The following is a 55885-nucleotide window of genomic DNA, read 5'->3' as shown; positions in this document are numbered from 1 at the left end:
AGACCGTAGGATTCCGGGCCGGGTGCGTCAATGGATCAGGGCTGTCCGGCCTCCGTCAGCCCGTGTGGCCGACCATGCGCAGGACGAGGTCGGCGTAGAGCTCGCCCACCTCGTCCGGGGTGCGCTTGCCCTCCGCGTTGAACCAGCGGGCCACGTCGATGCACAGCGAGAGCACGGCGAGCGTCGTGCCGCGCACGTCGGGGACGTCGAAGTCGCCCGTCGCGACCCCGTCCTCGACGATCGCGCGGACCGCCGCGTCCGTGTCCCGGCGCAGCCCGATGATCTCGGCGTGGTGCTCCTCGCCGAGCGCCCCCAGCTCGTACTGCACCACGCGGGCGGTGGTGTGGTGCTCCGCGTGCCAGCGGACGAAGGCCCGTACGGCACGGGCGAGGCGCTCGGCGGGGGTGCCGTCGCGGTCCCGCTCCCGGCGCAGGATGTCGAGGGCGAGCCGGTGCCCGACGCTGCTGATGCGGTAGAGCAGCTCTTCCTTCGTCCGGTAGTGGATGTAGAGCGCGGCGGGGCTCATGCCCGCGCGGCCGGCGATGTCGCGGGTGGTGGTGGCGTGATAGCCGCGCTCGGCGAACGCGGCGACGGCGGCGGTCACCAGCCGGCGCGCGGCGTCGGGCGTGACCTCGGCCCACTCCTCGCTGTGCGTGTGCTTCGCGTCCATCCCGAGCCCCCGCTCTTCGGTGCGCCGCGGACTGCCCGGCGGCGAGACGAACACCATACCCTTGGGGCTGAGCAAGCGCTTAGGCTGTGGCCTGGGCGGCTCCCACGTCCCGCCGTTGCCGGGGCTGTGCCCCGGACCCCCGTTCGCGTGCGGCCCGGCGGGCTTCTTCCCTATCCCCGCCCCTTCCCGAAACTGGGGGGAGCCCCCCAGACCCCCGAAGCGGCTGCGCCGCTTGTCCTCAAACGCCGGACGGGCTGAAATCAGCCCGTCCGGCGTTTGAGGACGCGCCCGCAGGGCGCCCCCGCCGCAGGCGGCAACGGACCCGCGCTGTTCGCGTATACCGCCGATGACACGGGCATGCATCCCGCAGGGGCACGCACGCGCGCGAGGGTGGGAGACCCGCATGGCGAGCAAATGGCAAAGGCAGGCGCAGCGCGTCGGGACGCTTCAGGTCGCCGCGCTCGCGCTGACCGCGACCGTGGCGTTGTACATGGCACTCGTCGCCTTCGGCAACATCACCGACTTCGGCACCAACCGGGAGTTCGTCCGGCACGTCCTGGCGATGGACACGACGTTCAAGGACGACGACCTGATGTGGCGGGCGATCACCGACCACGCCCTGCAGGACATCGCCTATGTCGCCATCATCGTCTGGGAGACCGTCGCCGCCCTCGTGCTGATCACCGGCACCGCGCTCTGGGTGCGCGGCCCGGCGGCGTACAGGGTGGCCAGGCGCGTCACCACGGTCGGGCTCGTGATGGTCCTGCTGCTCTTCGGGATGGGCTTCATCGCGATCGGCGGCGAGTGGTTCGCGATGTGGCAGTCCGCCAAGTGGAACGGGCTCCAGGCCGCCGAGCGCAATTTCGTCGTGGCGGGCCTGGTGCTCGTGCTGATCCATCTGCCGGTGCGCGACGAGGCGTAAAGGCGGCGCGCTCCCCTGTTCACCCTTCCGGGAACACCACCAGCGACCGGCCGCCCTGCCCCGCCAGCATCGCGTCGAACGCCTCCGGGATGCCGTCCAGGCCGATGCGGTCGGTCACCATCGCGGACAGGTCGAACCGCCCTGCGCGCACATGCCCGGCGATCACCGGGAGGTCCTTCGCCGGGTCGCTGTTGCCGTAGACGCAGCCCGACAGCGTACGGCCGAAGTGGAACAGCTCCAGGGCCGTGAACGTCACCTGCTGGTCCTTGCCGCCGATGCCCACGACCGTGGTGCGCCCGCCCCGGCGCGTGGACGACCAGGCCGTACGGATCGCCTCGGCGCGGCCCGCGCACTCGACGGCCACGTCGGCGCCGTGGCCGCCGGTGAGTTCACGGATCCGCTTCGCCGTGCCGTCGTCGGCGACGAGGAAGTCCGTGGCACCGGCGGCGCGGGCCAGCTCCTCCTTCTCCGGGGACACGTCGACCGCCACGATCGTCCCCGCACCGGCGATCCGCGCCGCCTGGAGGGCGGCCAGGCCCACCCCGCCGACGCCGTGGACGGTGACGGACTCACCGGCGCGGACCCGCGCCGAGTGGTGCACCGCGCCGTAGCCGGTGAGCACCGCGCAGCCCAGCAGCGCCGCCTCCGCCAGCGGCACGCCCTCCGGCAGGGGGAGCGCGGCGCTCGCCCGGACGACCGTCTCCTCAGCGAAGACGGCGGTGCCGAGGCCCGGGTGGAGCGCGGTGCCGTCCTCGGCGAGCGTGGCGTACGGAACGGTGGCAGCCGCCCCCGCGCCCGCGCACAGCCAGGGCTCACCGAGCCCGCAGAAGTGGCAGGTGCCGCAGGAGGGCGCCCAGTTGAGCACCACCGCGTCACCGGGCGCCACGTGTGTGACGCCCTCGCCGACGGCGGTGACCGTGCCGGCGCCCTCGTGCCCGAGGACGGCGGGGACGGGCTGGCGGAGCGTGCCGTTGGAGAGGGACAGGTCGGAGTGGCAGACCCCGGCGGCGGCGAGCTTGATCCGCACCTGCCCCGGGGCGGGGGCGGGGAGGTCGATCTCGGCTATGCGCAGGGGAGTGCCGGTGGAGTGGAGAACGGCGGCGCGGACCATGGTTCGGGCTTCCTCTCGGTGGTGCGAGTCGCGGCGAAACCGGCAGGGACCTCCGACAGGGTCAGAACTGGAGGGACTTCGTCTGGAGGTATTCCGCCAGGCCGTGCGCGCCCAGTTCGCGGCCGACGCCCGACTGCTTGTAGCCGCCGAACGGCGCCAGGATGTTGAAGCGGCCGCCGTTGACCTCGACCTGCCCAGCCTCCAGGCGGCGCGCGAACGCCGCGGCCGCCTCCCCGTCCGCCGCCCAGACGGCCGCCGCGAGCCCGTACTCCGTGCCGTTGGCGATCCGCAGGGCCTCCTCCTCGTCCTCGTACTTGAGGAGCGAGAGCACCGGGCCGAAGATCTCCTCCCGGGCGATCGTCATCTCGGGGGTGACGTCCGCGAAGACCGTCGGGCGGACGAAGTAGCCCTTGTCCCGGCCCTCCGGCGCGTGGGAGCCGCCGGCGACGAGCCGGGCGCCCTCCTCGACGCCCTTGTCGATGTAGCCGCGGACGCGCGCGTGCTGCTTGGCGTTGACGACCGGGCCGACGCGCACCGCGGGGTCGGTCGGGTCACCGGGCACGAACGCGGCGACGGCGGCGGCCGCGAGGGAGACGGCCTCCTCGTAGCGGTCGGCGTGGACGAGCAGCCGGGTCAGGGCGTTGCAGGACTGCCCGGCGTTGCGGCACACGTCGGCGACATTGGCGGCGACGGCCTTCTCCAGGTCGGCGCCGGGGAGGACGACGTTCGCCGACTTGCCGCCCAGTTCGAGGGCGACGCGCTTGACGCCCGCGCCCGCGATCGCGCCGATCCGCTTGCCGACGGCGGTGGAGCCCGTGAAGGAGACCAGGTCGACGCCGGGGTGCTCGGCGAGCGCCTGGCCCGCGACCGGGCCGAGGCCGGTGACGAGGTTGAAGACGCCCGCCGGGATCTCCGCCGCGGCCACGCACTCCGCGAACAACTGCGCGGTGAGCGGCGTGTCCTCGGCGGGCTTCAGCACGATCGTGCAGCCCGCCGCGAGCGCGGGGGCCACCTTGTTGACGATCTGGTGCAGCGGGTAGTTCCAGGGCGTGATCGCGCCGACGACACCGACCGGTTCGTGGAGGACCGTGGAGTTGCCGATCCGCTCCTCGAAGGCGTACGTGCCGGCGAGCTCCGCGTAGGACCCGGCGACGGCGACCGGCACCCCGGCGTGCACCCGCGTGGCGAAGCCGATCGGCGAGCCGAGCTCCGCGGTGACCGTCGCGGCGATCTCGTCCTGCCGGGCGGCCAGCTGGTCGCGCAGCGCGGCGATGCGCTCGCCCCGCAGGGCGGGCGGGGTGGCGGCCCAGTCGGGCAGGGCGGCGCGGGCGGCGGCGACCGCGGCGTCGACGTCCTCGGCGGAACCCGCGGGCACACTGGCGATGACCTGCTCGTCCGCGGGGTTGACGACCTCGATGGTGCCGGTCCCGACGGCGGGCCGCCAGCTGCCACCGATGTACATACCGTCGTGCGCGATCACGGCCATCTCCCTGAGGTGTCGGTGTCTTGACGTTCCGTACGGAACGTCACCGTCCGACCTCAACCTAACGCCGCGGGATTCGGGGCACCAGAGCCCCCGGACGGCCCCTCACCACGTGAAGCGGCTCACCGACTCCGCCACGCACACCGGCTTGTCGCCGCCCTCGCGCTCGACCGTCACCGCCGTCGTCAGCTGCACGCCGCCCTCGACCTCGGACACCCCGGTGATCACCGCCCGCGCCCGCAGCCGCGAGCCGACCGGCACGGGAGCGGGGAAACGGACCCTGTTCAGCCCGTAGTTGATGCCCATCCGCACGGGCGAGATCCGCATCAGCAGCGGCACCAGCGACGGCAGCAGGGAGAGCGTGAGATAGCCGTGCGCGATCGTCGTGCCGAACGGGCCCTTTGCCGCGCGCTCCGGGTCCACGTGGATCCACTGGTGATCCCCGGTCGCCGCCGCGAAGAGGTCGATCCGCTTCTGGTCCACCTCCAGCCAGTCGCTCGGGCCGAGCTCCTCGCCGACCGCCGCCCGCAGCTCGTCGGACGAGGAGAAGATCCGGGGTTCCGCCATGCCGCTGCCTCCCGTGCACGACCGTCATTTCCAAGCGCTTGCTCAGAATGTTCGGCCCTCGTCGCGATGTCAACGCCCACCGCTGACGTAAGGTCGGACGCGTGCCGCAGATTCCTTTCGAGGTCCAAGAACTCACCGTCGGACAGCTGTCCGCGCGCAGCGGCGCGGCCGTCTCCGCGCTGCACTTCTACGAGACCAAGGGCCTGATCGACAGCCGCAGGACCGCGGGCAACCAACGGCGCTACGACCGTGACGCGCTGCGCCGCGTCGCCTTCATCCGGGCCGCGCAGCGCGTCGGCATCCCGCTCGCCACCATCCGCGAAGCGCTCGACGGGCTGCCCGACGGGCGCACCCCCAACCGGGAGGACTGGGCGCGGCTTTCGGAGCTGTGGCGCGAGGAGCTCGACCGGCGGATCGAGCAGCTCGGCCGGCTGCGGGACCACCTGGACGACTGCATCGGGTGCGGGTGCCTCTCGCTGAAGAGCTGTGTGCTCTCCAACCCTGACGACGCCATAGGAAAGCTCGGCAGCGGCTCACGCCTGCTGGTGGAGGGCAGGGCCCCGTCGGACGACTAGCGCCGACGGAGCCCCGGGCCGGGGGTCACCACATCGACGGCCGCCGCCCGGCCCACGGCTTCGCCGCTTCCAGCTGTGCCGACAGCGAGATCAGCGTCGCCTCGTCCCCGTACCGGCCCGCCAGCTGGATGCCGATCGGCAGGCCCTGCGCGGTCCAGTGCAGCGGCACGCTCACCGCGGGCTGCCCGGTCGCGTTGCACAGCGGGGTGAAGGGCGTGAAGGGGACCAGGCTCGCGAACTCCGCCTCCGGGTCCTCGTCGTTGCGCAGCGCCCCCACCGGCAACGGCGGCTGGGCGAGCGTCGGGGTGAGGATCACGTCGTAGCCGGTGCCCGGCGTCTGGAGGCCGTCGGCCACCAGCTGCGTGAACTGGCGCAGCGCGTACAGGGCCCGCGCCAGCTCCGGCCCGCCGACCCGCTCGCCGCGCTCGCGCAGATGCCGGGTGAGCGGCGTGAGCAGGTGGGCGCGGGCGTCCGGTACGGGCTGGACGGCCGCCAGCACCCCCCACACGCGCATGAACGACTCGGCGAGCGCCGGGTCGGCGGGCAGGTCCAGCTCCTCGACCTCGTGGCCGAGTTCCCGCAGCAGGGCGGCGGCCCCGTCCGCCGCGGCGCGGCAGTCGGGGTGCACCTCCACGCCCGGCACCGGGGGCCCCGCCAACTGCACCACCCGCAGCGGCCGCGGGGCGCGCCGCGCGTGGTCCGCGAAGGTCTCGCCCGCCGGCAGCGGGGGCACTCCGTACGGGTCGCCCGGCTCTGGGCCCGCGAGCACGTCGAGGAGCGCCGCCGCGTCGGCGACGGTGCGGGCCAGCGGCCCGGAGGTGGCGAGCCCGGTGACGTCGTGCAGCACGGGGCCGGAACTCACCCTGCCGCGGCTCGGCTTGATGCCGAAGAGCCCGCACACCGACGCCGGGATGCGGATCGAGCCACCGCCGTCGCTGGCGTGCGCGAGCGGCGCGAGCCCGGCCGCCACCGCGGCGGCCGCACCGCCGCTGGAGCCGCCCGCGGACCGGGTGAGGTCCCACGGGGTACGGGCGGGCGGCGCGATGTCGTTCTCCGTGTGGGACGGCAGGCCGAACTCCGGGGTGTTGGTCTTCCCCAGCAGGATCGTTCCGGCCGCGCGCAGCCGCGTCACCACGTGGTCGTCCACGGCCGGTATGTGGTCCGTCAGCGTCGCGGAACCCAGCGTGCACCGCACGCCCGCGACGAAGTTGAGGTCCTTCACCGGCACCGGCACCCCGTGCAGCGGGGACAGCGCGCGCCCCTCGCGGCGGGCGGCCGCCGCCTCGCTCTCGGCGTCGGCCGCCTGTTTCCGGGCGATCTCGGGGGTGACCGTGATGAACGCCCCCACCGACGCGTCCAGCCGGTCGACGCGCTCCAGGTAGTGCTCGGTCAGCTCGACGGGCGAGACCTGTCCCGCCCGTACCGCCGCACCCTGTTCCAACGCGGTCAGATCGTGCAGCTGCGCCATGCCGTCCGCCTTCTCGTCGCCCGGAAAAGCCGTGTGCGCCGCATCCTCGCACCACGGACGGCCGGCGGTCACCACCCCCTGACCCGCGCGGTCACACCGCCGCGTACCGGTCCTCGAACGCACGGCGCCGCGCGGCCGCCAGCGCCCCGGCGGTGAGCACGGGCACCGGCACCACGATGCCGCAGTCCGTGCAGACGGGTCCTTCCAGGGGGTAACGCTCCAGGTCGGAGCGCCATTCGAGCTGCTCCTGGCGGCACACCGGGCAGGCGTTCCCGGGGCCGGTCTCCATCGCGGCGATCACCCGGCGCAGGACGTCGGCGAGCCGCGGGGCGGGGTAGACCACGGGGCTGACACAGGGCACGACGTCACAGCCGCCCCAGGTGTTGCGGTGCCAGTCGTCCACCCCGCAGGGCTGGCGGATGCCGTCGTGCTTCTCGCGCTTGCGGCGGTCGGCGAAGGACGCCTCATGGGCCAGCCAGACCGCGCGGGCCTCCTCCAGTTCGGTCAGCGCCGCGATCAGCCGGGCCGGATCGGGGGCGCGGTCCTCGGGGTCGAGCCCCGCCAGGGCGCACAGGTGGTGCCAGGTCGCCCGGTGCCCGTAGGGGGCGAAGCGTTCGAGACATTTGCGCAGGGAGGTCCGTCGCAAGGCGATGGAATTCCGTGGATTGCGCACCTCTCGTGCGAGTGCTCTGAAACCGGCCACTGCATCCCACCTCCGACTGCGCGGACTCGGATCGACATGGAAGGGACGTAACGCGTCGCGATTCGGATCCATCGGACGTGCCACGCCGCCGACTCCGCTCTGCTACCCCGAAGTCGCGCACAGATGTGGGGCGGGTGGGAGATTGCGCGAAGGTGGCGGATCCGCGACCTCCGCGTGGTGGACGCCCTGTTCGGACGCGTACGGTCCCGGGGTTCCGGGGGCGCTCAGCGCGTGATGCCACCGGCCAGCAGGACCACGTGTGCCAGCTCCGCGTGACAGATGTCGCCGTGCGCGCCCGACGGCGGCCCGCCGTGCGCGACGACCGCCGAGGCGTCGACGTTCACACAGCCGTACGCCGGGAGCCCGCCGGCCAGCGCCCGCGCGAGGGAGATCCCGGCGCAGGCGTCCACGGCCTGCATGCCGTCGTGCCCCAGCGCGCCCCAGCGCGTGTCGTCCAGGCCCAGCACCGAGTCGTCGTCCCCACAGGCCAGGGACGCGATCGGGTACAGCACCCCGAGCGCCGTGTCGTGGCTCGAATAGCAGCACACCAACGGCCCGTTGACCCGGTCGTACAGCCCGCTCAGCGCGCCGCCCCGGTCGCTGGCGAACGGCAGGCTCGTCGCGAACGTGTAGTGCGAGAAGGCCCCCTGCAGCAGCGTGACGGAGAAGACCGGCGAGGCGCCGTCCGGCAGCCCGCTCAGCGCGAACGACACCAGCCGCGCGCCGAAGCTGTGCCCCACCAGATGCACCCGCACCCCCGTGCAGGAACCGGCCAGCAGGCCGAGGAAGGGGCCGAGCCCGTGCGCGCCGACGACGCCCGCGCGCCGCTTCATCGTGTAGTACGAGAGCTGCCGCAGCAGTTCGTACGCCCCGTGCCACAGCCGCTTCAGGCCGCTGCCGAGCAGCTCGGACGACAGGGCGCCCACGCTCGCCAGCGCGGCGGAGAAGCTCTCGCACACCGCCCGCGCGTCGGCCGTGAGGATCGCGGGCAGCGGGCCCGGCCCCAGGTCGGACACTCCCGGCGGCGGGTCGGCGACCAGCCCGCGGGCGGTGGAGACGAACTCCTCAAGCCGCGCCGGGTCCTCGGGCCGCTGCGCGAGCAGCTCCGACAGCCGGTCCACGACCGCCTGCTCGCACGGCAGGATGCGCACCAGCGCCTCCCGGGTGGCCGGATCGAGCCCGGCTCCGGGCGGGGCGGCGGCCGCCGACGGGAAGTGGGGGATCGGCTCGTCGGGGAAGTCCATCGACGGCCAGATCACCCCCGCGTAGCCGAGGCGCTTGCCGCCCGAGGCCCCGGCGAGCAGGCCGGGGAAGGGCGCGAAGAACCGGTCGTAGAGCCGGGTCGCCGTCGACCGCTCGTTGTTCCAGCCGTGCGCGAACACCACCAGGTCCGTGACGCCCGCCCGCGCGACCCCCTGCGTCAGGGCGTCCCGCTCGGCCGGATCCACGTCCCCGTCCTTGTCGAACGTCAGCTCCCAGTAAGGCTCCACACTCATGTCCGGCATGGCAGGTCCCCCTTGTGCGGCCAGATGCGCGGGCATCGTCCCGCTGTCAAGGGGGCCTGTCCAGCCGTGCGGCACGGTTTCACACTCCCGTGCCGCACGGGGCTCAGGGAGCCAGGAGGTCCGCCGCCCGGATGCGGTGGAGATGGATGAGAATGTCGTATGCGCGGCCCAGCGCGGTCTGGTACTCCGGCGTCGGATAGTCCGTGCCGATGTTGCGCGTCGGCCGTGCCACGTCCAGCCAGGCCCGCGCGGCGGCGGGTGCCGTCCGCATGTCGAGGACGTAGTTCCGGTGGGGCACCTTGTCGAGCGTGTACTCGTTGCTGCCGGGCGCGGCCGGTGGGACGGTGACGACGCGGGTGGGCTGCCCGTCCTGCATGGCGTTGAGGGAGCCCGCGTCGAAGGTGAGCCGCACGTTCACATAGCGCGGGCCCAGCCGGTCCCGCAGGAAGGCCCCTTGCACCTTGGGGTAGTTCTTCGGGTCGTCGGTCACGTAGGAGACGTGCGCGTTGTGCGCGGACAGCAGGATCCTGTCGCCCGTCCGCTCCTGCCACCAGGCGACGTTGGCCGCCATCGTCTCGTCCCGGTAGCGCATGCAGCCGGCGACCTGCTCGGGGTCGTTCAGGTCGAACGCGTACATCCCCGCCACCTGAGCGACGGCCCGCGCGTGCTGCACCGCCCATGCGAAGTCGTCCCGGCTTCCGGCCGGGCGCTGCCGCGACAGCAGGCCGAGGGCCTCGCGCGCGCTGTCGGCCATGGTGTGCCGTTCGCCCATCGGACGCTTGAGGTAGTCGTTCATGTAGCTGTCCACGCTGGTGCCGGGCGCGGGCCGCTGCATGCGGTACAGCTCGGTGAAGCGGGGCAGCAGCGCGGGGTGGTGGGCGCGGACGTAGTCGGTCACCTTGTCGAAGAGCGCGGGCCCCGCGTAGGCCGCGTCGTCCCCCATGAACCGGACCTTCTTCGCGTGGCTCGTGTTGTACGCGCGCATCCACTCGATCAGGTCGAGGTATTCGCGGGTGTTCCACATGCGGTACGAGTTCTGGAACTCCTCCCGCATGATCTGCCGCGCGTCGCCCTTGCCGTGCAGCACATAGTCGTCGAGCCGCACGCCCGCGCTCCAGTTCGCCTCCAGGGCGAAGGTGGTGAACCCCTTCTCCTCCACGAGGTAGCGGAAGACGCGGTGCTTGTTGGTGAAGAACTCGTGCGAGCCGTGCGTGGCCTCGCCCAGCCCCACCACCTTGGCGTCGCCCACCATGGCGCCCAGCGGCCGCAGGTCCCGCAGGTCACCCGTGGGGTCCGTGGTGCGCAGCGGACGCGCGGCGCGGGTCAGGGCGGACACCGGGTCGGCGGGAGCGGGCCGCGCGCCGGCGGGCCGCTCCGCCGCGACCGTGCCCAGAGCGGCCAGCAGCGGGAGGGCGAGCGCGGACCGGCGGGAAAGCCGTGCGGAAACCATGGGGAACACTCCAGGAGATCGATCGGAACTCTCCTGATCACCCTCCGTTCCGGCGCCCACCCGCCACCATCCTGTGCACCCCCCGTTCCCGGGTGGGGCCAGCCCCACCCCGCACCCGACGCCCCCTTCCGCCCTCACATACCGACTGGTTAGTCTGCCCGTGCAGCCGAGCGAGGGAGACGTCAGGGTGGGCACAGTGCGGGACGCGGGAGTTGTGGTCACCGGAGCGGGCGGCGGCATCGGCGCCGCGCTCGCCCGCAGGTTCGCCGCCGAGGGCGCCCGCGTCGTGGTCAACGACCTCGACGTCGACAAGGCCCGGGCGGTCGCCGAGGAGATCGGCGCGACCGCCGTCCCCGGCGACGCCTCCACCGTGGTCCCGGCCGCCCGCGAGGCGCTCGGCGGCCGGGTCGACATCTACTGCGCCAACGCGGGCGTCGCCCCCGCGGGCGGACCCGAGGCGGAGGAGGACCTGTGGGAAGCCGCCTGGGACGTCAACGTCATGGCGCACGTACGGGCGGCCCGCGAGCTGCTCCCCGAGTGGCTGGACCGCGGCAGCGGCCGGTTCGTCGCCACCGTCTCCGCCGCCGGGCTGCTCACCATGATCGGCTCGGCGCCGTACAGCGTCTCCAAGCACGCCGCCTTCGCCTTCGCCGAATGGCTCTCCCTCACCTACCGCCACTGCGGGATCGACGTCCACGCCATCTGCCCGCAGGGCGTGCGCACGGACATGCTGCGCGGCACCGGCGCGGCCGGTGAGCTGGTGCTCGTGCCCACCGCGATCGAGCCCGCACAGGTCGCGGACGCCCTCTTCGACGGCATGGCCGCGAACCGCTTCCTGATCCTCCCGCACCCGGAGGTCGCCGACTACTACGCGGCCCGCGCCACCGACCCCGACCGCTGGCTGCGCGGCATGAACCACCTCCAGCGCAGGCTCGAAGAGGTGCCCGGCCAGGGCCGGATGTAAGCCATGGCCCCCTCCTACCGGGACGCGCCCTGGCTCGCGCGCCTCAGCCCCGCCCAGCGGGTCACCGGCACCCCGCCGCCCACCGTCCTGCACGCCTTCCGCGCCACCGTGCGGCGCGCCCCGGACCGGTGTGCGCTCGCCTACTTCGACGGGCGGCTGACCTACCGGCAGACCGACGAGCTGTCCGGCGCGCTCGCGGGCCGGCTCGCGGCCTCCGGCTTCCGGCGCGGCGACCGGGCAGCGGTCATGCTCCAGAACACCCCGCACTTCGTGCTCGCCGTCCTCGCCGTGTGGAAGGCCGGCGGCACCGTCGTCCCCATGAACCCGATGTTCAAGGCGGGCGAGGTCCGGCACATCCTCGACGACTCCGGGGCCACCGCGCTGATCTGCGGGGACCGGGCCTGGGCGGACTTCCTGCGGGAGGCCGCGGCCGGCTCGGCCGTCCGCACCGCGCTCACCGCCTGCCCGTTCGGCCTCCAGACGCGCGACGACGCCCGGGTGCTGCGCGGCGAGCGCATGCCGCCGCCCGACGGCGCCGAGGACCTGCTGACCGTCGCGCGCTCCGGGGCCCGCCCGCCCGCCGACCCCGGCCTCGGCCCCCAGGACCCCGCCCTCATCAGCTACACCTCGGGCACCACCGGTGCCCCCAAGGGCGCCGTCAACACCCATGGCAACATCGCCCACAACGCCGAGCGGGCACGCATCGGCTCCGGACTGCCCGACGGATCCACCTACTTCGCGCTCGCCCCGCTCTTCCACATCACCGGCATGGTCGCCGAGCTCGGCTCCTGCCTGGTCAACGCGGGCACGCTCGCGCTCGCCCACCGCTTCGAGGCCGGCGTGGTGCTCGACGCGTTCCTGGAACACCGCCCCGCCTACACCATCGGCCCCGCCACCGCCTTCATGGCCCTCATGGCACAACCCGGCGCCGGCCGCGACCACTTCGCGTCCTTCCACCTGGTCTCCTCCGGCGGCGCGCCGCTGCCGCCCGCCCTGGTGGAACGGTTCCGCACCGCCTTCGGCCACTACCTCCACAACGGCTACGGCCTCACCGAGACCACCGCCACCACCGCCTCCGTCCCGCCCGGCACCGAGGCCCCGGTCGACCCCGCCTCCGGCACCCTGGCCGTCGGCGTGCCCGGTCCGGGGACACTCGTGCGCATCGTGGACGAGCGCGGCGCCGAGGTGCCCTTCGGCGGCCACGGCGAGATCGTGGTCAGCGGCCCCCAGGTCGTCCCCGGCTACTGGCGGCGCCCCGGCGCCACCGACGCCGCCCTCCCCGGCGGGGAACTGCGCACCGGCGACATCGGTTTCATGGACCCCGACGGCTGGCTGTACGTGGTCGACCGCAAGAAGGACATGATCAACGCCGCCGGGTTCAAGGTCTGGCCCCGCGAGGTCGAGGACATCCTCTACGCCCACCCCGCCGTCCGGGAGGCGGCCGTCGTCGGGGTGCCGGACGACTACCGCGGCGAGAGCGTCAGGGCGTACGTCAGCCTCCGCCCCGGCACCGCGCCGCAGGCGGCGGAACTGATCGCGCACTGCCGGGAGCGGCTCGCCGCGTACAAGGCCCCGCGCGAGGTGCGGATCCTGGCGGACCTGCCGAAGACGACCAGTGGCAAGATCCTCCGCCGGGAGCTGCGCGACGACGCCGCGGGCCGGGCACGACAAGGGAAGACAGGTGGCGGCGCATGACCAGGACGGTGACGGCCGGAACGACGGACGGCGGCGCGAGACCCGTGCCGCAGCGGCTGCTGGCCGCCGCCACCCGGCTCTTCGCGGACCAGGGCTACGACCGCACGTCCGTCCAGGAGATCGTCGAGGCGGCGGGCGTCACCAAGGGCGCCCTCTACCACTACTTCGGCTCCAAGGACGACCTGCTGCACGAGGTCTACGGCCGGGTGCTGCGCCTCCAGCAGGAGCGGCTCGACGCCTTCGCGTGCGCGGACGCGCCCGTGGAGCGCCGGCTGCGCGACGCCGCCGCGGACGTCGTGGTCACCACCATCGAGAACCTCGACGACACGAAGATCTTCTTCCGCTCGATGCACCACCTGGGCCCGGAGAAGCACAAGCAGGTACGGGCCGAACGGCGCCGCTACCACGAGCGCTTCCGCGCCCTGGTCGAGGAGGGCCAGCGCGTGGGCGTCTTCAGCGCGGCCACCCCCGCGGACCTCGTGGTCGACTACCACTTCGGCTCCGTCCACCACTTGGCGAACTGGTACCGCCCGGACGGCGCCCTGACCGCGGCCCAGGTGGCGGACCACCTGGCGGACCTGCTGCTGCGCGCCCTGCGCCCCTGAAGCGTGTCGTGCGGGGCCGGACGTCGTTGAGCGGACGAAGGGCTTTCGGCCCATTCGTCCGCTGTCGAGAAAAAGGATCAGGGATGCGCCTTTTCCGTCCTGTCGTCGTCGCCCTCGCGGGGCTCGCCCTCGCCCTGACCGTGCCCACGGGCCCGGCCGTCGCCTCGGAGGGCCAGTTCTCCTGGGTGGGCCCCAAGGGCAAGCCCTTCTTCGTCGATAACCCGCCGGACGGCAAGTGCCTGACGATGAGTCAGGAGGCCCGCAGCCCGTACAACGGGACGGCGGGCCCGGCCACCGTCTACGCCGGCAAGAAGTGCGACGGGACCTCGCACCGCCTCGCCCACGGCAAGCGGGCCGACGCGACGTTCTCCAGCGTGAGGTTCGGCGCGCACTGACGCTGTCGCCTCGGCCGCCGGGCGGGACGGTCCCGTCCCGTCCGGCGGCCGAGGAGCTCAGACGTACCGCTTCAACTCCCGCCGCGCCAGCGACCGCTGGTGGACCTCGTCCGGCCCGTCCGCCAGGCGCAGCGTCCGCGCCGCGGCCCACAGCTCCGCCAGCGGGAAGTCCTGGCTCACGCCGCCCGCCCCGTGCAGCTGGATCGCCCGGTCGATGATGCCCACCACCGTCCGCGGTGTCGCGATCTTGATGGCCTGGATCTCCGTGTGCGCGCCGCGGTTGCCGACCGTGTCCATCAGCCACGCCGTCTTGAGCACCAGCAGCCGCAGCTGCTCCACGGCGACCCGGGAGTCCGCGATCCACTCCTGGACGACGCCCTGCCGGGCGAGCGGCTCGCCGAAGGCCGTACGGGAGACCGCCCGCCGGCACATCAGCTCGATGGCGCGCTCGGCCATGCCGATCAGCCGCATGCAGTGGTGGATCCGGCCGGGGCCCAGGCGCGCCTGGGCGATGGCGAAGCCGCCGCCCTCCTCGCCGACGAGGTTCGCCGCGGGGACGCGCACGCCGTCGAGGACGATCTCCGCGTGGCCGCCGTGGGCGTGGTCCTCGAAGCCGTAGACCCGCATCGCGCGGCGGATCTCCAGGCCGGGCGCATCCCGGGGGACGAGGACCATCGACTGCTGGCGGCGCGGATCCGCGCCCTGCGGGTCCGTCTTCCCCATGACGATGAAGATCTCGCAACCGGGGTTCATGGCGCCGGAGATGTACCACTTGCGGCCGGTGATGACGTAGTCGTCGCCGTCCCGCTCGATCCGCGTCTCGATGTTCGTCGCATCCGAGGACGCCACCTCCGGCTCCGTCATCGCGAACGCCGACCGGATCTCGCCCGCGAGCAGCGGCTCCAGCCACCGCTTCTTCTGCTCCTCGGTGCCGAACTGGGCGAGCAGCTCCATGTTTCCCGTGTCGGGCGCGGCGCAGTTGAGCGCGGTCGGCGCGAGGTGCGGGCTGCGGCCGGTGATCTCGGCGAGCGGCGCGTACTGGAGGTTGGTCAGCCTCGCCCCGTACTCCGCGTCCGGCAGGCTGTGCTGGTTTACAAAGAACAGATTCCACAGTCCCCGCCGCCGCGCCTCCGCCTTCAGCTCCTCGACGACCGGGGGAGTGTCCCAGGGGGAGGCGAGCGCGGCCCGCTGCTCCTCGGCGGTCGCCTCCGCGGGGTGGACGTGCTCGTCCATGAAGGCCAGCAGCTCGCCGCGCAGCTCTTCCGTACGGGCGTCGAATGCGAAGTCCATGGTGCTCAGCCCTCCTGAAGGGTGGTGAGTCCGTTGTCGATGAAGAGCGGTACGAGCTGCCCGATCCGGTCGAAGCCCGGCCCGACGGTCTGCCCGAGGGTGTAGCGGTAGTGGATGCCTTCGAGGATCACGGCGAGCTTGAAATAGGCGAAGGCGGTGTACCAGGGCAGCGCCGAGACGTCGCGGCCCGACCCGGCCGCGTACCGCTCGACCAGCTCGGCCGGCTCCGGGTGGCCCGGGGCGTCGCGGGTGGTGGAGATGGGCGAGCCGGGCACGGGCCGCTGCTCGCTGTACATCACCAGCAGCCCGAGGTCGGTCAGCGGATCGCCGAGGGTGGACATCTCCCAGTCGAGTACCGCCCCGACGCTGTCGTCGGCGCCGACGAGGACGTTGTCGAGGCGGTAGTCGCCGTGCACGACCGTGGGTGCGGGCGAGGCGGGCAGCGCCTTGGCCAGCGCCGCGTGGAGCTCGTCGATGCCGGGCAGCTCGCGGCTGCGGGAGGCGTCGAGCTGCTTGCCCCAGCGCCGCAACTGCCGCTCCAGGAAGCCCTCCGGCCGCCCGAAGTCGCCGAGTCCGACCGCGGCCGGGTCGACGGCGTGCAGCTGTACGAGGGTGTCGGCGAGGCCCAGCACGACCCGTCGGGTCCGCTCCGGGCCGAGCGCGCCCAGCTGCCCGGCCGTGCGGTACGGCGTGCCGGTCACGAACTCCATGACATAGAACGGCGCTCCCACGACGCTCTCGTCCTCGCACAGCAGCAGCGCCCGCGGCACGGGCACGGGCGTCGGGTGCAGCGCGCTGATCACCCGGTGCTCGCGCCGCATGTCGTGGGCGGTGGCCAGCACGTGCCCGAGCGGTGGCCGGCGCACCACCCAGCGGCCGGTGCCGTCGGTGACGGCGTAGGTGAGGTTGGAGCGGCCCCCCTCGATCAGCTCGGCGCTCAGCGGCCCGCGCACCAGCCCCGGGAGCTCTCGCTCCAGGTGCCCGCGCAGCCGGTCCAGGTCGAGTCCTGGGGGATTGCCCTTGCTCATCGAGTGCTCCTCCATGGGGAATTGAGCCCGCGGACGCGTGAGGAGCCGGGGCCGCGGCGGGCGCGGCACCGGTCCGGGATCATCATGCCGACCGGTCGGTATGCCGTCCAGACCCCCTGGCGGCAAACCGCCACCGGGGTGCGGGTCAGGCGTGGCAGACGAGGGGCTGTCCGCCGTTCATCGTCCTCATGTCGCCGAGCACCAGGGGCAGGTCAAGCTGGGCCCCCAGCGGCAGGCCGTCGAGCTCGGCGTACGCGCGGTGCAGATTGCCCACCAGCCGCTCGCTCTCGTGCAGCTGCGCGAACTCGCCGAGGTCCGCGCGGCGGGCGGCCTCCAGGGGCGTGCGGCCGGCGGCGTGCTCGGTCGCGGCGAGGTCCTGGAGCCAGCGGAAGTAGCGTTCGAGCACGTCGTAGACGCCCGGGTCGGTGACCGGGCCGTGTCCCGGCACGACCGTCTCGGCGTCCAGGCCCCGCAGCAGCTCCAGGGCGCGCAGCGACCCGGCGAGGGAGCCCATCGGGATGAAGGGGGTGCCGCCGTTGAAGACGAGGTCGCCGGTGAAGACGATGCCCTGCTCGGGCAGGTGGACGACCGTGTCGCCGATGGTGTGCGCCGGGCCCGGGTGGATCAGCCGCGCCTCGATGTCACCGACGTGCAGGGTGAGCGAGTCGGCGTAGGTGACGAAGGCGGGGGTGATGGCGATGTCGCCGTAGTCGACCCAGGGCCACTGGCCGTGCAGCTGGAAGCCCACGGCCAGGGTCTCCTCGCGGCAGCCGGTGTGCCCGATGATCGTGGCCTCGGGGAAGACGCAGTTGCCGTAGGTGTGGTCGCCGTGGTGGTGGGTGTTGACGACGGTCGTGGGCGGCGCCGCGCCGTGCGCCGTGGCCGTGTCGCGGAGCAGCCGGGCGCGCCGCTCGGTCGCGGCCGTGTCGATCAGCGCCGTGCGGCCGCCGGAGCCGATGATCCCGGCGTTGTTGAGGCACCAGCCGCCGTCGGGCTGGACGAACGCGCGGACACCCGGGGCGAGATCGACGGTGTACGGCTCCGTCGCTTCGGTGCCGGTGGGCGACGCGGTGGTGTTGGTGGACATCGAAGGGCCTCCCCTCGCCGTCCGCGCGGGGTGCGCGGATCGGACTGCCCGTCAGAATACGGGCGCGAGGTGATCAAGGGTGCGGTTCAGCCCCGCCGCTCCATGCCCGGCCGGAGCCGCTCCAGCAGACCGTAGAGCGTCGTGCGCTCCTCCTCGTCCAGGGCGTCGAGGGCGGTGTGGGTGGCCTGCATCTCGGCCCGCACGCGGCGGATGGTCTCGTGGCCCTCGTCGGTGGCCACCACGTTCTTCACCCGCCGGTCGGCCGGGTCGGGCTCGCGGCGCACGAGCCCGCGCGCCTCGAGGCGGTCCACGATGCCGGTGACGTTGGAGGCGTCGCAGACCAGCAGGGTGGCCAGGCCGCGCATCGGGACCGGGCCCTTGAGCTGGGCGAGGAGCTTGGCCTGCACGGAGGTGAGGCCCTGGCGGGCCGCGGCGGTGGCGAAGTCCTGCCACTGGGCGGTGCCGAGCGCCGCCACCAGTTCCAGGAGCTGGGTCTTCGTCGGGGGCTGCGGGGAGGTGGCGGTCATGCCTCGAGTCTACTCAAGAGCTTGAGGTAATGAAACATTAACTTGACTACCTGAAGTATCTGGGCCTAGCCTTCCCTGGTTGCTTGACGATCTCAAGCATCAACGTCGTGAAGCAATCCGGAGGATTCCCCAGCATGAGCTCCCCAGCCCCCGCCACCGAGGGCGGAAGACGCAACGAGACGGTCATCGTCTTCGCCCTGAGCCTCGCCGCCATGGTCGTCTCGATGATGCAGACCCTGGTCGTGCCGATCCTCGGCCTCATCCAGAAGGACCTCGGCACGACCTCGGCCAACGTCAGCTGGGTCACGACCGCCACCCTGCTCTCCGCCGCCGTCTTCACCCCGCTGCTCGGCCGCTTCGGCGACCAGCACGGCAAGAAGAAGACGCTCGTCGGCGTGCTGATCGTGATGGTCGCGGGCTCCGTGCTCGCCGCCGTCACCCACTCCCTGCTGTGGCTGATCGTCGGCCGGGTGCTCCAGGGCGCCGCCACCGCGATCTTCCCGCTCGCGCTCTCCGTGCTGCGCGAGGAGGTGCGCCCGGCCAAGCTGCCCGGCGCCATGGCCATGGTCAGCGGCACCCTCGCCTTCGGCAGCGGCCTCGCGCTCGTCGCCACCGGCCTGCTCACCTCCGGCGACAACCCCGACTACCGCAGCGCCTTCTGGCTGGCCACCGGCCTCGCCGCGCTCGCCCTGATCGCCGTCGTCTTCCTCGTGCCCGCCACCCGGCAGACCACCGGCGGCCGCACCGACGTACTCGGCGCGCTCAGCCTCGCCGCCACGCTCGTCCTGCTCCTGCTGCCCATCACCCAGGGCCACGAGTGGGGCTGGTCCTCCGCCCGTACGATCGGCTGCTTCGTCGGCGCCGTCGTGATGGCCGCGGTGTGGACGCTCGTCGAGCGCAAGGTGAGCGAGCCGCTGGTCGACATGAAGATGTTCGCCCACCGCCCGGTGCTCTTCGCCAACCTCTCCGGCCTGCTCGTCGGCTTCGGCTCCTTCGCCCTCTTCATCGGCGTCTCCTACCTCGTGCAGATGCCCTCGAAGATCGCGGGCTACGGCTTCGACGCCAGCGTCCTGCGCGCCTCCGTCGAGTTCCTGCTGCCCAGCACCATCGTGTCGCTGCTCGCCGCCCCCGTCGGCGGCCAGCTCGTCCGCCACAAGGGCCCGCGCCTGGTCCTGCTGCTCGCCTCGCTCTTCGGCACCGCGGGCTTCGCGTGGATCACCCTCGACCACGACCACGCGTTCTCCGTCATCGCCGCCGGCATCCTCGTCGGCGCGGCCATCAGCTTCGGCTACGCCGCGATGCCCGCCGTGATCGTCTCCAGCGTGCCGCACCACCAGACCGGCATAGCCAACGGCATCAACTCCATCTCCCGCTCCACCGGCAGCGCCATCGGCAGCGCGATGATCACCACGGTGCTGGCCTCCAAGAGCATCGAGCACCTGCCGCCGGGCGCCCCCAAGCTGCCCGCCGAGAGCCAGTTCACGCTGACCTTCGTCATCGCGGGCGTGGCGCTCCTGCTGGTCGCCGTCGTCGCCGGGCTGGGGCTGCGCAAGATCCACACCCTGCGCTCCGAAGTGGCGGGCCACGCCCCCGCGAAGGACGCTGAGACCGCGCGCGCCACCGCCTGACCCGCCTCCCACACCCCCCGCAAGGAGCACCACCATGAAGGCCATCAGCTACCGGAGCTACGGAGGACCCGAGGTCCTGGAGTACGGCGAGCTGCCCGACCCCAAGGTCGGCCCCGACTCCGTCCTGGTCAAGGTCAAGGCCGCGGCCGTCAACCCCGTCGACTGGAAGGCGCAGGCCGGCTACCTCGACGGGGCCCTGGACGCCGTCTTCCCGGTCGTCCCCGGGTGGGACGTGTCCGGCGTGGTGGTGCAGCCCGGCGCCGACGTCCAGGAGTTCGCCGTCGGCGACGAGGTCATCGGCTACGTCCGCGAGGACTTCCTCTCCCGCGGCACCTTCGCGGAGTACGTCGCCGCACCTGTACGGACCCTCGCCCGCAAGCCCGCCAACCTGACCTTCGAGCAGGCCGCCGGCCTCCCGCTCGCCGGCCTCACCGCCTACCAGTCGCTGGTCAAGGCGCTCCGGGTCGCACAGGGGCAGACCGTGCTGATCCACGCGGCGGCCGGGGGCGTCGGCTCCATGGCCGTCCAGATCGCGAAGCACCTGGGCGCGCGGGTCATCGGCACCGCGAGCGAGCGCAACCACGACTACCTCCGCGGCCTCGGCGCGGAGCCGGTCGTCTACGGGGACGGGCTGGCCGACCGCGTACGGGCCCTGGCCCCGTCCGGCGTCGACGCCGTGCTCGACCTCGCGGGCGGCGAGGCCCTCACCGTCTCCCCGGGCCTCCTCGCCGAGGGCGGCCGCCTCGCCTCCATCGCCGACCCGTCCGTCCTCGGCCTCGGCGGCCGCTACGTCTTCGTCCGCCCCGACCCGTCCGACCTCACGGCCCTGACGGAACTGGCGGAGAGCGGCGCGCTCACGGTCGAGGTGGCGGAGGTCTTCCCCCTGGAGAAGACGGCCGCCGCGCAGCGGCTGAACGCGGAGGGACACACGCGGGGCAAGATCGTGGTGACGGTTCCGTAGCACGGCAGTGTGCGGACGGGGGACCCGTGTTCGGGTGCGGCCCGGCGGGTTTGTTTCCCCAGCCCCGCCCCTTCCCGGCTGCATCCGATATGCGGCTCCGCCGCGTGAGGGGCTCCGCCCCAGACCCCGAAGCACGCTTCGCGCGCTGTCCTCAAACGCCGGACGGGCTGAATTCAGCCCGTCCGGCGTTTGAGGACGCGGCCGCAGGCGGCAACGGCGAGTTGCCCTCCCGGTCAAAAACCCTCGCGCAGCAACCGATAAGCCGCCAAACCATCCGGCACCCAATCCCACTCCGCGAGCCGATCCTCCAGCTCCCCCTCGGAGAGAAACGTGTGCCACGCCACCTCGGCCACCTGGGGCGAGACGGCCGCCGCATCGCAGCGGACCTCGTACACCGCCGACCACCACGACTGCCCCGGCGCCTCGTAGAGGAAGCGGAAGAGCGGGGTCGGGGCGGGCAGGCCGCTGACGCCCAGTTCCTCCTCCGCCTCGCGGAGGGCCGCCTCGTCGTAGGACTCGCCCGCCCCGACGACGCCGCCCACGAACATGTCGTAGCAGGAGGGGAAGACGAGCTTGTGCGCGGTGCGGCGGTGGACGAAGATCCGGCCCTGCGCGTCCCGGGCCCGCACGAAGACGCAGCGGTGCCGCAGCCCCCGCGCGTACGCCTCGCCGCGCGGCGCCCGGCCCACCACCCGGTCCTGCTCGTCCACGATGTCCAGCACTTCGTCCGCGGGCTGCGGCTGCAGATCGGTCATGCGCATATCCAACCAGCGGCCGCGACGGGTTGGAATGCGCCCACATCAGCCATATCCAGCCCGTCCGGCGTTTGAGGACGCGCCCGCAGGGCGCTCCCGCCGCAGGCGGCAACGGACCCGCACCCGGAAACGAATCCGCCGGCAAAGCACAGCGGATCAGTGGGGCTGAAGATCCCGCACCCGATTCGGCTCCGCCGATCCGGACGGCATCGCCGGATGCCGTCCGATCAGCACGATGCCGACCACGATCGCGACCAGCCCCGCCGCCTGCCAGGCCAGCGCCCCCGGCGTCGTCCGCAGCCGGTCGCCCAGGAAGCCCACGCCGCAGGCGATGCCGGCCAGCGGCTGGGCCGCGGTCAGGGCGGGCAGCGACAGCCGCAGCGGCGCCGTCTCGAAGGCGCTCTGCACCAGGACCAGCGCCGTGACGCCGAGCACGAGCACCCCGTACGGCTGCCAGCTCACCAGCAGCGAGGTCCAGCCGTCGTGCGCGAGGCGCTGGCCGCTGACCCGGGTGAGGGCGTCCTGCACGCCGTAGAGCAGGCCCGCCGCCACCGCCAGCAGCGCCGCCTCCACGCTCATCCGCAGCCGCTTGGAGACCGTCGCGAGCAGCAGCGCCGAGCCCACCATCAGGCCGATGATCAGCCAGTGCCGCAGCGGGTCGGTGACCGTGTCGCCGCCGTGCGGGCGGCCCGCGACGATGAAGGCCGTCACCCCGCCGGCCAGCAGCCACAGCCCGCACCAGCCCGTGGCGCCCAGCGGCTGCCGGGTGCGCCAGCGCGACAGGGCCATGGCGAACAGCAGGTTCGTCGCCAGCAGCGGCTCCACCAGGGAGACCTCGCCCCGCCCCAGCGCGATCGCGCCGAGCACCATTCCGGCGATCATCAGTGCGATGCCGACCAGCCACTGCGGCATCCTGACCAGGTCGAGCAGCAGCCGGATGGAGAGGAAATCGCTCATCGGGGCCCGCTGCGCCGCGCTCTGCTGGTAGACGAAGCCGACCCCCAGGCAGCAGGCGGCACTCACGGCGAAGGCGAAGACCATCACGTCGCGCACCTCAAGACCACTGGGTCGTAGGGGACTTGACAGAAAAACGATAGCCGCCCCGTGGGCGGTGTGACGGCCGGGTACCCGTCTTTCGGCCGCTCATTCCCTCCCGCGTTCCCTCCAATGGCGTATAGAACGCATGTGCGAAAAATGCCCTTCCGGTCACGTCTCCACCGTACGTCCGGGCGGCCGCGGGCGTACCCTGATCCCGGCGAGCCGCCCGACCGCAACCCGATCTGACGGGGTGTGAGTTGAGGTGCTGTCAGTTCCAAGATCACCCTTGACTCGGAGCCGTGACTACCGCTTTGCTGTGCGTGACCGATGTGATGGGCCGGTGGCCGGCCGGTGATCGGTTCAGTGGTTGGTTCGCGGACGCCTCGCGCGGGCGCCGGGAGGGGACGCACGCCCGTGGAGGAAGCCCGCCGATGACGCCCCCACCCTTGGGCCGCCCCCGGAACAAGGACGGACCGGCTTTCGACCCCGCCCTGGACGACACCGAACTCGCCGCCGTGCGCGACGCCCTCGCCCGCGGCCGCTGGACCGAGGCCCGCAGGCTCCTCGCCGAGACCGGCGAGGACTGGGACCGCCGCGGCCACCGCCTCGTCGTCCTCGCCGAGGGCGCCGCCAGCAGCGCCTGGGCCCGGGAGTGGCAGCTCGCCGAGCCCGACAGCCCCGACGCCGCGGCCCTCCTCGCCTGCGCCACCGTCTGCCGGGCCGTCCGGGGTCAGGAGATCCCCGAGGTGGCGCGCGCCGCCTGCCTCACCGCGGCCAGGATGGCCCCCGCCGACCCCACCCCCTGGCTCGGCATCCTCATCCTCGCCCGCCGCACCGGCACCGACGACGAGCGCGTCCGCGCCTTCGACCAGGTGCGCGCCCGCCACCGGGACCACCACCACGCCCACCACCTCATGGCCGCCTGCCTCGCCGAACACCAGACGGGCGACCGCGACGACCCCCTCCACGAGGTCTACGACTTCGCCTCCTGGGCCGCGGAACAAGCCCCCGCCGACTCACCCCTGGCCGTGCTCCCCGTCGTCGCGCACGCCGAGCGCTACCGCGTACTCGCCCGCGCCGGCGTCGAACCCCACGACCCCGCGCGCTCCGGGCACTGGGCCACCCGCCGGGCCCGCCAGGTCATGAAGGCCGCCTTCGACTGGTGGCTCGAATGGGACGTCGACGACGGCACGGCCCACCCCCGCCGCAAGGTCGACCTCAACTACCTCGCCCACGCCAAGCTCCACGAAGGCCGCCCGGCCGAGGCGGCCGCCCTCCTCACCCGCATCGGCCCGCACGCCACCCAAGCCCCCTGGTCCTACCCCGACCAGGACGCGCGCAAGGCGTTCCGGGCCGCCCGCCGGGCCGCGCTCGGCTCGGCCTGAACCCCGCCGCGCACGACCCCGCTCACCTCCATGGGAAGGACGACCCCGCCATGCCGACGGGCACGACGAGCGAGATCAGCACATTCAAGGGCCAGGAGAGACGGCTGCGCGCCGACCGGATAGGGCTGGCCGGCCTCCTGCTGTCCGTGGTCGCCGCCAGCGCGCCCCTGATGGTGACGGCGGGCGTCATGCCCACCACGTACGGCACGATGGGCATCGTCGGCCAGCCCCTGCTCTTCGTCATCCTCGGCGTGGTGCTCACCCTCTTCAGCTTCGGCTATGCCGAGATGAGCCGCCACGTCCACAACGCCGGCGCCTTCTACGCCTACATCGCCCGCGGCCTCGGCGGCACCGCCGGAGCCGCCGCCTCCGTCGTCGCCCTGGTCGCCTACAGCGCCCTCCAGTTCGGCATCTACGGCATCTTCGGCTTCGAGCTCGCCGGCCTCCTCGACAAACACCTGGGCATCAGCATCGCCTGGTGGGTGCCCGCGCTCGCCGCCGTCCTCGCCGTCGGCGTCCTCGGCTGGCTGAAGATAGACCTCAACGCCAAGGTCCTCGGCGCCCTCCTGCTCGTCGAGTGCGTCATGGTCGTCGTCTTCGACTTCGCGGGCATCGCCAGCCCCGGCAAGGAAGGGGTCTCCTTCCACGCCTTCGACCCCACGACCCTCGGCGGCGGCGGCCTCGGCACCGCCCTCTGTTTCACCATCGCCGCCTTCGTCGGCTTCGAACAGGCCGCCGTCTACGCCGAGGAGACCAGCAGGCCGCAGGTCGTCGTCGCCCGCGTGACCTTCCTCGCCGTCGGCTTCGTCGCCCTCTTCTTCGCCGTCAGCTCCTGGGCGCTCAGCGTCGCCGCCGGACCCGGCAGCGTCGTCGGCCTCGCCCGTGAGCAGGGCCCGAACCTCCTCTTCGCCCTCACCGAGGACCGGCTCGGCGGCGCCGTCGCCGACGTCATGCACGTCTTCTACGTGACCGGCATGTTCGCCGCCATGCTCAGCTTCCACAACGTCGTCGCCCGCTACGCCTTCGCCATGGGCCGCGAGGGCCTGCTGCCCGCCGCCATGGGCCGCACGACCAAGGGCAGCGGCGCGCCCGCCCACGGCTCACTGCTCCAGAGCGCCGTCTCGGTCCTCGCCGTCGTGCTCTTCGCGGTCACCGACGGCCGGCCCAACGGCGACCCGACCGCCCCCATACAGCGCCTCTTCACCTGGACCGGCAACGTCGGCGCCCTCGGCGTCATCGTGCTGATGGCCGCCGCGTCCGCCGCCGTCATCGCCTTCTTCGTGCGCCGCGGCGCGGCCCGCGCCCAGGCCCCCCGCCTCATCGCCTCCGGGCTCGCGGGCCTCGCCCTGCTCGTCATCGGTTGCTACGCCGTCAAGGACTTCGACGTCCTCCTGGGCGCCGACCCCGGCTCGCCCCTGCGCTGGATCCTGCCGGGCATCATCGGCGCGGCGGTCGTCGTCGGCATCTGCTTCGGCGTCGTCCTCAAATACCTGCGCCCCGCCGTCCACGCCGGCATCGGCCTCGGCAACCAGGCGTTCCAGCTGGAGAAGGCGGCGGCTTCCGAGACCGGCTGAACGCGGCGGGGCTCTCCGTCAGGGAGCCTCAGCCCTCCAGCGCCTTGCCCACCCGCCGCGACGCGGTGAACTCGTACAGGTCCAGCACCCCCGGCGGGTCGGCCAGCCCCGGCCCGCCGGACCGCACCCACGCCGCTATGTCCGCCAGCGCGTCGTCGTCGTTGACCAGCCCCAGCCACACCGGCCGGCCCCCGGCCGCCCGGCCCGCCGCCGACGGCTGCACGACCATCACATTCGCCTGGTCGCAGACGTCGAGGCACTCCGATGCCCGCACCTGAGCCGCGTCCCCGACCGCCGCCCGCAGCCGGGCCGTCTGCCCCGCGTGGTCGACGCCGGGCACCTTCCGCGGATCGCCGCAGCAGCAGCCGCGGCACACGGTGATCCGGCAGGGAGCGGTTTCCGGGGCGGCACGGCGGGCACGTTTCGAGATCATCAGCCAGATGATACGCACGGCCACCGCGCACGGCCGCACCGCTCAACACCCGTGGAGAGGAAGCCCGCATGCCCGGCAGAACGGCCCTGATACGCCGCCCAGGCCCCCGCCTCGCCGACGGCCTGGTCACCCACATCGCACGCGCGCCCGTCGACACCGCGCTCGCCCTGCGGCAGTGGGAGGACTACTGCCGGGCGCTGCGCGACCACGGCTGGCGGACCGTCGAGGTCCCGCCCGCCGACGACTGCCCGGACGCGGTGTTCGTCGAGGACGCCATGGTCGTCTTCCGCACCGCTGCCCTCATCGCCCGCTCCGGCGCGCCCTCCCGCCGCCCCGAGACCGCCGGTGCCGAGGAGGCCGCCGAAGCGCTCGGCCTCACCGTCCACCGCGTCCGCGCCCCCGGCACGCTCGACGGGGGAGACGTCCTCAAGATCGGCGACACGGTCTACGTGGGCCGGAGCGGGCGCACCGACGCCGACGGGATCCGCCAACTGCGCGCCGCCTTCGAACCGCTGGGCGCGCGCGTGGTGCCCGTGCCGGTGGAGAAGGTCCTCCACCTGAAGTCCGCGGTCACCGCGCTGCCCGACGGCACGGTCCTCGGCCACCCGCCCCTCGTCGGCGAACCGCCGGCCTTCGTGTTCCCCCGCTTCCTCCCCGTACCCGAAGAACCCGGTGCCCACGTCGTCCTCCTGGGCGGCCCCCACGTCCTCCTCTCGGCCAACGCCCCCCGCACCGCCGCCCTCCTCGCCGCGCGCGGCCTCCACCCGGTCCCGGTGGACATCGGCGAATTCGAAAAACTGGAGGGCTGCGTCACGTGCCTGTCGGTACGCGTACGGGACCTGCCGGACGCCGCGGGCTGACCGCCGAATACAAGAAGGACCCCAGCTGAGCTGGGGTCCTTCTTTGTGGTGTCCGAGGGGGGACTTGAACCCCCACGCCCGATAAAGGGCACTAGCACCTCAAGCTAGCGCGTCTGCCATTCCGCCACCCGGACCAGGTGTTTTGTCTTCCGGGCTGTTCCCCTTCCGACGAGGAAAACAATACCAAAGATCTGGAGTGCTCGATCACGCGGTCGCTCGCGTACCCCGGGCGGTCGTGACGGGCGTATGTCGGCGGCATTGCGGCCTTGGGCTGCGGAGACGGGAGAGAGAGGATGGCGGAGGACCCACGCCGTGGGCCGCCCGGCAGCGGGCGGGACGCGGCAGCGAACCAGAGGAGGCAGCGTGAGCGAGTCGAAGCCGGTCGATGGCGGGCCGGGCAGGAGCGCCGAGGACGAGGTCGTCGATCTGTGCCGCGATCTGATCAGGATCGACACCAGCAACTACGGCGACCACTCCGGGCCGGGCGAGCGCGCCGCCGCCGAGTACGTCGCGGAGAAGCTCGCCGAGGTCGGGCTGGAGCCGCAGATCTTCGAGTCCCACAAGGGGCGGGCCTCGACCGTGGCCCGGATCGAGGGCGAGGACCCGTCGCGGCCCGCCCTGCTCATCCACGGCCACACCGACGTCGTGCCGGCCAACGCCGAGGACTGGACCCACCACCCCTTCGCGGGCGAGATCGCGGACGGCTGCCTGTGGGGGCGCGGCGCGGTCGACATGAAGGACATGGACGCGATGACGCTCGCGGTCGTCCGCGACCGGATGCGCTCCGGGCGCAAGCCCCCGCGGGACGTCGTGGTCGCCTTCCTCGCCGACGAGGAGGCCGGAGGTGTCTACGGCGCCCGCTATCTCGTGGACAAGCACCCCGGGCTCTTCGAGGGCGTCACCGAGGCGATCAGCGAGGTCGGCGGCTTCTCCTTCACGGTCAACGAGAACCTGCGCCTCTATCTCGTCGAGACCGCCCAGAAGGGCATGCACTGGATGCGGCTCACCGTGGACGGCACCGCCGGGCACGGTTCGATGACCAACAAGGACAACGCGATCACGGAGCTGTGCGAGGCCGTCGGGCGGCTGGGGCGGCACGAGTTCCCGGTTCGGGTGACCAAGACCGTGCGGTCCTTCCTCGACGAGCTGTCCGACGCGCTCGGCACCCCGCTCGACCCGGAGGACATGGAGGCCACGCTGGCCAAGCTCGGCGGCATCGCCAAGATGGTCGGCACGACCCTGCGGAACTCCGCTGCCCCGACGATGCTCGGCGCGGGCTACAAGGTCAACGTGATCCCGGGCCAGGCCACCGCGCACGTCGACGGGCGCTTCCTGCCGGGCTACGAGGAGGAGTTCCTCGCCGACCTCGACCGGATCCTCGGGCCGCGGGTCAGGCGTGAGGACGTGCACGCGGACAAGGCGCTGGAGACGAGCTTCGACGGCGCCCTGGTCGACGCCATGCAGACCGCGCTGCGCGCCCACGACCCGATCGCGCGTGCCGTTCCGTACATGCTCTCGGGCGGCACCGACGCCAAGTCGTTCGACGACCTCGGCATCCGGGGCTTCGGGTTCGCCCCGCTCCAGCTTCCGCCGGAGCTGGACTTCGCCGGAATGTTCCACGGCGTGGACGAGCGAGTGCCGCTGGAGGGCCTGAAATTCGGGGCACGGGTGCTCGACCGATTTCTCGATGAGAGCTGAAACCTCGCAAATCTGTGCTGAGTTAACCGAAAAGTGTGAACGATCATAGGGTTGCGTAGCCCGATTACCTCCTCGTCGTTACAGGTGTGCGGTCCGCGGCTGGGACCGCATTGCCAACAAGGAGGAACCAATGCTCAAGAAGGTTGCCGCTGCTGCGGCTGCCACCGGTGGTCTCGTGCTCGCGGGTGCGGGTATCGCCGCTGCCGACGCGGGTGCCCAGGGCGCTGCGGTGAACTCGCCCGGCGTCGTCTCCGGCAACGTGATCCAGGTCCCCGTTGAGGTCCCCGTGAACGTTTGCGGTGACTCGATCAACGTCGTCGGGCTGCTGAACCCCACCTTTGGCAACAAGTGCGTCAACGAGTGACGTTGTGCCTCAACCCGTAAGGGTGTGAAGGCGGCTCCGGAGTGCGCACGCCTGCGCTGCTCCGGGGCCGCTGGACTTTCGCGCGTGGGTATTGATCCCGTGCGCATCCCGCAAGAAGGTCTAGAGAGGCAGTACAGAACTCATGCGACACGTGACCAAAAAGAGCCTGATCAGTGTGGCGGCCGCCACCGGTGTCATCGCCATGACCGGTGGTATCGCCAGCGCGGATTCCGGCGCCCGTGGTGCCGCGGTGAACTCGCCGGGCGTCGCGTCCGGCAACACCGTGCAGGTCCCCGTGCACGTCCCGGTCAACGCCTGTGGCAACACCGTGACCGTGATCGGGGCCCTCAACCCGGCCGTGGGCAACCACTGCCTCAACGGCGGGGTCGGCCACGGCCACCAGGGCCACGGAGGCAGCGGCCACGGTGACCGTGACCACGACCACGGCAAGGGCGGGCACAACGGCCACGGTGGCTCGGGTGCCCAGGGCACGAGCGTCGGTTCGCCCGGCGTGATCTCCGGGAACACCGCGCAGGTGCCCGTGAACGTGCCGATCAACGCCTGTGGCAACAGCGTCAACGTCGCCGGCGTCGGCAACTCCGCCAGCGGCAACGACTGCGTCAACAACGGTGGCCACGACCACCGTGGGTGGGACAACGGCGGGGAGCACAAGCCGCCGCACGAGCCGGGCAAGCCGGGGGAGCACCAGCCCCCCTGCGACGACGACCACGGCCACAAGCCGCCGGCCGGTCACCACCCCGGGGACCACCACCCCGGTGACCACAAGCCGCCGGCCGACCACACGCCCGGCAGCCACAAGCCGGACGAGCACGGCCCGGCCCAGCACCCGGGCGGCCACAAGCCGACCGACGTGCACCCGGCGCACCTCACTCCGGCCGGTCACCACACCCCGGCCACCGCGGTGAAGCCGGTGCGCAAGGAGGCCGGCGTCCTCGACGTCGCCGCCGCCCCGGTCACCAAGGCCGCCCAGCTCGCGCACACCGGCGCGGGCCAGCTCGGGATGGCCGGTGCCGCCAGCGCCGGTCTGCTGCTCGGCGGCGCGGTGCTCTACCGCCGCGCGCGCTCCGCGCAGAACTGATCCGGGCACACAGCGCTGACCGCACCGTCAGCACGGAGCGGGCCCCGCAGCAGCGGGGCCCGCTCCGTTCGTGCCTTCACCACGTCGCGCGCAGTTGGCGGATGATCCGGCGGCGCAGCCGCACCTTGCGGCTGCCGTCGGGGTAGAGACGCAGTCGGTCCAACTCCCAGTGTCCGTACTCGGCGTGATCGGTCAGCAAGCGTGTGGTCGCCCCTCGGGAGACACCCCGCGGCACATACACATCACAGAATTCGTATTCCGGCATCGCATCTATTGTGCGGGAACCGGCCCGGTGCGGATAGCGTCTGCACTATGTCTGATGCTGCGCAGCCATCCGCTGCCGAGGTACGCGCCGCCGCCGAGGCGGTCAAAGCCGCGCTGGACCGTCACCTCGACGCCGTCGAACGCCGGTCCGGGGAGGACGACCCGGCCGTCTACGCCGCGTTCAACGAGCTGGCCGCGACAGCCGAGGCGTACGACGAGCTGCTCTACGACGTCTACGACGAGGTCACGCCCTTCGAGATCCCCGGCGACGACACCCTGCCGGCCTATGCCGGGCCGGAGGAGCCGAGTGCGCTGAGCGTCCTGATCCGCCGGGACTACGCGGTGGTCGAGCCCCCGCGGCTGCTCGCCCAGGCGCAGCGGGTCGCCGACCTGGATCCGGACGTCGACGCGGACGCCCCCGGCAGCACGGCGGGCGTCGTCGGCAGCAGCGTGCACGCCGCGCTCGGCGTGCTCTTCGGCGAGTACGAACCGGACGAGATCGCCTCCCGGCACAAGGAGTTCGGCCTGGAGGAGGGCGACTCCACGCTCTGGGTCGCCGCGGCCGACCGCCCCGCCGAACCGGGGGACTGGCTGGGCGCCCCCTTCGACCAGGCGGACCCCCAGCGGGTCATCTGCCGCTTCGACGTCAGTGCCGTCTTCGACGAGGAGACGGACCCCGACGAGGACGGCCTCGACGACGAGGACGCCCTGGACGAGGACGCCTTGGACGACGGCACCCTCGACGACGAGGGCGGCGGCGTACGGGGCCGGGGGACCGCGCCCCGGGGCTGAACCGCGGCCACCCCGCGTGCCGTACGGGTTCCGGGCACTCACCCGGAACCCGTACGCACGCCCTCGGTCAGGCGGGCTGGTTCTGGGCGCGCAGCAGGGACTTCAGCCGGGTCGTCCGCTCCTTCGCGGGGACCTCGGCCACGGCGCGGGGCAGGGCCTGGTCCACCCCCTGCACCACCGACAGGTGGCGCTCCGCCCTGCCGAAGGCCGTGTAGACCCACGACCTCGTCAGCGTCCGGGCGGCGTCGCCCGGCAGCACGACCACGGCCGCGGGCCACCGCATCCCGACCGCCTGGTGGGCGGTGACGGCCCAGCCGTGCCGCACGGCCCGGCCGACGAGCTCCTTGGGCACGACCACGGGCGTGCCCGCGCAGTCCAGGTGCAGCCCCTCGGCGTCCGCGGAGACCACCGTGCCGGGGAGCATGCGGCCGGGGGCCGGGACGTACGCCACGCGGTCGCCCGGGTCGAAGCCGCCGAACCGGCCGGGCCCGGGGTTGAGCCGCTCCTTCAGCGCCGCGTTGAGGGCGCGGGTGCCCGCGGGGCCGCCGTGGCCCGGCGTGATGACCTGGGTCTGCTCGGCCGGCACGCCGATGGCCCGGGGGACGGAGTCCGCGACGAGCTGCACCGTGCGGTGCACGGCCTCGCCCGGGTCCCGGACCGGGACGGTCACGACCTCCTTGCCGGGGGCCTCCACCTGGTTCAACTCGCCGATGCCGATGCCCGAGACGAGCTCGCCGATCGGGCCCGGGTCCGGGGTGCGGGAGACGACGGCGGGGCACGCCTGGGCGGCCACCACGTCGGCGAAGACCCGGCCCGGGCCCGCCGACCACAGCACGCCCGGGTCGCCGCTCAGCACCAGCCGGGTGCCGTCCGCCAGGGACTCCACGAGCATGGCCGCCGTCTCGACGTCGAGCTGGGGGGCGTCCAGAACGGCGAGCACATCGAGGGCGAGCGAGCCGTCGGCGTCACGGCCGGGACCCTCCAGGCCGGACAGCAGCCCCGCGACGGTCACCGCCGCGGCCTCACCGGGGCCGTGCGCCCGCTGCTTCCCGCTCTCGGCGTGCACGGCCACCCAGGCCCGCAGCCCGACGGCGCGCGCCGCGCCGGCCAGCGCGACGACCTCGGCGCGAGCGGCTTCCCCGCCGCTGTGCGTCACCAGCCCGGCACCCGCGACGGCCCGGATCAACTCCTTGGCGGAGGCCGAGGCGTCGGCGGACGACGCGGCGTCGGCGAGGGCCTCCCAGCGGTGGGCCGCGGCGGCGGGATCGGCCGCGGGCGTGGCACTGTCCGTACCGTCGGCTCCCTCGCTCTCGTCGGTGGCCCGGGCGGGCTCCTCCTCGGCGCCGGCTCCCTCCGGCCCGGAGCGCGGCCCGAACGTGCTGATCAGTCGCGTCAGGCCGTCGGCGAGGCTCTCCTCCGCCATCGCGCAGCGATCCAGCCCCAGGAGCACGCGGACCGGCGTCTCCGGCTCCTCGCCGTCCTCGGCGGCCCCCGCGCCCCGCGCACCGGTCGGCGGGGTCTCCAGCGCCTCCTGGAACACCAGCACCGCGCCCTCGGCGATGGCGCTCTGGAGCGCCTCGTCCGCATCCGGCACCGCGTGCCGGGAGAGGGCCTCGCGCAGGGTCGCCGCCTCCAGCACCGTGTGCCCTTCGAGCGCGGCGCGCTCCAGCAGCCAGACGGCCAGGGCCACGGCCCGGCGCTCGTCACCGGGGCCGCACTCCGCGCCCAGCAGCGCCCGTGCGAAGCCGTCGGCCTGCTCGGGGCGCACGCCCTGGACGGCCAGCAGCTGCCAGGGGTCCTCCCGCAGGACCGCGGCCGCCTGCTCACCCAGCGCGTCGACCGCCTGCGCGGCCAGCTGCTCCGGGGCGCCTCCGGCGGCGAGCACCTCCCGTACGCCACCGAGCCCTTCGGCGAGAGCGGCGTCCGACAGCGGACCGCGCGGGGCGGCGACGGTGGGCCGGACGACGGTGGGGCCCGCCGCGGGCGCGCCCGCGGCCGGTCCTGCGGGCTTGCGGGCGGCGGGCGCCGGGCGGCTCGGCGCGGTGAAATACGAGGCGGCCGACCGCTCGCCGCTCTCCACGGCCCGCACCGCGGCGGCCAGCGCCTCGGCGACGGCGGACCGCTTCCCCGGGTCGGCGGCAGGGCCACCCTGCGCCTCACCGGAGCCGGAACTGGGTCCGGAGCCGGAACTCTCGGTGGGCGACGCCTCGGCGGTGGCCGCATTGCCCTCGCCCGTCACCTCGGCGCCCTGTGCCGCGTCCCCCGGAGCTGCGTCCCCCGAACCCGCGTCAGCCGGAGCCGCGTCGGGTGACGGTGTGCCACGGGACCCCAGGGGCTCCTCCTCCTGGGGGTCCGGCGAGGCGGGGCGGGGGTCGGTGCTCACAGGGTGCTCCAGTCCTGATCGGGGTAGCGGTGCACAGGGGCCGACACGTCGTCGAGCGCCTGGCAGATCTCGTCCGGAAGCGTAAGCGCTTCCACTGACAATGCCGCTCTGAGCTGCTGCTCGTTGCGCGCGCCGACGATCGGGGCGACCACGCCGGGCCGGTCCCGCAGCCATGCCAGGGCCACCTTCAGGGGCGTCGTGGCGAGCCCGTCGGCCGCCGTGGCGACGGCGTCCACGACGCGCCCCGCGGGCTCGTCGAGATACGGGGCGACGAAGGGGGCCAGATGCTCGGACGCGCCCCGGGAGTCGGCGGGGGTCGCGTGGCGGTACTTGCCCGTCAGCACGCCCCGGCCGAGCGGAGAGGACGGCAGGATCCCGATGCCCAGGTCGAGCGCGGCGGGCAGCACCTCGCGCTCGATGCCCCGCTGGAGCAGCGAATACTCCATCTGTGTGCTGGCCAGCCGCGTCCGGACGCCGGGCGCGGCCAGCTGCCAGGTGGCCGCCTTGGCGAGCTGCCAGCCGCAGAAGCCCGAGACGCCGGCATAGCGGGCGCGCCCGCTGCTGACGGCCATGTCGAGCGCCTGCAGGCTCTCTTCGAGAGGGGTGTACGGGTCGAAGGCGTGGAGCTGCCACAGGTCGACGTGATCCGTGCCGAGCCGCTCCAAGGACGCGTCGAGCGCGTCGAGCAGATGGCCCCGCGAGCCGTCGAACCGCCGGTCGGCGTCGAGGACGCTGCCGGACTTGGTCGCGATGACCAGGTCGCGGCGCGGCACCAGATCCTCCATCAGCCGGCCGAGCAGATACTCGGCGCCGCCGTCCGCGTAGACGTCCGCGGTGTCGATGAGCGTGCCGCCCGCCTCCCAGAACGTCTTGAGCTGGTCGGCGGCGTCGGCCTCGCCGGTGTCCCGCCCCCAGGTGAGCGTGCCCAGCCCGATCCGGGATACCCGCAGGCCCGTGCGGCCCAGATGCCTTTGCTCCATGAGCGCTGAGGTTACTGGCCGCGGCGCGGCCCGTGTCCGCCTGTGGACAACTCCCGGCGGCTGCCTGTGGACAACTCACCGATGACGTAACCCGGGTCGGCGCGCTACAGTCCCCGGAACAACGACGTTACTGATGGGTAAGGGGATCGGCATGAGTCGAATGAGGCTCGGAATCAACCTCGGCTACTGGGGAGCCGGGATGGACGCCGACAACCTCGAGGTCGCCCGCGAGGCGGACCGCCTCGGCTACGCGGTCTGCTGGGCCGCCGAGGCGTACGGCTCCGACGCGCCCACCGTCCTGTCCTGGGTCGCGGCACAGACCGAGCGGATCGACATCGGTTCGGCGATCTTCCAGATCCCGGCCCGTACGCCCACGATGACCGCGATGACCGCCGCCACCCTCGACTCGCTCTCCGGCGGCCGGTTCCGGCTCGGCCTCGGCGTCTCCGGCCCGCAGGTCTCCGAGGGCTGGTACGGCGTGAAGTTCGACAAGCCGCTCGCCCGCACCCGCGAATACGTCGACATCGTCCGCAAGGCCATGTCCCGCGAGCGCGTCACCCACGACGGGGACCACTGGACCCTCCCGCTCCCCGGCGGCCCCGGCAAGCCCATCAAGCTCACGGTCCACCCCGTGCGCGAGCGCATCCCGCTCTACATCGCCGCCATCGGCCCCAAGAACCTCGAGCAGACCGGTGAGATCGCCGACGGAGCCCTCGTCGTCTTCTTCGCCCCCGAGCACGCCGAGGAGACCACCCTGGGCGCGCTGCGCGCGGGCCGCGCCAAGGTCGGCAAGGACCTCGACGGCTTCGACCTGGCCCCGACCGTCCCCATGGCCGTCGGCGACGACGTCGGTGCCCTCGCCGACCTCTTCCGCCCCTACACCGCCCTCTACGTCGGTGGCATGGGCAGCGCCAAGCAGAACTTCTACAACAAGCTTGCCCAGCGCATGGGTTACGAGAAGGCGGCCGCCGAGATCCAGGAGAAGTACCTCTCCGGGGACAAGGAGGGCGCCGCCGCGGCCGTACCGCGCGAGCTGATCGACTCCACCGCCCTGCTCGGGCCCGTCGAGCGCATCGCCGACCGCATGCAGGCCTACGCCGACGCCGGGGTGACCACCCTGTCGCTGGCCCCCGCGGGCTTCACCCTGGACGAGCGGATCGCGAGCCTGCGCGCCGGAGTCACCGCCCTGGAGCGGGCCGGACTGGCATAGCCGCGCGGGGGGTTGGAGGAATCGGAACTGCGGCCGTGGTGGGGGCTCGGGGTGTCTTCCCCGCCACGGCCGGTACAGAACACAACGCCCGTACGGGCGTTGTGGTTACGCGCCCCGGCCACCTTTGACGCGCCTTCGACACGCCGGGCCGCGCCGCACCCCTTGGGGGGCGATCCGGCGACGGGCCGTACGCGGCTCACAGCCAGCCGCGCCGCCTGAAGTACCGGTGCAGCCAGAACACCAGCCCGGCCATCAGCACGACCGCCGCCGGATACCCCCAGGGCTGCCGCAGCTCCGGCATGTGCGTGAAGTTCATCCCGTAGATACCGGCGATCATCGTCGGGACCGCCGCCATCGCCGCCCACGCCGAGATCTTGCGCATGTCGTCGTTCTGCTGGACGCCCATCTGCGCCAAGTGCGCGGACAGTATGTCCGTCAGCAGCCGGTCCAGCCCGTCCACGGACTCGTTCGCCCTCGTGAGGTGGTCGCTCACGTCGCGGAAGAACGGGCGCGAGGGCTCCGGCACGAACGGCACGCCCGCGCCCGTCAGCCGCGCCATCGGCTCCGCCAGCGGCCCCGACGCCCGCCGGAACTCCATGACCTGGCGCTTGAACGCGTAGATCCGCGACGCCGTGTTCTTGGTGTCCCGGCTCACCGGCGCGAACACCTCGGTCTCCAGCTCCTCCAGATCGGCCTGGAGCTCGGACGCCACCTCGGTGTACTGGTCGACGACCGCGTCGCTCACCGCGTACAGCACCGCCGCGGGCCCGTGCCGCAGCACCTCGGGCTCCTGCTCCAGCCGGTGGCGCACCTCCGCGAGCGGGCTGCCCTCGCCGTGCCGCACGGTCACCACGAAGGAGTCGCCGAGGAACAGCATCAGTTCGCTCGTGGTGACGATGTCCGCGTCGTCGTCATAGGTGACGGGCTTGAGCACGACGAACAGCGAGTCCTCGTAGACCTCCAGCTTCGGCCGCTGGTGCGCCTTCAACGCGTCCTCGACGGCCAGCGGGTGCAGCCCGAACTCGCTGGTCACCAGCTCGAACTCCCGCTCCGTGGGCTCGTGCAGCCCGATCCAGAGGAAGGAGTGCCCCTCCGCCCTCGCCTCGTCGAGGGCGTCGGAGAAGTCGGCGGGGCCCTCGGTGCGGCGTCCGTCCCGGTAGATAGCGCAGTCCACGATCACGCAAGGCATTGTGGTTGTTCGGCCCTGGAAGACCAAGCCCGTCCGGCGTCCGGGACCCGGCGCCGGACGACAACGGGCCCCCACCACGTGCCGCCCACCGCCTAAGGTGAACCGCATGCCCACGCTGATCCTGCTCCGGCACGGCCGGTCCACCGCCAACACCGGCGGAGTCCTCGCAGGGTGGACCCCCGGCGTCGCCCTGGACGAGCGCGGCGCCGCGCAGGCCGCCGCCCTCCCCGCCCGGCTCGCGGAACTCCCGCTCGCCGCCGTCGTCACCAGCCCGCTCCAGCGCTGCCGGGAGACCCTCGCGCCCCTGCACGCCGCCCGGCCCGCGCTGCCCCTGCACACCGACGACCGGATCGGCGAGTGCCACTACGGCGACTGGTCCGGCCGCAAGATCGCCGAACTCACCGGGGAACCCCTCTGGGAGGTCGTCCAGCGGCACCCCTCCGCCGCGGCCTTCCCCGGCGGCGAGTCCGTACGCGCCATGCAGGCACGGGCACTCGACGCCGTGCACGACTGGAACGCCCGCGTCGAGGAGGAGCACGGCCCCGACGCCGTCTACCTCATGTGCTCGCACGGTGACGTCATCAAGTCCCTCGTCGCCGACGCCCTCGGCACCCACCTCGACCTCTTCCAGCGGATCGCCGTCGACCCCTGCTCGGTCACCGCCATCCGCTACACCCGGCTGCGCCCCTTCCTGGTGCGCCTCGGCGACACCGGCGACCTGCGCGGCCTCGCACCGGCCGAGGAGGCACCCGCCGGGCCGGGAGCCGAGGAGGACGGCGTCGTGGGGGGCGGGGCGGGAGCACCGTGATCGTCGTGCGCAGTAGGGTGGTGACGCGGCCCCGGCCGCCTCTTCACCCGTGATCAGCACCCGGAAGTCCGGCCCCACGGCCGGTCCGACCGGCTGAGACCACCAGCCGACCACCCGAAGCAAATGGAGCAGGACGTTGTCCCGTCAGGTGTTCCTCTATGACCCGCCGGACCGTTTCGTCGCCGGTACGGTCGGGCTGCCGGGCCGCCGCACTTTCTTCCTCCAGGCCACCGCGGCCGGCCGGACCACCAGCGTCGCCCTGGAGAAGGCGCAGGTGGAGGCGCTCGCCGAGCGCATCGACGAGCTGCTGGACGAGGTCGTCCGGCGCACCGGAGGCAATGCCCCGGTGCCCGCCGTGGCCCCCGCCGAGCTCGCCGACACCGCGCCCCTGGAGTCCCCCGTCGAGGAGGAGTTCCGGGTCGGCACCATGGCCCTGGCCTGGGACGGCGAGGGCCAGCGGATGATCGTGGAGGCCCAGGCGCTCGTCGAGCTGGACGCGGACACCGACGAGGACCTCGCCGAGGCCGAGGAGCGCCTGCTCCAGGACGAGGCGAACGGCCCGCCCATGCTGCGCGTACGGCTCACCGGCACCATGGCCCGCTCCTTCGCCAAGCGCGCCCTGGAGGTCGTCAACGCCGGCCGCCCGCCCTGCCCCCTGTGCAGCCTGCCGCTCGACCCGGAGGGACACGTATGTCCGCGCCAGAACGGATACCGCCGCGGAGCGTGACCCCGCACGAGCTGCTCACCCTGGGCGAGCTCACGGTGCGCGGCCGGGTCCGCGAGGCGTCCAACGCCGTCCTGTACTGCACGGTCGAGTACGAGGGCGTGAGCGCCGCCTGTGTCTACAAGCCGGTCGCCGGGGAGCGCCCCCTGTGGGACTTCCCCGACGGCACCCTCGCCCAGCGCGAGGTGGCCGCCTACGAGCTCTCCGAGGCCATGGGGTGGGGGCTCGTCCCGCCCACGGTGCTGCGCGACGGCCCGTACGGCGAGGGCATGTGCCAGCTGTGGGTCGAGGCGTCCGAGGACGAGGCCGACGGCCGGCTCCTCGCCCTCGTCGACGGCGAGGAGCCCGGACAGGGCTGGAAGGCCGTGGGCTTCGCCGACGTGGGGGAGGAGCGCACCGCGCTGCTCGTGCACGCCGACGACGAACGGCTGCGCCGCCTCGCCGTGCTCGACGCGGTGATCAACAACGGCGACCGCAAGGGCGGCCACCTGCTGCCCGCCGCCGACGGCCGGCTCTACGCCATCGACCACGGTGTGACCTTCAACGCCGACGACAAGCTGCGCACGCTGCTGTGGGGCTGGGCGGGTGAACCGCTGCCCGAGGAGGCGATCGAGGCGCTGCGGCGACTTTCGGCCGAACTGGCCGAAGGGCGACCTCTCGCCGACCGCCTGGTGGAATTGATCACCCCTGCCGAGATCGACGCGCTGCGCGAACGGGTGGCGGACCTGCTCCGCACGGGCCGCCACCGCGAGCCCAGCGGCCAGTGGCCGGCCATCCCCTGGCCCCCGGTGTAACCCGCGCCCTGCGGGCTCTGTTCCCGTCGGCGCGGCGGAGCCCCGAAGCACACCTGCGGAGTCATGCGCAAGACGGTCTATTCGGCCAACAGCCGGATCCGGTTCGTATCCGGAACATGCGTCCGGTTACGCTCATGGCATGCATGCCTGGCCCGCTTCTGAGGTTCCCGCCCTGCCCGGCAGTGGCCGCGACCTCCGGATCCACGACACCGCGACCGGTGGACGGGTGACCCTCGTCCCCGGCCCCGTCGCCCGTATCTATGTGTGCGGCATCACGCCGTACGACGCGACCCACATGGGTCACGCGGCGACCTACAACGCGTTCGACCTCGTGCAGCGCGTGTGGCTCGACACCAAGCGGCAGGTTCATTACGTCCAGAACGTCACCGACATCGACGACCCGCTGCTGGAGCGGGCCGTGCGTGACGGTGAGGACTGGACGGCCCTCGCCGAGCGTGAGACCGCACTCTTCCGCGAGGACATGACCGCCCTGCGGATGCTCCCGCCCCGGCACTACGTCGGCGCCGTGGAGTCGATACCGAAGATCGTCCCCCTGGTGGAGCGGCTGCGCGACGCCGGGGCCGCCTACGAGCTCGAGGGCGACATCTACTTCTCCGTCGCCGCCGACCCCGCCTTCGGCAGTGTCTCCGGCCTCGACGCCGAGGCGATGCGGCTGCTGTCCGCCGAGCGCGGCGGCGACCCGGAGCGCCCCGGCAAGAAGAACCCCCTCGACCCGATGCTGTGGATGGCCGCCCGTCCGGGCGAGCCCAGCTGGGACGGGGCCTCCCTCGGCCCCGGCCGCCCCGGCTGGCACATCGAGTGCGTCGCCATCGCCCTCGACCACCTCGGCATGGGCTTCGACCTCCAGGGCGGCGGCTCCGACCTGGTCTTCCCGCACCACGAGATGGGCGCCTCGCACGCCCAGGCGCTGACCGGCGAACACCCCTACGCCCAGGCGTACGTCCACGCCGGCATGGTCGCCCTCGACGGTGAGAAGATGTCCAAATCCCGGGGCAACCTCGTCTTCGTCTCCGCGCTGCGCCGCCAGGGCGTCGACCCCGCCGCCATCCGGCTCTCCCTGCTCTCCCACCACTACCGCGCGGACTGGGAGTGGACCGACGACGTCCTGACCGAGGCGGTGGAGCGCCTCGCCCGCTGGCGCGCGGCCGTCTCGCGCCCCGACGGCCCGTCCGCGGACGCGCTGGTGGAAGAGGTCCGCGAGGCCCTCGCTGACGACCTCGACGCACCGCGCGCCCTCGCTGCCATCGACGCCTGGGCCGCGGCCCAGTCCGCCGACGGCGGCACGGACGAGGGAGCACCGGGCCTGGTCTCCCGCACGGCGGACGCCCTGCTGGGCGTGGCCCTATAGCCCAACCCTCCGCTCACGGGCGCTCCTCCGGCTTCGGCCTGGGGAGCGCCCCTTGCGTTTGCGATGCCTTGAGGCGCCCTACGGTGTCGCGTCCAGCGCGTCCAGCGCGCGGTGCCACGGGTACGTCTCCCGGCGGCCGTCGCCGGTGCCGGGCGGGTGGGGCGTCCACTCTCCCGGTCCGTGGAGCACCCGGACACCGGTGGCGCGCAGGGTGTCCACTGCGCGATGTGTCGCGGGATGGGCGTCCAGGGCCGTCGACCAGAACGGGAGGGCCACCACGGGCAGCCCCAGCCCCACGGCTTCGGCGACCACGCCGAGGGCGTACGTGTCGGCGATACCGGCGGCCCACTTGTTGACGGTGTTCATCGTCATCGGCGCCACGACGACAGCGTCCGCCGGAGGGTTGCGCCTCGCCTCGCCGACGCGACGCCACGCGCTCCGCACCGGCCGCCCGGACGCGGCCTCCAGCGCGGGCCGGTCGATGAATTCACCGTCGGTGGCGGCGGGGGTGGCGATGACGCAGACGTCCCAGCCGCGGTCGGTGGCGGCGGTCACCAGACACACGGCGTCGGCGGCGGGGCCTGCGGCGCAGATGATGACGTACAGGACTTTGGGGGCGCTCGTGCTCATCGGGGTCGGGTTTCATGTGCCGTGGCGATGCGATCGATCTCGTCATCCGGCAGCGGTTCGGGCTTCTCGGACACGTCATCCCTCTTCTTCGGCAATGGCGGCGTGCTCAGGCTGGTCGGACGGAGTCCGTACCTATCCTCAGCGTGCATGACGTGCCGCGCCTTCGGGCCGGTTGACGTCGACGGGCAGCCCGGCTCGACGTGCTTGCACGACCACATCCGCTGTGCCGCCGCCTTTGCCTGACGGGGGTTCATCGTTCCACACGGCGACGAGGCGATCCGCACCCCGGCTATCGCCTCCCGCCCGGCAGGTACCTGAGCAGCACGAAGATCGCCACCGCCAGCCCCAGGTGGAGCGCCGTCGCGCAGGCGAGCGCGTGGCCGTATGTCCCCGCGTCGCCGTGCGTGCCGCCCCCGAGCGTGCCGAAGTAGAGGACGCCTGCCACCGCCACCCCCACCGCGCCCCCGACCTGTTGGCCGGTGGAGAGGACGCCCGACGCCATGCCCGTCTCCGACGGTGCGATGCGCGAGAGCACCGCGCCGAGCAGTGGAGGGACGAGCAGGCCGTTGCCCGCGCCGATCAGGAGCAGGCACAGCGCCAGGTGCCAGGGGCGCAGCCCGTGCCCCGCGCCCGCGGCGACGGCGATGGTGGTCGCGTACCCGGCGGCGCCGACGAGCGCGCCCGCCCGCAGGACGCGCCGCCCGTGGTGGGCGAGGCGGCCGGCCAGGAGGTTGGTGGCGAAGAAGGCGACGGCGGAGGGGACGTAGGCGAAGGCGGCGCCCAGCGCGCTCGTGCCCAGCCCGTCCTGCAAGGTCAGCGACAGGACGAGGTAGTACGAGTTGATGCCCGCGTAGGCCAGGACGACCAGGGTCATGCCGATCACGAACGGCCGCTCGCGCAGCAGCCGTAGCCGTACGAGTGGCGCGCCGCCCCGGGCCTCGACCCTCCGTTCCACCGCGGCGAAGGCGGCGAACGCCAGGGCGCTTCCCGCAAGGCTGCACCACGTCCACACCGGCCAGCCGCGCTCGCGCCCCTCGATCAGCGGCACGACCAGCAGGAACAGCGCGACGGTCAGGACGGCCGCGCCGGGCAGGTCGAGCCGCCGGGCGCCGCTCACGCGCGACTCGGGGACGTACACGGCGGCGAGCACCAGGGTGAGCAGCCCGACCGGCACATTGACCCAGAAGACCGGCCGCCAGGAGGAGCCGAAGAGGTGCGCGGCGACGAGGACTCCGCCCAGCAGCTGCCCGATCGTGCCGGACACCCCGATGACGGCGCCCAGCGCGCTGAAGGCCTTCGGGCGCTGCGCGTCCGGGACCAGCACCTGGATCATCGACAGCACCTGCGGGAACATGACCGACGCGCTCAGCCCCTGCGCCAGCCGGGCGGCGATCAGGGCGTCCGCACTGCCGGCCAGCGCGCAGGCCACGGACGCCAGGGTGAACAGCGCCATGCCGGTCATGAACATCCGCTTGCGGCCGAGGAGGTCACCGAGGCGGGCGCCGGTGATCAGCCCGATGGCGTACGTGAGTTGATAGCCGGCCAGGATCAACTGGACGTCAGCGGCGGAGGCATGCAGTCCGCTACGGATCGCGGGCGCCGCGACGAGCACGATGAAGGTGTCGAGTACGGCCATGAACGCGCCGGACAGCACCACGGACAGGGCGCGCCAAGGGGTGGCCGTGCGGTCCGCGGCCGCCGCGTGCCGACGTGCCGGCGCGGTCTCCGACAAGGGGATCTGTGTCATGGTCACGATCCTCGGGCGGCCGGGTCCGGGCATACAGAGGCCACTTATGCTGGTACCCGTGCCACCCCTGTCGACGTCCGAGGACCACATACGCCGCCGCGCCCTCGCGGAGTTCCTGCGGTCGCGCCGGGAGCGGATCACCCCGCGTGACGCGGGCATCCCGGCCGGTCCCCGCCGCCGTACGCCGGGGCTGCGCCGCGAGGAGGTCGCGCAGCTCTCCGGTGTCAGCGTCACCTGGTACACCTGGCTGGAGCAGGCGCGCGACATCACCGTGAGCAGACAGGTCCTGGAGAGCCTGGCCCGCGCGCTGTCGCTGGACGCGGCCGAGCGGCGCCACCTGCTGGCCCTGGCCGGGGAACCCCCGCCCGAGCAGCCCCCGGCCGACGGGCCGGGCCCGGCGCTCCAGCAGCTGGTGGACGCCCTCGATCCGCACCCCGCGTACCTCCTCGACGCCCACTGGAACCTGGTGGCGTGGAACCGCGCCGAGGCCGGGCTGATCGGCGACCCGGCGCGGCTGCCGGTCGAGGAGCGCAATCTGCTGCGGCTGATGTTCACCGACCCCCTGCTCCGTACGCTCGTCGTCGACTGGCACGGGCAGGCGCGGCACCTCCTCGCCCAGTTCCGGGCGGACGCCGAAGGGCGCGTCGGCGACCCCGGCCTGGAACGGCTCACCCGTGAACTGCGGGCGGCGAGCCCCGAGTTCGACACCTGGTGGGCGGCGCACGACGTCGCCGGGTTCCACGCCAACCGGCGTGAGTTCCTGCATGCCCGCGTCGGCCTCCTGACCCTCGACTACGTCAAGCTGGCGGCCCTGGACGCCCCGGGCGTCAAGCTCTTCGCCTGCATGCCCGCGGACCCGGAGACGGCCCGAAAGCTGCCGGAGCTGGCCCGCCCCCTCGCGCCGTGACATCCCCCGTACGGAGCAACCGGCCGTGCGGGGACACCTCCCTCCCGGCGCAATGGGTAGGGAGATGTCCGAGCACGCGTGGGACCGGCGGCACTTCCTCGGCGCCGTCGCCGGGGCGGGAGCGGGCGCGCTCGTGGCCGGGTGCTCCGAAGGGCACGACCCGGGCCGGCAGCGGGCCGGTGACCCCTGGTCGGTCGCGGCGGAGAACGCGCTGCCGGGCGACCGCGATTGGGGCCTGCGGCGTCGCGGCGCGGACCGGGCGGTGGAGGGGTACGCGGACCGGGTGAGCGTGCTCCCCGGTGAGCCCCTGCGGCTGCATGTGTCCACCACGGCCGGGGAGTTCCGCGCCGAGGCGTTCCGGATGGGCTGGTACGGCGGCGCGCAGGCCCGCAAGGTGTGGTCCTCGGAGGCGATACGCGGCTCCGCACAGCCGCTTCCCCGCCCCACCGGCCCCACCCGCACCATCACCGCCGACTGGGGTCCGTCACTGGAGGTGCCCACGCGAGGCTGGCCGGAAGGCGCGTACCTGATCCGGCTCACCGCCGGTACGGGCGAGCAGCGCCACGTACCGCTGACCGTGCGCTCGACGCGCACGGAGGGGAAGCTGGTGCTGGTCAACGCGGTCGGCACCTGGCAGGCGTACAACACCTGGGGCGGCTACAGCCTCTACCACGGCCCCGGCGGCAAGGACGACGACGGCCGGCGGTCCCTCGCCGTGAGCTGCGACCGCCCGTACGACGGCGACGGCGCACCGCTGTTCACCACCTACGAGCAGCCCGCCGTCGCGCTCGCCGAGCGGCTCGGCCTGCCGCTGGCGTACGCGACCACCATGGACCTCGACCGGGACCCGGAACTGCTGCGGGGCGCACACGGGGTGGTCTCCCTGGGCCACGACGAATACTGGACCCCGGCCATGCGCGAGCACGTCACGGCGGCCCGGGACGCGGGCGCCAACGTCGCCTTCCTGGGCGCGAACGCCTGCTTCCGGCGCATCCGTCTGGAGCGTACGGCCACGGGCGACCGGCGCCTGGTCGTCTGCTACAAGACCGACTGGGCCCTCGACCCGGCGCTCGGCAAGGACGACGCGGCCGTCACCACGGACTGGCGCGAACCCCCGGCCGCCCGGCCCGAGAACGCGCTCACCGGCACGCTCTACGAATCGAACCCGACCACCGCCGACTACGTGGTGACCGAACCCGGCCACTGGCTCTTCGAAGGCACGGGCGCCGGCCGCGGCACGAGCTTCCGCAATCTCGTCGGCACGGAGTACGACCGGGTCAACTCCGGCGGCAACACGCCCCGCCCGATCGAGATCGTCGCCCACTCGCCGCTGATCTGCCGGGGCGTGCGGACGTTCGCCGACTCGGCGTACTACACGGCGCGCAGCGGGGCGGGGGTGTTCAACACCGGAACCATGCGGTGGGTGGAGTCCCTCACGGGGGACGGCGGCCACGGCATCCCACCGGACACGGCGCGCTTCACGTCGCGGGTCACCGAGAACGTGCTGCGCGCCTTCGCCGCGGGCCCGGCGGGGCGGGTGCACCCGGCGGCGGACAACGTGGAGGCCTACCACCCGTACGACGGGGACCCGATCTGGGCGGGGCGGGATCTTTGGTGAAGGCCCTACCCCCGGAACCGCACGCTCACTTCGCCGGCCCGAACCACCGAGTGAGAGCGTCGGTCAGGCCCGGCGTGTTCGTGGTGCCCGCCCAGCAGACGTAGCCGTCGGGGCGGATCAGCACCGACTCGCCCTCGTGCGGGGCGGAGACGTCGACGCGGTCGCGCCACGGGTGTACCGGGCGGTCGTCCGCCAGGAGGAGGCCGCGGCCGGACGGCAGGGGTGCCGGGAGGCGGGTGCCGAGGAGGGGGTGGGCGGGGGTGTCCGGCATGGGGTAGCGGATGTCGAGGCCGGAGATCATGCCCGCGATGCGCCGGTTCGCCTCGGGGGTCGCGAGGACGTCGGCCATGATGCCCCGCAGGGCGAGCACGTCGTCGTCCGGGACCAGCAGCACGCCCTGTGCCCGGGTGTTGCGCAGCACGGCGGCGCCGACGGGGTGCCGCTCCGTGTGGTAAGTCTCCAACAGGCCCTCGGAGGCCGCCCCCTTGACCTGGGCGGCGAGCTTCCAGCCGAGGTTGAAGGCGTCCTGCACGCCGAGGTTCAGGCCCTGCCCGCCGGCGGGGAAGTGGATGTGCGCGGCGTCCCCGGCCAGCAGCACTCGGCCGTTCACATACCGCTCGGCCTGCCGGGAGGCGTCGGTGAAGCGGGAGGCCCAGCGGACCTCGCGCAGCCGCGGGCGGAAGCCGTGGGCGGGGCGCAGGGCCGCGCGGATCTCGTCCTCGGTGACGGGGGAGTCCCGGTCGATCCCCTGCTGTTCGGGCCCGCCGAAGAGGAAGCGGAAGACGCCCTCGCCGAGTGGGACGAGGAAGAGCTCGCCGGCCCGGCCCGGCTCGACGGGCGGCAGTCGCCATGTGGTGGGCAGCGCCTCGTCGTCGGCGAGCACCACATCGGCGACGACCATGGAGACCCGGCCGTCCCGGCCCGGGAAGCCGACGCCGAGCCGCTTGCGCACCGTGCTGCGCCCGCCGTCGGCGCCCACCAGATACGCGGCCCGCAGGTCGTGGGTGCCGCGCGGTCCGGTGACGGTGGCCGTCACCCCGCCGGCGTCCTGGGCGAGGCCGGTCAGCTCGTGGCCGCGCAGCACCGGCGTGCCGTACGCGGCGAGCCGGTCCTCCAGGAACTCCTCGACCCGGGCCTGGGGGATGCCCACTTGATAGGGGAAGCGGGTGTCGAAGACGGAGTAGTCCAGCGGCATCCCGGCGAAGTGCCCGCCGGGCACGGCGGTGACGGCGCGGTCGAGGACCGGTTCCAGCCAGCCGCGCATCTGGAGCATCTCGGCGGTGCGCGGTTGCAGATTCAGCGCCTTGGACTGCCCGGTGCGCTCGGGCAGCCTCTCCAGAACGAGGGCGCGGACGCCCGCCAGGCCCAGTTCGTTCGCGAGCGTCAGGCCCGTGGGGCCCGCGCCGACGACGATGACGTCGGTGTCCATGGCCCCTAGACTTTCAGACCGCGCCGGGTGACGAACCGGTTGTGGAAGACGAGCAGCCCCGCCAGCACCACCAGCCACTGCGCCGTGCTCACGCCGGGGACCAGGTCGACGGGCAGCGTGCACGCGAGCACCACCCGGACCCCCGCGTCCAGGGTGAGCGCGGCCCCCCACACCGCGGTGATCACCCGGATGTCGTGGCGGAATCCGGGCTGGGTGTCCCAGCGGGACTCCCATGAACGCCAGCCGGTCTCCCCGGCCTTGGCGAGGACGACCGTCCGGGCCGCGGTCAGCATGAACGGCCGCCGGGTCGCCAGCGTGCCGAGCACCCACAGCCCGAACGTGGCGGTGAGCCAGCTGTCCCGGATGAGCAGCACCCGCGGATCGCCGGTGACCAGGGACATCAGCGCGCCCATGACCATCATCAGGAGCGTGAAGACCGGCATGGCCTCGATCTTGCGGCGCTTGACGATCCCGTACACGATCCACGGCAGCGCCAGCACGCTGCCCAGCGCCAGTGCCACCCACTGGCCGGCGCCCGCGGCCCGCAGGCCGTAGTAGCCGCCCAGTGGCACGGCCAGCTCGAAGAAGAGCTGCTGGACGACGAGTTTGCGTAAGGCGGCGGACTTGGCCCTGGCCGCCTGTTCCGGTGTCTCCTGTGCCGTCTCCGGGTCCGTGGCTGTCATCGGTCCGCCTTCCTGGTCGCGCGCTCGAAGAGGTCCGCCAGCTCGCGGCCGCAGACGTCGGGGTCGATACGGGGATCCTTGGCGGCGCGGGTCACCAATCCGTCGATGGCACCCCTGATGGCCATGACCATCACCCGGGGGTCGAACTCGCCGAACTCGCCCGCCTCCTGGGCCTCCCGCATGCGCTCCACCTGGAGGTCGACGACCGCCTCCATCGCGGCGGCGAACTCGCGCAGCGACGGGTCCTCGCCCCGGAGGTTGCCGAACACCTCCACCATCGCCGGAAGGTGGTTCGGGAACTCCTTGAGCAGTGCGATGTTCGACTCGATGTAGGCCCGCAGCCGGCCCGAGGCCGTCGCCTGGGCCTCGATCCTCGGCCGCATGTACGCGTCGGCGACGCGCAGCACCTCGCCGACGACCTCTCGCATCAGGTCGTCCTTGCCGGAGAAGTGGTACGAGATCATCCCGGTGCTGCTCAGCCCCGCCTGCTTGGCGATCCGGGTGAACGACGCCTTGGCGTAGCCGGATTCGGCTATGACCTCGATGGCCGCGCCCACGATCTGCGCCCGCCGGGCGGCCTCGGTGAACGTCCTGGAGGCTGACGCCCCGCCATCTTGCTTGAATGTGCTGTGACTTGCTTCCATGAGCAAAAGGTAGCGGGCTCTTGCTCGGGCGAGCAAGAGCCCGTTCGGTCAAGCAATCGTCAGGGATTCAGTTCCGCCCGGCCGCGCCCGCTCCCCGCAGCGCGACCGTGAAGCCCCGGTCCGTCGGCAGGGCGCCCGTCGTCACATGCACGACGCCGCCGCGGTCGGACGCGTCGTACCACCAGCCCTCGCCCCGGCCCGCCCCCGACAGGCGCGGCAGTGTCCGCCCGTCCAGAGCCACCGACTTCGGCGCCGCACCGCTGTGGACCGTGAAGTCGTACGGCCGCGCCGTCTGCTTGCCGCGGAAGTCGCCCTTGGACGCGCCGAGGTCCAGCGTGATGTCGCCCCGCCCCTCGCGCGGCGCGCGGACCGTCAGCTTCTGCTGGGCGTACGCGCCCGTGCGGTGGGCCCGGGTGACGCCGTCGTCCTCGTAGAGGGTGAAGGAGGAGGTGCCCTTGGGGTAGACGTCCCAGGCGAGCGGGGACGACGCCGTGCGGTCCTCGTACGAGCGGATCCCGGGCCACATCGGGATGTTCGCGCCCGCCTTCACGAACAGCGGCAGGGTGTCGAGCGGCGCGCGATAGCCGTCCAGGGTGCGCGGGCCCTCGTAGGTGCGGCCCGTCCAGTAGTCGGTCCAGGTGCCCTTCGGAAGATAGATGCCGTTGCGGACCTCGGAGTCCTCGTAGACCGGCGCCACCAGGAAGGACTCACCCGACAGGAACTCGTACTTGGCGGCGTCCGAGGCGGCCTCGGGATCGTCCGGGTACTCCAGCGCCAGCGGTCGCACCGGACCGACGCCCGTGCGGGTCGCCTCCGCCGCGTAGGAGTACATATAGGGCAGCAACGACTCCTTGAGCTTGAGGTACTTGCGGTTGACGGACGTGTACGGATCTCCGTAGCGATAGGGCTGCTTGTCGCTCGGCGCCCAGCCGTCCATCGTCATCACGGCCGGCAGGAAGGCCTTCCACTGGAGGTCGCGGACGTACGTCTTGGGGCTGCCGCCGAAGATGCCGTCCACGTCGCCCGTGGTGTACGCGAGCCCCGACATCGTCGCGCCCGCGTACGTGGGGATCTGCCAGCGGATGTACTCCCACGAGCCCTTCTGGTCGCCGGACCACTGCACCCCGCAGCGCTGCGCGCCCGACCAGCTCTCCGGCGCCCAGGTGAAGCCCCGGGCGTCGCTGTTGTCCTCGATGCCCTTGTAGGCGTCCTTGCAGCCGTCGAGGGCGAACTTGTAGCCGTCGCCGACCCAGGCGACGTCGAGCTTGGCGACCCGCTGGCCCGCCTTGACCTGGTCGGCGAGTTTCGCCAGGCCGTCCTGGGTCCACAGGCCCATCTTCATCTTGTGGTCGCCGAGGCCCTTGTTCACGTCCGGCAGGTTCTCGTAGCCGCAGCCGTAGCCGTCGTTGACGAGCATCCAGCCGCCCGGCATGTCGTTCGCGGTGTAGCCGTCGGCCACCTTCAGGGCGTCCAGGGTGTGCCGTTCACCGCGGTTGGCGTTGTGCAGATAGCAGTCGGAGTCGCCGATCTCCAGCCCGTACACCGGCGGCAGGAAGGGGCGGCCGGTCAGCTGCGTGTACTGCCCGATGACGTCCTTGGCTGTGGGCCCCGCGAAGTAGTACGCGTCGAAGCGCCGTTCCTTCTCCGTGGTCGTCACGGGGTCGCCGAAGGCGTACGTGCCGGGGGCGTAGGTGTTGCGGAAGACGCCGTAGCCGGCCGAGGAGAGGTAGTACGGCACCGAATTGGGGTGTCCGCCGTCGTCCCAGTTGTAGTCGACGCCCACCTCCACGGTCTTCCCGCGGTGCGAGGTGTTGCCGCGGCCGTTCTGCATCCCGGCGCCGTAGAACTGCTCGTTCGCGCCGCGGGCGAGCGTCTGGGCCGTGCTGTCCTTGTCCCAGCTCAGACCCTTGGCCTCGGACCAGACGCGGGTGCCGTCCGCGCGGTACAGCGCGAAGCGCAGCGGCGACTTGTACGCGCGCAGGGTGACGGCCGTCGTGGACAGCTCGTAGCGGTCGCCCCTGTCCTTCCAGCGGGTCCGGGGCGGGGGACCCTGCGGCAGGACGACGTCCTTGCCGGTGGGGTCGGTGAAGGTGCCGTCGGGGGCGAGTTCGATCCTGAACGTCCTGTCGGAGACGAAGGTGACGCGCACCCGCGCCGCACCGGCGGCCAGCCGGTACGCGGGGCCGTCGGCCGCGAAGCCGGTGACGTCGCCGACGGTCGTCCGGTCCGCCGCGGCGTGATCCGCGCCCGCGGCCGGGTCGCCGTGCGCGCTGCCCACGGGCCCGGCGAGCGCGGCCGCGAGCCCGAGGAGGGCGGCGGCGACGGCCACTCTCAGTCGTGTCGGTGTTCTCATGCCCGCGTGCTTAGCGACGCTGACGCGTACATGGCCATGGATTCTCGGCGCGGGTGCGTGGACTTCTGCCGGCCCGCGTCCGCGCAGGCCCGCCGCGCCAGAAATCGCGCATCGCCGGGACAGGACCGAAGATGGTCTGGGGGTCCTGCCGGGTCGCGTACCCGCGAGAGCGCTAGGAGAGCCCTGTGGCCGGTGTCCTGGACGGGAAGGTCGCCCTTGTGACCGGTGGTTCGGCGAACCTGGGCAAGGGCTTCGCCACCGCGCTGGCGCGGGACGGCGCCCATGTGATGGTGCACTACAACAGCGACGGCAAGCGCGACCAGGCCGAGCAGGTCGCGAAGGAGCTGGCCGGTCTGGGAGTGCGGGCCGTGACACGGCAGGCGGACCTGACCCGGGTCGACGAGGTGACCGGGCTGGTCGACGCGACGCTCGCGGAGTTCGGGCAGTGGGACATCCTGGTCAACACCGCGGGGATGATCGTCCGCAAGCCCATCGCGGAGTTCACCGAGGACGAATGGGACCGGATGTTCGCGATCAACGCGAAGATCCCGTTCTTCCTCATGCGGGAAGCCGCCACGAAGATGGCAGACAACGGCCGCATCCTCAACCTGATCACGACGATCGTGGCCGTCACGGCTCCCACCTACGGCGGCTACGCGGGCAGCAAGAGCCCGGTGGAGCACTACACGAAGTCGTTCGCCAAGGAGATCGGCGGGCGGGGCATCACCGTCAACTGCGTCGCCCCCGGGCCGCTGAAGACCAGCTTCTTCTATCCGGCCGAGACCGACGAGAACATCGCCTGGCTCAAGAGCATGAGCGTCAACGGCGACATCGGTGATCCGGCCGATGTCGTGCCGGTCGTGCGGTTCCTGGCCTCGCCCGAGGCCAAGTGGATCACCGCACAGACCGTCTTCGTCAACGGGGGACTGGTGGGGACCGCGAGCTGACCTGCGATCAGTCGCGCACGGTCCCCACGGCACCATGCTGACGCGCTACCGCGCGTTGAAGTACTTCGCCTCCGGGTGGTGGATGACGATCGCGTCCGTCGACTGCTCCGGGTGCAGCTGGAATTCCTCCGAGAGGTGGACGCCGATGCGCTCCGGCTCCAGGAGGGCGGCGATCTTCGCGCGGTCCTCCAGGTCGGGGCAGGCGCCGTAGCCCAGGGAGAATCGGGCGCCGCGGTACTGGAGGTCGAACATGCCCTCCACGTTCGCGGGGTCCTCGGCCGCGAAGCCGAGTTCGCCGCGGACGCGCGCGTGCCAGTACTCGGCGAGGGCCTCGGCCAGCTGGACGGACAGGCCGTGCAGTTCGAGGTAGTCGCGGTAGGAGTCGGCGGCGAAGAGCTCCGCCGTCGCCTCGCCGATGCGGGAGCCGACCGTGACGACCTGGAGGCCCACGACGTCCGTCTCGCCGGACTCCTCCGGGCGGAAGAAGTCCGCGAGGCACAGCCGGCGGCCGCGCCGCTGGCGCGGGAAGGTGAAGCGGGTGCGCTCGGTGCCGTCCTCGTGGAGCAGGATCAGGTCGTCGCCCTTGGAGACGCAGGGGAAGTAGCCGTAGACGACGGCCGCTTCGAGCAGATTCTCCGTGTGGAGCTTCTCCAGCCAGCCGCGCAGCCGCGGCCGGCCCTCGGTCTCGACGAGCTCCTCGTACGTCGGGCCGCCCGCGCGGGCCTGCTTGAGCCCCCACTGGCCCTTGAAGAGCGCGCCCTCGTCGAGCCAGGAGGCGTAGTCCTTCAGGCCGATGCCCTTGATGACCCGGGTGCCCCAGAACGGCGGTGCGGGCACGGGGTTGTCGGTGGAGACATCGGACCGTACGGCGCCTTCCGGCTCCGGGGCGGCCGCCACCGCGGCCTCCCGCTTGGGCACCCGCCGCTGCTTGAGCTCCGGCAGCGCCGCCCCCGGCACCCCGCGCTTGACCGCGATCAGCGCGTCCATCAGCCGCAGGCCCTCGAAGGCGTCACGGGCGTAGCGGACCTCGCCCTCGTAGATCTCGTGCAGGTCCTGCTCGACGTACGCGCGGGTGAGCGCCGCGCCGCCGAGGATCACCGGGTAGTCGGCCGCCAGCTTGCGCTGGTTCAGCTCCTCCAGGTTCTCCTTCATGATCACGGTGGATTTCACCAGGAGCCCGGACATGCCGATCACATCGGCCCGGTGCTCCTCGGCGGCCTCCAGGATCGCCGAGACGGGCTGCTTGATACCGAGGTTGACGACGTTGTAGCCGTTGTTGGAGAGGATGATGTCGACGAGGTTCTTGCCGATGTCGTGGACGTCGCCGCGGACGGTGGCCAGCACGATCGTGCCCTTGCCCTCGGCGTCGCTCTTCTCCATGTGCGGTTCGAGGTGCGCGACGGCCGACTTCATCACCTCGGCCGACTGGAGGACGAACGGCAGCTGCATCTGGCCCGAGCCGAACAGCTCGCCGACCACCTTCATGCCTTCGAGCAGGGTGTCGTTGACGATGTCGAGGGCGGGGCGGTCGCGCAGCGCCTCGTCCAGGTCGGCCTCCAGGCCGTTCTTCTCGCCGTCGATGATGCGGCGCTGGAGCCGCTCGTCCAAGGGCAGCGCGAGGAGCTCCTCGGCCTTGCCCGCCTTCATGGACTTCATGTTGACGCCCTCGAAGAGCTCCATGAGCTTCTGCAAGGGGTCGTAACCCTCGGCACGCCGGTCGTAGACGAGGTCGAGGGCGGTCTTGACCTGCTCCTCGTCGAGGCGCGCGATCGGCAGGATCTTGCTGGCGTGCACGATCGCCGAGTCCAGCCCGGCCTTGACGCACTCGTCGAGGAAGACGGAGTTCAGCACGACGCGGGCGGCCGGGTTGAGGCCGAAGGAGATGTTGGAGAGACCCAGTGTGGTCTGTACGTCCGGGTGGCGGCGCTTGAGCTCGCGGATCGCCTCGATGGTGGCGATGCCGTCCCCCCGGGACTCCTCCTGACCGGTGCAGATGGTGAAGGTCAGGGTGTCGATGAGGATGTCGCCCTCATGGATGCCCCAGTTGCCCGTCAGGTCCTCGATGAGCCGCTCGGCGATGGCGACCTTGTTCTCGACCGTGCGGGCCTGGCCCTCCTCGTCGATGGTGAGCGCGATCAGCGCGGCGCCGTGCTCGGCCGCCAGCCGGGTCACCTTCGCGAAGCGGGAGTCGGGGCCGTCGCCGTCCTCGTAGTTGACGGAGTTGATGACGGCGCGCCCGCCGAGCTTCTCGAGACCGGCGCGCAGCACGTCGACCTCGGTGGAGTCCAGCACGATCGGGAGGGTGGAGGCGGTGGCGAACCGGCCCGCGAGCTCCTCCATGTCGGCGACGCCGTCCCGGCCGACGTAGTCGACGCACAGGTCGAGCATGTGCGCGCCCTCGCGGATCTGGTCGCGGGCCATCTCCACGCAGTCGTCCCAGCGGCCCGCCAGCATGGCCTCGCGGAACTTCTTCGAGCCGTTGGCGTTGGTCCGCTCGCCGATGGCCAGGAACGAGGTGTCCTGCCGGAAGGGCACGGTCTGGTAGAGCGAGGCGGCACCGGGCTCGGGGCGCGGGCTGCGCGCGGTGGGCGCCATGCCGCGGACGCGTTCCACGACCTGGCGCAGGTGCTCGGGCGTCGTGCCGCAGCAGCCGCCGATCAGCGAAAGGCCGTACTCCCGGACGAACGTCTCGTGGGCGTCCGCCAGCTCGGCGGGGGTCAGCGGGTAGTGCGCGCCGTTCTTGCCCAGGACCGGCAGGCCGGCGTTGGGCATCGCGGAGACGCGGGTCCTGGCGTGCCGGGAGAGATAGCGCAGGTGCTCGCTCATCTCGGCGGGTCCTGTGGCGCAGTTCAGGCCGATCATGTCGATGCCCAGCGGCTCCAGGGCGGTGAGCGCGGCGCCGATCTCCGAGCCGAGGAGCATGGTGCCGGTGGTCTCGACGGTGACCTGGACCAGCAGCGGCAGGTCGGCCCCGGCGGCCTCCATGGCGCGGCGGGCGCCGACCACGGAGGCCTTGGTCTGGAGCAGGTCCTGGGTGGTCTCCACCAGGATGGCGTCGGCGCCGCCGGCGACGAGGCCCTCGACGTTCTGCTGGTAGGCGTCGCGGAGTTTGCCGTACGGGGCGTGGCCCAGGGTCGGCAGCTTGGTGCCGGGGCCGACCGAGCCGAGCACCCAGCGGGTCCGGCCGTCGCGGGCGGTGAAGTCGTCGGCGACCTCGCGGGCGATGCGCGCGCCCGCCTCGGAGAGTTCGAGGATGCGGTCGGCGACGTCGTACTCCCCGAGGGCGGCGAGGTTCGCGCCGAAGGTGTTGGTCTCCACGCAGTCGACGCCGACGGCGAAGTACTCCTCGTGGACGGAAGCCACGATGTCCGGGCGGGTGACGTTGAGGATCTCGTTGCAGCCTTCGAGCTGCTGGAAGTCGTCCAGCGTGGGGTCCTGCGCCTGGAGCATGGTGCCCATGGCTCCGTCGGCCACCACGACCCGGGAGGCGAGGGCCTCCCGGAGTTCGGAGGCTCGGGCGGTGCTTGCGGTCGATGGCGTGAACGAGGCCATGGAAGTGCTCCCGGGGTTGCGACGGCTGTCGGCTTTACGCCTTCCGGCAGAAGGCGCACGCCGTCAGCGTAGCCGCCGACTCGGCCGAAGGGAGGGGCGTCCCACCGCTTGATACGGGGACGACCACGGCCTGACCAGGGCATGCTTGCCCCTCGGCGATCATCGGACGAGCCGCTGCCAGCTACCTCTCGGTCGGCATCGGCCGATAGTGTTCAGCATTGCCGAACGGCATGTGGAGGAGGTTGCGCGATGGCACGGACCATCCAGTCGCTGGAACGAGCGGCGGCGATGCTACGGCTGCTCGCGGGGGGCGAGCGACGGCTGGGGCTTTCGGATGTGGCCTCCGCGCTGGGGCTCGCGAAGGGGACCGCGCACGGCATTCTGCGGACGCTCCAGCAGGAGGGCTTCGTGGAGCAGGACCCCGCGTCCGGGCGCTATCAGCTCGGCGCGGAGCTGCTGCGGCTGGGCAACAGCTATCTGGATGTGCACGAACTGCGGGCCCGGGCACTGGTCTGGGCGGACGACCTGGCGCGCTCCAGCGGCGAGAGCGTCTATCTGGGCGTGCTCCACCAGCAGGGCGTGCTGATCATCCATCACGTCTTCCGGCCCGACGACAGCAGACAGGTGCTGGAGGTCGGCGCGATGCAGCCGCTGCACAGCACCGCGCTGGGCAAGGTGCTCTCCGCCTACGACCCGGTGGCGCACAGTGAGGCGACGGAGTCGGACCGTGAGGCGTTCACCCCGCACACCGTGACCGGACTGGCCGATTTCGAGAGTGTGCTCGACCTCACCCGGGCCCGAGGATGGGCCTCGGACGTCGAGGAGACCTGGGCGGGTGTGGCGTCGGTCGCCGCCCCCATCCACGACCGGCGCCGGATGCCGGTGGGCGCGGTGGGCATCACCGGTGCCGTGGAGCGGGTCTGCGAGGACGGCGAGCTCAGGGCGCAGCTGGTCGCGGCCGTACGGGACTGCGCTCGCGCGGTCTCCCGTGACCTGGGTGCCGGGCGCTTCTAGCCCGGCGG

49 protein-coding genes, 1 tRNA gene and 1 pseudogene are annotated in these 55885 nt (G+C 72.7%); 24 read left to right on the top strand and 27 right to left on the bottom strand.

Annotated features, from left to right (window positions below; all coding sequences use genetic code 11):
* Positions 1-55: 55 nt before the first annotated feature.
* Positions 56-670 (bottom strand): TetR/AcrR family transcriptional regulator, encoded by a 615-nt coding sequence (locus ABD269_RS32860; RefSeq protein WP_344124076.1) that lies wholly within the window; start codon positions 668-670, stop codon positions 56-58.
* A 403-nt stretch (positions 671-1073) separates the two neighbouring features.
* On the opposite strand from ABD269_RS32860, the gene ABD269_RS32855 reads away from it, so the two are divergent.
* Positions 1074-1592 carry a DUF2165 domain-containing protein gene (locus tag ABD269_RS32855; RefSeq protein ID WP_344123884.1) on the top strand — a complete coding sequence of 173 codons (519 nt, stop codon included), beginning with the start codon at positions 1074-1076 and terminating at the stop codon, positions 1590-1592.
* A gap of 19 nt (positions 1593-1611) precedes the next feature.
* Here the strand turns inward: ABD269_RS32855 and ABD269_RS32850 are convergent, their stop codons facing one another.
* The 3 genes from ABD269_RS32850 to ABD269_RS32840 all read right to left on the bottom strand — a co-directional run bounded on the left by ABD269_RS32850 (position 1612) and on the right by ABD269_RS32840 (position 4753).
* Positions 1612-2703, bottom strand: coding sequence for a Zn-dependent alcohol dehydrogenase (locus ABD269_RS32850; RefSeq protein ID WP_344123882.1), 1092 nt, complete (start codon positions 2701-2703; stop codon positions 1612-1614).
* 61 nt (positions 2704-2764) lie between these two features.
* Positions 2765-4183 (bottom strand): aldehyde dehydrogenase family protein, encoded by a 1419-nt coding sequence (locus ABD269_RS32845; RefSeq protein ID WP_344123880.1) that lies wholly within the window; start codon positions 4181-4183, stop codon positions 2765-2767.
* 108 nt (positions 4184-4291) lie between these two features.
* Complete coding sequence (locus tag ABD269_RS32840) at positions 4292-4753, bottom strand: MaoC family dehydratase (RefSeq protein WP_301888565.1); 462 nt, start codon at positions 4751-4753, stop codon at positions 4292-4294.
* Between the two features lie 101 nt (positions 4754-4854).
* Here ABD269_RS32840 and soxR point away from each other — a divergent pair, with 101 nt between their 5' ends.
* A complete protein-coding gene (gene soxR / locus ABD269_RS32835; protein ID WP_301888566.1) occupies positions 4855-5328 on the top strand; it encodes a redox-sensitive transcriptional activator SoxR in 474 nt (157 codons plus the stop codon).
* A gap of 25 nt (positions 5329-5353) precedes the next feature.
* On the opposite strand, the gene ABD269_RS32830 is transcribed toward soxR, so the two are convergent.
* The 4 genes from ABD269_RS32830 to ABD269_RS32815 all read right to left on the bottom strand — a co-directional run bounded on the left by ABD269_RS32830 (position 5354) and on the right by ABD269_RS32815 (position 10454).
* Entirely contained in the window at positions 5354-6796 is a 1443-nt protein-coding gene (locus ABD269_RS32830) for an amidase (protein WP_344123876.1), read from the bottom strand.
* A gap of 91 nt (positions 6797-6887) precedes the next feature.
* Positions 6888-7499 carry a hypothetical protein gene (locus tag ABD269_RS32825; RefSeq protein ID WP_301888568.1) on the bottom strand — a complete coding sequence of 204 codons (612 nt, stop codon included), beginning with the start codon at positions 7497-7499 and terminating at the stop codon, positions 6888-6890.
* A gap of 224 nt (positions 7500-7723) precedes the next feature.
* Positions 7724-8995 carry a serine-threonine protein kinase gene (locus ABD269_RS32820; protein ID WP_344123874.1) on the bottom strand — a complete coding sequence of 424 codons (1272 nt, stop codon included), beginning with the start codon at positions 8993-8995 and terminating at the stop codon, positions 7724-7726.
* Between the two features lie 112 nt (positions 8996-9107).
* Positions 9108-10454: an erythromycin esterase family protein gene (locus ABD269_RS32815; RefSeq protein ID WP_344123872.1), complete on the bottom strand. Its 1347-nt coding sequence runs from the start codon at positions 10452-10454 to the stop codon at positions 9108-9110.
* 187 nt (positions 10455-10641) lie between these two features.
* On the opposite strand from ABD269_RS32815, the gene ABD269_RS32810 reads away from it, so the two are divergent.
* The 4 genes from ABD269_RS32810 to ABD269_RS32795 all read left to right on the top strand — a co-directional run bounded on the left by ABD269_RS32810 (position 10642) and on the right by ABD269_RS32795 (position 14113).
* Positions 10642-11418 carry an SDR family oxidoreductase gene (locus ABD269_RS32810; RefSeq protein ID WP_344123870.1) on the top strand — a complete coding sequence of 259 codons (777 nt, stop codon included), beginning with the start codon at positions 10642-10644 and terminating at the stop codon, positions 11416-11418.
* A gap of 3 nt (positions 11419-11421) precedes the next feature.
* Entirely contained in the window at positions 11422-13113 is a 1692-nt protein-coding gene (locus tag ABD269_RS32805) for an AMP-binding protein (protein WP_344123868.1), read from the top strand.
* Positions 13110-13718: a TetR/AcrR family transcriptional regulator gene (locus ABD269_RS32800; RefSeq protein WP_301888572.1), complete on the top strand. Its 609-nt coding sequence runs from the start codon at positions 13110-13112 to the stop codon at positions 13716-13718. The genes ABD269_RS32805 and ABD269_RS32800 overlap by 4 nt, the downstream gene beginning before the upstream one ends.
* A gap of 83 nt (positions 13719-13801) precedes the next feature.
* Positions 13802-14113 carry a hypothetical protein gene (locus tag ABD269_RS32795; protein WP_344123866.1) on the top strand — a complete coding sequence of 104 codons (312 nt, stop codon included), beginning with the start codon at positions 13802-13804 and terminating at the stop codon, positions 14111-14113.
* A 57-nt stretch (positions 14114-14170) separates the two neighbouring features.
* Here ABD269_RS32795 and ABD269_RS32790 read toward each other — a convergent pair whose 3' ends face one another.
* The 4 genes from ABD269_RS32790 to ABD269_RS32775 all read right to left on the bottom strand — a co-directional run bounded on the left by ABD269_RS32790 (position 14171) and on the right by ABD269_RS32775 (position 18045).
* The gene (locus tag ABD269_RS32790; RefSeq protein ID WP_344123864.1) at positions 14171-15403 is read right to left on the bottom strand and encodes an acyl-CoA dehydrogenase family protein; all 1233 of its coding nucleotides are present in this window, start codon (positions 15401-15403) and stop codon (positions 14171-14173) included.
* Between the two features lie 5 nt (positions 15404-15408).
* Positions 15409-16431, bottom strand: coding sequence for a phosphotransferase family protein (locus ABD269_RS32785; RefSeq protein WP_301888576.1), 1023 nt, complete (start codon positions 16429-16431; stop codon positions 15409-15411).
* A 145-nt stretch (positions 16432-16576) separates the two neighbouring features.
* Complete coding sequence (locus tag ABD269_RS32780; protein WP_344123861.1) at positions 16577-17518, bottom strand: MBL fold metallo-hydrolase; 942 nt, start codon at positions 17516-17518, stop codon at positions 16577-16579.
* A gap of 86 nt (positions 17519-17604) precedes the next feature.
* Complete coding sequence (locus ABD269_RS32775) at positions 17605-18045, bottom strand: MarR family winged helix-turn-helix transcriptional regulator (RefSeq protein ID WP_301888578.1); 441 nt, start codon at positions 18043-18045, stop codon at positions 17605-17607.
* 134 nt (positions 18046-18179) lie between these two features.
* Here ABD269_RS32775 and ABD269_RS32770 point away from each other — a divergent pair, with 134 nt between their 5' ends.
* Both ABD269_RS32770 and ABD269_RS32765 read left to right on the top strand, forming a co-directional pair.
* Complete coding sequence (locus ABD269_RS32770; protein ID WP_301888579.1) at positions 18180-19673, top strand: MFS transporter; 1494 nt, start codon at positions 18180-18182, stop codon at positions 19671-19673.
* A gap of 34 nt (positions 19674-19707) precedes the next feature.
* Positions 19708-20634, top strand: a complete 927-nt coding sequence (locus ABD269_RS32765) for an NADP-dependent oxidoreductase (RefSeq protein ID WP_344123858.1) — start codon at positions 19708-19710, stop codon at positions 20632-20634.
* 233 nt (positions 20635-20867) lie between these two features.
* Here the strand turns inward: ABD269_RS32765 and ABD269_RS32760 are convergent, their stop codons facing one another.
* Positions 20868-21389, bottom strand: coding sequence for an NUDIX domain-containing protein (locus tag ABD269_RS32760; protein WP_301888581.1), 522 nt, complete (start codon positions 21387-21389; stop codon positions 20868-20870).
* A 156-nt stretch (positions 21390-21545) separates the two neighbouring features.
* Positions 21546-22430 (bottom strand): DMT family transporter, encoded by an 885-nt coding sequence (locus tag ABD269_RS32755; RefSeq protein WP_301894548.1) that lies wholly within the window; start codon positions 22428-22430, stop codon positions 21546-21548.
* Positions 22431-22858: 428 nt separating this feature from the next.
* Here ABD269_RS32755 and ABD269_RS32750 point away from each other — a divergent pair, with 428 nt between their 5' ends.
* Positions 22859-23812 carry a hypothetical protein gene (locus tag ABD269_RS32750; protein ID WP_344123854.1) on the top strand — a complete coding sequence of 318 codons (954 nt, stop codon included), beginning with the start codon at positions 22859-22861 and terminating at the stop codon, positions 23810-23812.
* 50 nt (positions 23813-23862) lie between these two features.
* Positions 23863-25386 (top strand): APC family permease, encoded by a 1524-nt coding sequence (locus ABD269_RS32745; protein WP_344123852.1) that lies wholly within the window; start codon positions 23863-23865, stop codon positions 25384-25386.
* A 28-nt stretch (positions 25387-25414) separates the two neighbouring features.
* Here the strand turns inward: ABD269_RS32745 and ABD269_RS32740 are convergent, their stop codons facing one another.
* Positions 25415-25819 (bottom strand): (2Fe-2S) ferredoxin domain-containing protein, encoded by a 405-nt coding sequence (locus ABD269_RS32740; RefSeq protein WP_301888587.1) that lies wholly within the window; start codon positions 25817-25819, stop codon positions 25415-25417.
* A gap of 68 nt (positions 25820-25887) precedes the next feature.
* On the opposite strand from ABD269_RS32740, the gene ddaH reads away from it, so the two are divergent.
* Positions 25888-26679, top strand: a complete 792-nt coding sequence (gene ddaH, locus ABD269_RS32735) for a dimethylargininase (protein WP_344123849.1) — start codon at positions 25888-25890, stop codon at positions 26677-26679.
* 46 nt (positions 26680-26725) lie between these two features.
* Here the strand turns inward: ddaH and ABD269_RS32730 are convergent.
* Positions 26726-26813 (bottom strand) — tRNA-Leu (locus tag ABD269_RS32730).
* A 229-nt stretch (positions 26814-27042) separates the two neighbouring features.
* Here ABD269_RS32730 and ABD269_RS32725 point away from each other — a divergent pair.
* From ABD269_RS32725 to ABD269_RS32715, 3 genes are all read left to right on the top strand, one after another.
* Positions 27043-28377, top strand: coding sequence for a M20/M25/M40 family metallo-hydrolase (locus ABD269_RS32725; protein ID WP_344123847.1), 1335 nt, complete (start codon positions 27043-27045; stop codon positions 28375-28377).
* A 130-nt stretch (positions 28378-28507) separates the two neighbouring features.
* Entirely contained in the window at positions 28508-28741 is a 234-nt protein-coding gene (locus ABD269_RS32720) for a chaplin (protein ID WP_344123845.1), read from the top strand.
* A 142-nt stretch (positions 28742-28883) separates the two neighbouring features.
* A complete protein-coding gene (locus ABD269_RS32715) occupies positions 28884-29840 on the top strand; it encodes a chaplin (protein ID WP_301888602.1) in 957 nt (318 codons plus the stop codon).
* Positions 29841-29916: 76 nt separating this feature from the next.
* On the opposite strand, the gene ABD269_RS32710 is transcribed toward ABD269_RS32715, so the two are convergent.
* The gene (locus tag ABD269_RS32710) at positions 29917-30105 is read right to left on the bottom strand and encodes a DUF5703 family protein (RefSeq protein ID WP_116210913.1); all 189 of its coding nucleotides are present in this window, start codon (positions 30103-30105) and stop codon (positions 29917-29919) included.
* Between the two features lie 47 nt (positions 30106-30152).
* Here ABD269_RS32710 and ABD269_RS32705 point away from each other — a divergent pair, with 47 nt between their 5' ends.
* Complete coding sequence (locus tag ABD269_RS32705; protein WP_301888605.1) at positions 30153-30896, top strand: hypothetical protein; 744 nt, start codon at positions 30153-30155, stop codon at positions 30894-30896.
* 67 nt (positions 30897-30963) lie between these two features.
* Here the strand turns inward: ABD269_RS32705 and ABD269_RS32700 are convergent, their stop codons facing one another.
* Together ABD269_RS32700 and ABD269_RS32695 are read right to left on the bottom strand one after the other, a co-directional pair.
* A complete protein-coding gene (locus ABD269_RS32700; RefSeq protein ID WP_425573030.1) occupies positions 30964-33279 on the bottom strand; it encodes a helix-hairpin-helix domain-containing protein in 2316 nt (771 codons plus the stop codon).
* On the bottom strand, positions 33276-34259 hold the full coding sequence (locus ABD269_RS32695) for an aldo/keto reductase (protein ID WP_301888609.1): 984 nt from the start codon (positions 34257-34259) through the stop codon (positions 33276-33278). The genes ABD269_RS32700 and ABD269_RS32695 overlap by 4 nt, the downstream gene beginning before the upstream one ends.
* Before the next feature lie 160 nt (positions 34260-34419).
* Here ABD269_RS32695 and ABD269_RS32690 point away from each other — a divergent pair, with 160 nt between their 5' ends.
* Positions 34420-35469, top strand: a complete 1050-nt coding sequence (locus tag ABD269_RS32690; protein WP_344124072.1) for an LLM class F420-dependent oxidoreductase — start codon at positions 34420-34422, stop codon at positions 35467-35469.
* Between the two features lie 196 nt (positions 35470-35665).
* On the opposite strand, the gene corA is transcribed toward ABD269_RS32690, so the two are convergent.
* Complete coding sequence (corA, locus tag ABD269_RS32685; RefSeq protein WP_301888611.1) at positions 35666-36658, bottom strand: magnesium/cobalt transporter CorA; 993 nt, start codon at positions 36656-36658, stop codon at positions 35666-35668.
* A 106-nt stretch (positions 36659-36764) separates the two neighbouring features.
* Here corA and ABD269_RS32680 point away from each other — a divergent pair, with 106 nt between their 5' ends.
* The 4 genes from ABD269_RS32680 (at position 36765) to mshC (ending at position 40353) form a co-directional block, all read left to right on the top strand.
* Positions 36765-37466: a histidine phosphatase family protein gene (locus tag ABD269_RS32680; RefSeq protein WP_344123839.1), complete on the top strand. Its 702-nt coding sequence runs from the start codon at positions 36765-36767 to the stop codon at positions 37464-37466.
* A 136-nt stretch (positions 37467-37602) separates the two neighbouring features.
* Positions 37603-38193: a DUF3090 domain-containing protein gene (locus ABD269_RS32675; protein WP_301888614.1), complete on the top strand. Its 591-nt coding sequence runs from the start codon at positions 37603-37605 to the stop codon at positions 38191-38193.
* Positions 38157-38984, top strand: coding sequence for an SCO1664 family protein (locus tag ABD269_RS32670; RefSeq protein ID WP_344123836.1), 828 nt, complete (start codon positions 38157-38159; stop codon positions 38982-38984). Before ABD269_RS32675 ends, ABD269_RS32670 begins: the two co-directional genes overlap by 37 nt.
* A 139-nt stretch (positions 38985-39123) precedes the next feature.
* Positions 39124-40353 (top strand): cysteine--1-D-myo-inosityl 2-amino-2-deoxy-alpha-D-glucopyranoside ligase, encoded by a 1230-nt coding sequence (gene mshC, locus ABD269_RS32665; RefSeq protein WP_344123834.1) that lies wholly within the window; start codon positions 39124-39126, stop codon positions 40351-40353.
* A 78-nt stretch (positions 40354-40431) separates the two neighbouring features.
* Here mshC and ABD269_RS32660 read toward each other — a convergent pair whose 3' ends face one another.
* Positions 40432-40983 carry a flavoprotein gene (locus ABD269_RS32660; protein ID WP_344123832.1) on the bottom strand — a complete coding sequence of 184 codons (552 nt, stop codon included), beginning with the start codon at positions 40981-40983 and terminating at the stop codon, positions 40432-40434.
* A gap of 289 nt (positions 40984-41272) precedes the next feature.
* Complete coding sequence (locus tag ABD269_RS32655; protein WP_344123830.1) at positions 41273-42730, bottom strand: MFS transporter; 1458 nt, start codon at positions 42728-42730, stop codon at positions 41273-41275.
* A 58-nt stretch (positions 42731-42788) separates the two neighbouring features.
* Here ABD269_RS32655 and ABD269_RS32650 point away from each other — a divergent pair, with 58 nt between their 5' ends.
* Together ABD269_RS32650 and ABD269_RS32645 are read left to right on the top strand one after the other, a co-directional pair.
* On the top strand, positions 42789-43637 hold the full coding sequence (locus ABD269_RS32650) for a helix-turn-helix transcriptional regulator (protein ID WP_344123828.1): 849 nt from the start codon (positions 42789-42791) through the stop codon (positions 43635-43637).
* Between the two features lie 64 nt (positions 43638-43701).
* A complete protein-coding gene (locus ABD269_RS32645; protein WP_344123826.1) occupies positions 43702-45255 on the top strand; it encodes a N,N-dimethylformamidase beta subunit family domain-containing protein in 1554 nt (517 codons plus the stop codon).
* A 25-nt stretch (positions 45256-45280) separates the two neighbouring features.
* Here ABD269_RS32645 and ABD269_RS32640 read toward each other — a convergent pair whose 3' ends face one another.
* The 4 genes and pseudogenes from ABD269_RS32640 to ABD269_RS32625 form a co-directional block, all read right to left on the bottom strand.
* Complete coding sequence (locus tag ABD269_RS32640) at positions 45281-46684, bottom strand: FAD-dependent monooxygenase (protein ID WP_344123824.1); 1404 nt, start codon at positions 46682-46684, stop codon at positions 45281-45283.
* Between the two features lie 5 nt (positions 46685-46689).
* A complete protein-coding gene (locus tag ABD269_RS32635; RefSeq protein ID WP_344123822.1) occupies positions 46690-47367 on the bottom strand; it encodes a VC0807 family protein in 678 nt (225 codons plus the stop codon).
* Entirely contained in the window at positions 47364-48011 is a 648-nt protein-coding gene (locus ABD269_RS32630; protein ID WP_344123820.1) for a TetR/AcrR family transcriptional regulator, read from the bottom strand. The genes ABD269_RS32635 and ABD269_RS32630 overlap by 4 nt, the downstream gene beginning before the upstream one ends.
* Positions 48012-48087: 76 nt before the next feature.
* Positions 48088-50364, bottom strand: a pseudogene (locus ABD269_RS32625) (glycoside hydrolase family 31 protein); the annotation flags it as partial.
* A gap of 185 nt (positions 50365-50549) precedes the next feature.
* On the opposite strand from ABD269_RS32625, the gene ABD269_RS32620 reads away from it, so the two are divergent.
* Positions 50550-51311, top strand: a complete 762-nt coding sequence (locus ABD269_RS32620; RefSeq protein ID WP_301888628.1) for an SDR family oxidoreductase — start codon at positions 50550-50552, stop codon at positions 51309-51311.
* A 45-nt stretch (positions 51312-51356) separates the two neighbouring features.
* On the opposite strand, the gene metH is transcribed toward ABD269_RS32620, so the two are convergent.
* Positions 51357-54863, bottom strand: coding sequence for a methionine synthase (gene metH / locus ABD269_RS32615; protein ID WP_344123817.1), 3507 nt, complete (start codon positions 54861-54863; stop codon positions 51357-51359).
* A gap of 249 nt (positions 54864-55112) precedes the next feature.
* Between metH and ABD269_RS32610 the strand changes: the two genes are divergently transcribed.
* Entirely contained in the window at positions 55113-55877 is a 765-nt protein-coding gene (locus ABD269_RS32610) for an IclR family transcriptional regulator (protein ID WP_344123815.1), read from the top strand.
* Positions 55878-55885: the final 8 nt, after the last annotated feature.

It is taken from the genome of Streptomyces blastmyceticus, assembly GCF_039521185.1.
Taxonomy (GTDB): Bacteria; Actinomycetota; Actinomycetes; order Streptomycetales; family Streptomycetaceae; genus Streptomyces; species Streptomyces blastmyceticus.
Note: the sequence above shows the minus strand (reverse complement) of the source record. Positions and strands in the feature narration are given on the sequence as shown.

Bases quoted from the DNA above. Each gene is read 5' to 3' on its own strand.
- ABD269_RS32860 (WP_344124076.1), bottom strand. From the start codon at position 670: ATGGACGCGAAGCACACGCACAGCGAGGAGTGGGCCGAGGTCACGCCC.
- ABD269_RS32855 (WP_344123884.1), top strand. From the start codon at position 1,074: ATGGCGAGCAAATGGCAAAGGCAGGCGCAGCGCGTCGGGACGCTTCAG.
- ABD269_RS32850 (WP_344123882.1), bottom strand. From the start codon at position 2,703: ATGGTCCGCGCCGCCGTTCTCCACTCCACCGGCACTCCCCTGCGCATA.
- ABD269_RS32840 (WP_301888565.1), bottom strand. From the start codon at position 4,753: ATGGCGGAACCCCGGATCTTCTCCTCGTCCGACGAGCTGCGGGCGGCG.
- ABD269_RS32830 (WP_344123876.1), bottom strand. From the start codon at position 6,796: ATGGCGCAGCTGCACGATCTGACCGCGTTGGAACAGGGTGCGGCGGTA.
- ABD269_RS32820 (WP_344123874.1), bottom strand. From the start codon at position 8,995: ATGAGTGTGGAGCCTTACTGGGAGCTGACGTTCGACAAGGACGGGGAC.
- ABD269_RS32815 (WP_344123872.1), bottom strand. From the start codon at position 10,454: ATGGTTTCCGCACGGCTTTCCCGCCGGTCCGCGCTCGCCCTCCCGCTG.
- ABD269_RS32805 (WP_344123868.1), top strand. From the start codon at position 11,422: ATGGCCCCCTCCTACCGGGACGCGCCCTGGCTCGCGCGCCTCAGCCCC.
- ABD269_RS32800 (WP_301888572.1), top strand. From the start codon at position 13,110: ATGACCAGGACGGTGACGGCCGGAACGACGGACGGCGGCGCGAGACCC.
- ABD269_RS32795 (WP_344123866.1), top strand. From the start codon at position 13,802: ATGCGCCTTTTCCGTCCTGTCGTCGTCGCCCTCGCGGGGCTCGCCCTC.
- ABD269_RS32790 (WP_344123864.1), bottom strand. From the start codon at position 15,403: ATGGACTTCGCATTCGACGCCCGTACGGAAGAGCTGCGCGGCGAGCTG.
- ABD269_RS32785 (WP_301888576.1), bottom strand. From the start codon at position 16,431: ATGAGCAAGGGCAATCCCCCAGGACTCGACCTGGACCGGCTGCGCGGG.
- ABD269_RS32780 (WP_344123861.1), bottom strand. From the start codon at position 17,518: ATGTCCACCAACACCACCGCGTCGCCCACCGGCACCGAAGCGACGGAG.
- ABD269_RS32775 (WP_301888578.1), bottom strand. From the start codon at position 18,045: ATGACCGCCACCTCCCCGCAGCCCCCGACGAAGACCCAGCTCCTGGAA.
- ABD269_RS32770 (WP_301888579.1), top strand. From the start codon at position 18,180: ATGAGCTCCCCAGCCCCCGCCACCGAGGGCGGAAGACGCAACGAGACG.
- ABD269_RS32765 (WP_344123858.1), top strand. From the start codon at position 19,708: ATGAAGGCCATCAGCTACCGGAGCTACGGAGGACCCGAGGTCCTGGAG.
- ABD269_RS32760 (WP_301888581.1), bottom strand. From the start codon at position 21,389: ATGACCGATCTGCAGCCGCAGCCCGCGGACGAAGTGCTGGACATCGTG.
- ABD269_RS32755 (WP_301894548.1), bottom strand. From the start codon at position 22,430: ATGGTCTTCGCCTTCGCCGTGAGTGCCGCCTGCTGCCTGGGGGTCGGC.
- ABD269_RS32750 (WP_344123854.1), top strand. From the start codon at position 22,859: ATGACGCCCCCACCCTTGGGCCGCCCCCGGAACAAGGACGGACCGGCT.
- ABD269_RS32745 (WP_344123852.1), top strand. From the start codon at position 23,863: ATGCCGACGGGCACGACGAGCGAGATCAGCACATTCAAGGGCCAGGAG.
- ABD269_RS32740 (WP_301888587.1), bottom strand. From the start codon at position 25,819: ATGATCTCGAAACGTGCCCGCCGTGCCGCCCCGGAAACCGCTCCCTGC.
- ddaH (WP_344123849.1), top strand. From the start codon at position 25,888: ATGCCCGGCAGAACGGCCCTGATACGCCGCCCAGGCCCCCGCCTCGCC.
- ABD269_RS32720 (WP_344123845.1), top strand. From the start codon at position 28,508: ATGCTCAAGAAGGTTGCCGCTGCTGCGGCTGCCACCGGTGGTCTCGTG.
- ABD269_RS32715 (WP_301888602.1), top strand. From the start codon at position 28,884: ATGCGACACGTGACCAAAAAGAGCCTGATCAGTGTGGCGGCCGCCACC.
- ABD269_RS32710 (WP_116210913.1), bottom strand. From the start codon at position 30,105: ATGCCGGAATACGAATTCTGTGATGTGTATGTGCCGCGGGGTGTCTCC.
- ABD269_RS32705 (WP_301888605.1), top strand. From the start codon at position 30,153: ATGTCTGATGCTGCGCAGCCATCCGCTGCCGAGGTACGCGCCGCCGCC.
- ABD269_RS32695 (WP_301888609.1), bottom strand. From the start codon at position 34,259: ATGGAGCAAAGGCATCTGGGCCGCACGGGCCTGCGGGTATCCCGGATC.
- ABD269_RS32690 (WP_344124072.1), top strand. From the start codon at position 34,420: ATGAGGCTCGGAATCAACCTCGGCTACTGGGGAGCCGGGATGGACGCC.
- corA (WP_301888611.1), bottom strand. From the start codon at position 36,658: ATGCCTTGCGTGATCGTGGACTGCGCTATCTACCGGGACGGACGCCGC.
- ABD269_RS32680 (WP_344123839.1), top strand. From the start codon at position 36,765: ATGCCCACGCTGATCCTGCTCCGGCACGGCCGGTCCACCGCCAACACC.
- ABD269_RS32670 (WP_344123836.1), top strand. From the start codon at position 38,157: ATGTCCGCGCCAGAACGGATACCGCCGCGGAGCGTGACCCCGCACGAG.
- mshC (WP_344123834.1), top strand. From the start codon at position 39,124: ATGCATGCCTGGCCCGCTTCTGAGGTTCCCGCCCTGCCCGGCAGTGGC.
- ABD269_RS32660 (WP_344123832.1), bottom strand. From the start codon at position 40,983: ATGAGCACGAGCGCCCCCAAAGTCCTGTACGTCATCATCTGCGCCGCA.
- ABD269_RS32655 (WP_344123830.1), bottom strand. From the start codon at position 42,730: ATGACACAGATCCCCTTGTCGGAGACCGCGCCGGCACGTCGGCACGCG.
- ABD269_RS32645 (WP_344123826.1), top strand. From the start codon at position 43,702: ATGTCCGAGCACGCGTGGGACCGGCGGCACTTCCTCGGCGCCGTCGCC.
- ABD269_RS32640 (WP_344123824.1), bottom strand. From the start codon at position 46,684: ATGGACACCGACGTCATCGTCGTCGGCGCGGGCCCCACGGGCCTGACG.
- ABD269_RS32635 (WP_344123822.1), bottom strand. From the start codon at position 47,367: ATGACAGCCACGGACCCGGAGACGGCACAGGAGACACCGGAACAGGCG.
- ABD269_RS32630 (WP_344123820.1), bottom strand. From the start codon at position 48,011: ATGGAAGCAAGTCACAGCACATTCAAGCAAGATGGCGGGGCGTCAGCC.
- metH (WP_344123817.1), bottom strand. From the start codon at position 54,863: ATGGCCTCGTTCACGCCATCGACCGCAAGCACCGCCCGAGCCTCCGAA.
- ABD269_RS32610 (WP_344123815.1), top strand. From the start codon at position 55,113: ATGGCACGGACCATCCAGTCGCTGGAACGAGCGGCGGCGATGCTACGG.